Here is a 56872-nt window from a genome sequence, read left to right as displayed (position 1 = left end):
GCCTCGATGCCGTTCGCGCCGCGGCCGAAGTAGATGGTGTTGAGGTAGGCGGTGATGATCTCCTCTTTGGACATCTGGTTGTTCATCTTGAAGGATTTAGCCAGCTCGGTCCATTTACGGGTGAGCGTCGGCGCCTCGTTGGCCGTGGCCTTCTTGATGTACTGCTGGGAGATCGTCGAACCGCCACCCTGGCCGCCGGTGACGTTGTTGTAGACCGCGCGCAGGATGCCGCCGACGTCGAAGCCGGAGTTCGTTTCGAACGACGAGTCCTCGGCCGCGTACACGGCGCGTTTCACCGCGTCCGGGATCTCGCCCGGCTGCAGGAGGTACCGGCTGCCGCCGCTGGCAGGCGCGATCTTGCCCATGGGACTGCCGTCGGCGTACGTCAGCGTGATCGGCTGGCTTTGCAGGGTCGCGATGCTTTCCTGTGACGGGACGTCCACCAGGAAGTAGGTGATGACGAACGCGATCGCCGGTACCACGACGAACAGGCCGAACATCGCGTAGAGCACCCGGCGGACGAGCTTCCAGCGGCGCTTCTTGCGCTGCTTCGGGGTAAGGACCTTCTTCTGGTCGCCGTCTTCGTCCTCGGCGGGTTCTTCGTCGTACTGGTCGTCGCCCTCGGCGCCGAGCGCCGCGCTTTCGTGACGATCGTCATAGCGATCGTCGTACGGGTCTTCGGTGCCGTTGTGCGCGTGGTGCGTGATGAGGTCCGGCTCGCGCTCGTACGGATCCGGTTCGACCGGGCGGACCAGCGCGGTCGGTTGATCGGCCGGTGCGGGAGGACGCCGGTTGCCGGGCGGAGGCGGCGGCGGACGGTGACCGACGGCGCCCTGCTGGGAACGCTGGGTTCCGGCACCGACGGGACCTCGTGCGGGCGGCGGCGGGGGTCCCTGCCTGCGCGGAGGCATGCCGTTGGGGCGGCGCGGGGCCGCGGGACGGCGCGGTTCTTCGTCGGACGGCCACTCCGGCCCGCCACCGTCACCGCCCGGCCACCGGGGATCCACGGAGTGTGGGGCCGCCGAGCGGGGGGTGCCGTTCGGGGGTGTCCGGCGCTGCGGGCGGCGCGGGGGTTCCTCGCCCGGCCAGCCGGGATCGTCGGTTTCACCCGGCCATTGGGCACGGCGAGGTGCATCAGGCTCCTGGCCTGGCCAGGAGCGGTTGCGGTCGTCGTTCACGAATGGGCCTCCCAGACCGGCGCTTCGGGGAACGCCGCTCTGTGGTCAACTGCGTTTTCGATACCCGTCACTGACCCGCTGTCCTCTGTGACCGGGTCCGTGGCCTGGTGGTTCCAGGATCTCCCGTTCCGAGGACGTAGGACCGCACCAGGTGGTTCCAGTGACAGCTCCGGCAGACCTCGACCTCGTAGACGGTGAACTCCGCGAAGAGCCCGTCCATCCGCACCAGTTCGTCCGGCGTCTTGGCGGATCCGGCGACGTGCTTGAGCTCGTCGCCGTAGACCCAGGACACCAGGGTCAGTTCCTCCCGATGGCAGACGGGGCAGTCCTGCTCACCAGGTCGTCCGTGGAATTTCGCGGCCCGCAGGAGGTACGGACCCGCGTCGCAGACGTCGTATGTGCCGACCCGCCCGGAGTGGACGCCCTTGAGCAGCGCGCGCCGCTGTAAGGCGTAGTCCACGACCTGCCGCTGGTTTCGCACGTCAACAGAGTACGGGCTCTTGCTGTGTGGTCCACGCCCTGTTCCTGGCGGGACAGTGCGTGCGCGGTCGGACACGCCGACGATTCGATAACTCTCCGGTGAATTTCGTCGGTGCTCCCGCACTCGATCGGGGTTAGCTACACCACTTCGATGTATCGGCGCGATATAGTGGACCGGTAGGTTGACCGAACCGGTCTCGGTGGCCAACGCGACCGGTCGCGGTTTGTTCCCGGAAGGGGGTGCGGTGTGCTCGAGCTCGCGATCTTGGGGCTGTTGCACGAGACCCCCATGCACGGTTACGTGCTGCGCAAACGTTTGCATGAGACGCTCGGAATGTTCCGGACGTTCTCGTACGGCTCGCTCTACCCGACCCTGCGTCGGCTGCTCCGCGCCGGATACCTCGTCGAGGAGCTCGAAGAGGTGGAAGACCGGGTGTGGGCCCGTCGGGGCAAGCGGGTGTACAAGCTCACCGCCGAGGGCAAGGAACGGTTCGCCGAGCTGCTCGGCGACGCGGGCCCGCAGACTTGGGACGACGAAGGCTTCGGCGTCCACCTGGCGTTCTTCTCGAGGACGCCGGCCGACGTCAGGATGCGAATCCTGGAAGGCCGTCGTCGTCGGGTCGAGGAGCGCCGAGAAGGACTTCGGACGGCGATGGCGCGGGCCGAGGAGAAGATCGACCGCTATACCCGCGAGCTGCACCGGCTCGGGCTGGAGTCCAGCGAGCGGGAGGTGCGCTGGCTCAACGAGCTGATCGCGCACGAACAGGCCGAGCAGCGCGGACCGGAGACCTGAGGTGCTCTCCGTGCCCGCTGGGCACTACCTACAACTGTTGGACGAATTGAAGGAGAAACCGGCATGGGCGAGAACCGCCGCGTTCGGGTGGCCATCGTGGGCGTCGGCAACTGTGCGGCCTCGTTGGTCCAGGGCGTTCAGTACTACAGCGACGCGGATCCCAGCACCCGCGTGCCCGGTTTGATGCACGTCGAGTTCGGCGAGTACCACGTCCGCGACATCGAGTTCGTCGCCGCGTTCGACGTGGATGCCAAGAAGGTCAGCCGCGATCTGTCCGAGGCGATCTTCGCCAGCGAGAACAACACCATCAAGATCGCCGACGTGCCGCCGCTGGGTGTCACCGTGCAGCGTGGTCACACCTACGACGGTCTCGGCCGCTTCTACCGCGAGACCATCGAGGAGTCGGACGAGACCCCGGTCGACATCGTCGCCGCACTGCGCGAGGCCGAGGTCGACGTGCTCGTCTCCTACCTGCCGGTGGGCTCCGAAGACGCCGACAAGTTCTACGCGCAGGCGTGCATCGACGCTGGCGTGGCGTTCGTCAACGCGCTGCCGGTGTTCATCGCCTCCGACCCCGTGTGGGCGGAGAAGTTCCGCGCGGCGGGCGTTCCGATCGTCGGTGACGACATCAAGTCCCAGGTCGGCGCCACCATCACGCACCGTGTGCTCGCGAAGCTGTTCGAGGACCGCGGTGTCCAGCTCGACCGGACCATGCAGCTCAACGTGGGCGGGAACATGGACTTCCTGAACATGAAGGAGCTCGAGCGGCTCGAGTCGAAGAAGATCTCGAAGACCCAGTCGGTCACTTCGCAGGTCGACCGCGAGCTCGGCAAGGGCAACGTCCACATCGGACCGTCCGACTACGTGCAGTGGCTCGACGACCGCAAGTGGGCCTACGTCCGGCTCGAGGGCCGCGCCTTCGGCGACGTGCCGCTGAACCTGGAGTACAAGCTCGAGGTGTGGGACTCACCGAACTCGGCGGGCATCATCATCGACGCCGTGCGCGCCGCGAAGATCGCGAAGGACCGCGGCATCGGCGGTCCGATCCTCTCGGCTTCCTCGTACTTCATGAAGTCGCCGCCGGAACAGTACGACGACGCCACCGCGCGCGACGAGGTGGAACGTTTCATCGCCGGCGAGGCGTGAGCCCCCGCTAGCGTGAGATGAACGGGACTTTCATCGCAAATTTTGCGATGAAAGTCCCGTTCATCGCGTCTGGCGGCATCCGCGAGCCGAGCGGGAGACCGTCAGAGGGAGGCCCGGCCCAAAAGCCCGCTTCAGCCCAGCGGTGCCTGAAGCGCCTCCGGCAGGTCCGTGATCCTCTCGAGCACCGTCGTCCGCGCCAGCACCGAGGGATCCGGCGGGAAGTGCGGATTCGGCACCGCGTACACCGTCATCCCCGCGGCCAGTGCCGCGCGAAGCCCGTTCGTCGTGTCCTCCACGGCCGCACAGTTCTTCGGCTCCGCGCCCAGCAGCTCGGCCGCCCGCAAGTACACGTCTGGCGCCGGCTTCCCAGCGCCGACCTGCTCCGAGGACACCGCCGTCGGCACCGGTAGCCGCGTGATGTCCAGGAACGCCTTGATCAGCAGCGGCGGCGACGAACTCGCGATCGCCACCGGCCAGTGTTTCGCGACCTCGCGCACGACGTCCGGTCCGCCCGGGATGATGGGCGGCTTCTCCGCGTACCGCCGCGCCATCCGCTCGATCACCACCTGCGCGACGTCCGCCGGGCGGAGCTGAACGCCCAGGTCGTGCGCCAGGTAGGCGGCCCACTCCGGGGTGCTCATCCCCTGCATCGCCCTGGTCGATTCGTCACGCCAGGTGCCGTGGAACTCGTGGGCGACCGCCCGCCGGACCTCGTCCCACATCTTTTCCGAATCCACCAGGACACCGTCGAGATCGAAGATCACCGCTTCCACACCCCCAACCCTAGGCCGAGGCGACCTGTGCGGCAGATTACTTAGCCATGCTCAGTAATTTTAGTTAGCATGACTAAGTGACCCCGAGAGTCGCCGACCTCGTCCACCGGCTCCGCCCGCCGTACTACCTCGTACGCCGGAGGACCCCGCAGGTGCGGCTCAGCCTCACCCAGGGTTCGGAGCTGCTGAACGGCTCGGCCTGCTCAGCCGCCGTCCGGGCCGTGCTCGTCGAGGTCACCGAGGTGGGGCAGCGCTTCCATCGCCGGCTGATCGTCGCCCATCGAAGCCGCGCTCCCCGCTCTGACGAAAGTCGCTGCGGCACGAATCCAGGAAGACAAGAAGGAGGAACTGATCCGCGATGAGCGCTGAGTCTCACTCGAGCCTGTTGGACGCCCTCAAAGGACAGCCCAAACAGGTATGGATCACCGCGTTCGCCGCGGTCATCGCGTTCATGGGGATCGGGCTGGTCGACCCGATCCTGCTGTCGATCGCCGAGGGCCTGCACGCGACGCCGTCCGAGGTGACGCTGCTGTTCTCCAGCTATCTCGGCGTCCAGGCGATCGCCATGCTGGTGACCGGCGCGATGAGTGCCCGGTTCGGGGCCAAGCGGACCGTGGTCGTCGGGCTGACGCTGGTCGTCGTCGCCACCGCGCTGTGTGCCGCGTCCGGGTCGATCGAGCAGCTCATCGGGCTGCGCGCGCTCTGGGGTCTCGGCAACGCCTTCTTCATCGCGACCGCGCTTTCGGTCATCGTCGGCGCCGCGACCGGCGGCCAGTCGGGCGCGATCCTGCTCTACGAAGCCGCGCTCGGTGTCGGCCTCGCGGTCGGCCCGCTGCTGGGCGCGCTGCTCGGCAGCATCTCGTGGCGTGGCCCGTTCATCGGCACTTCGCTGCTGATGCTGTGCGGTCTCGTGCTTTGCTCGATCTTTCTGACCAGTGACGCCAAGGCGCGGCGGCCGAAGGTCCGCCTGCTCGATCCGTTCCGCGCGCTGAAGCACGGCGGGCTCCTGCGTACCTCGATCGGTTCCGCGCTCTACACCGCCGCGTTCTTCGTGGTGCTGGCCTGGTCGCCGTTCGTGCTGGAGTGGAGCGCCGTCGCCGTCGGCCTGATCTTCTGCGGCTGGGGCCTTTCGGTCGCCGTCGCGGGAGTGGTGCTGGCGCCGAAACTCGCCGCGAAGCTCGGTGAACGGCACGCGACCGTGGTCGCCGTCTTCGGGTACGGCGTACTGCTGCTGATCATGGCGATCCCGAGCAAGCCGGTGCTGGTCGTCGGCATCATCCTGTCGGGGCTGGTCTCCGGCCTGCTGAACACGCTCTTCACCGGGACGGCCATGTCGATCAGCGACGCCCCGCGTCCGGTCGCGAGCGCCGGGTACAACTTCTGCCGCTGGCTCGGCGGCGCGGTCGCCGCGACCGTCGTCGGTCACCTTGCCGAGTGGTTCGGCGCCAAGCAGGCGCCGTTCGTGATCGCCGCGATCCTGTGCGTCCTCGCCGGAGCGCTGCTGACGATCCGCGAAAAGTCCGCGGACCCGCACACGATTCCGGCCGAAGCGGTCCTCGTCGGCGAAGAGATGTAGTCCGTACAAAAGGTGAACGCCGGACCAACGGGGGGTTTCCTCCCGCTGGTCCGGTGTCTAGCGTCGACCTCCCGAACTGCCTGACCGGAGGTCCGCGTGAAGTTCCTTCCGTTGCTGGCCGGCCACTCACCAAGCCGGGCGTCAGTGACCTGTACCTACCGCTGTGGCGACGCGTGCTTCCACGACGCGCCGAACACCTCGGACAACCCCACCTTCGCCGACGTGCTCGGCGCGGTGAGCCGCCGTGGCGCGCTGAAGGCGAGCGCCGTCGTCGCGCTGGTCGCCGGTGCGCCACTCGCGCTCACCGCGCCCGCCACCGCCGCGCCGGCGGGGAACAGCAGGCCCAAACCTTCACCCGGCACCGACTACAAGCGGGTCCAGCCCAACACGCTCGACGCCGTCGTGGTGCCCGAGGGCTATCAACAGGGCATTGTCATCCGCTGGGGTGACGCGGTGCTGCCCGGTGCGCCGGAGTTCGACTTCGACAACCAGACCGCCGCGGCGCAGGCGAAGCAGTTCGGCTACAACTGCGACTTCGCCGCGCTGCTTCCCCTGGACCATTCCGGGCTTTCCTCGCTGCTGGTGACGAACCACGAGTACACGTCGGAAGAGTTCATGTTCCGCGGGTACGACCGGAACAACCCGACCGTGGAACAGGTCGAGATCGCCTGGGCCGCCCATGGCCTGACCGTCGTCCAGGTCACGCGTGGGCGGGACACCGGGCACCTGCGGCCGAAGATGTCCCGCTACAACCGGCGGATCACACTGCACACCCCGTTCAAGGTGACCGGCCCGGCGGCGGGCAGCGATCTGCTCAAGACCGCCGCCGATCCCACCGGAACGGTCGTGCTGGGCACGATGAACAACTGCGCCGGTGGTGTCACGCCGTGGGGCACGATCCTGTCCGGCGAGGAGAACATCAACCAGTACTTCGGGAACGCGGACACGGTGACCGATCCCGTGGCGCGCAAGCGTTACGCGCGCTACGGCATCAACGGCACCGCGACCACCAGGAAGTGGGAGCGGTTCGACGCGCGCTGGGACATCGCCAGGGAACGGAACGAGGCCCACCGGTTCGGCTGGGTGATCGAACTGGATCCGAACGATCCGGACAGCACCCCGGTCAAGCACACGCATCTGGGCCGGTTCAAGCACGAGACGGCGAACATCCGCGTCGCCAAGGACGGCCGCGTGGTCGCCTACTCCGGTGACGACGAGCGTTTCGAGTACATCTACAAGTTCATCTCGAAGGGCCGGATGAAGCCGGGTGACAGCGGCCATGCCCGGCGGCACAACATGACCCTGCTCGACGACGGCACACTGTACGTCGGCCGGTTCACCGGCGACAGCCCCGCCGCCGAGATCGACGGCACCGGGAAACTGCCCGGTGACGGCGAATTCGACGGCAGCGGCGAGTGGATCCCGCTGGCGTCGGGCAGGAAGTCCTTTGTGGACGGAATGACCGCTGAAGAGGTGTACGTGTTCACCCGTGAGGCGGCCGACCGGGTGGGTGCCACCAAGATGGACCGCCCGGAGGACATCCAGGCGCATCCGCGTACCGGCCGGATCTACTGCGCGCTGAGCAACAACGTCGACCGCGGCAAGCCGGGCAAAGAGGGCGCCACCGAGCCCAATCCGCGGCTGAACAACAAACACGGTCAGGTGCTGGAGTTCGAAGAGCGGCGCGGGGACGCGCTCGCGCTGACGTTCAGCTGGCGGCTGTTCCTGGTGTGCGGCGACCCGGCCTCGCCGGACACCTACTTCGCCGGGTTCCCCAAGGACCAGGTCTCGCCGATCTCCAGCCCGGACAACGTGGCCTTCGACAAGCACGGCAACCTCTGGATCTCCACCGACTCGGCGGGCGCGCTGGGCATCAACGACGGCCTGTACTCGGTGCCGCTGGAGGGCCGCAACCGCGGGGAGCTGAAGCTGTTCCTCACCGTGCCTCGCGGCGCGGAGACCTGTGGCCCGATCGTCGAGGAGAAGATCGTCACGGTCTGTGTCCAGCATCCGGGTGAAGTGGACGGGGCGAATGCCGACAGACCGGCCTCCCATTGGCCGGACGGCGGCGAAAACCAGCCCCGGCCGTCGGTGGTGGCGGTGTGGAAACCCGGCAGGCGCGGCCTGGCCGACATCGGTTCTTAGTCGGTCAGCAACGTCCTAGCAGTACTTTCCGTCGATGGCGCGCGGTCGGTCCCGGCAGCGCGCCATCGCTCGTTCGCGCGCTGTTCATCTGTCGTCCAGGACTGGATCGTTTTGGTCGCTTAACGTCACGTCGTTCCCCCGACTGGACTATGTGAACCCACCGCGAACATGGAGGCCCTGTGTCCTTCGAGCCTCAGCGGCTCCTGCCGTTGATCACCTCCCATCCCGGCGGCCGCTCCGCGGTCACCTGTGAGTACCGCTGCGGCAACGCGTGTGCCCACCCCGAGCCCAACACCTCGGACAACGAGTACTTCGGCGACGTCGTCAAGAACGTGCTGTCCCGGCGCGGCGCGCTGAAGGCCAGTGCGGTGATGGCCGCCGCCGCGGGTGGCTTCGCCGCACTGTCCGGCACGGCCGCGGCCGCCGAACCGGCCGACGTCGCCGCCGCGGGCCACGGCAAGCCGGGCCGCCCCGGTCGTCCGGTGCCCGGCACCGACTTCGACGCGGTGCCGCCGAACACGCTCGACGCGGTCACCATCCCCGAGGGTTACGACCAGCGCGTCGTCATCCGCTGGGGCGACGCCGTCGAATTCGGCGCGCCGAAGTTCGACTTCGCGAAGCAGACCGCGGCCGCGCAGGCGAAGCAGTTCGGCTACAACTGCGACTTCGTCGGCCTGATCCCGCAGGACCCGCTGGGCATCCGGAACCTGCTGGTGGTGAACCACGAGTACACCACCGAGGTCCACATGTTCCCGGCCGACCAGTACGACCCGGCCAACCCGACCGAGGAACAGGTCAAGATCGCCTGGGCGGCACACGGCCTCTCGGTCGTCCAGACTTTCCGCGACCCGATCGGTGGCGCCCTGCGCGCGGTGCCGAGCCCGTTCAACCGCCGCATCACGCTGAACACCGCCTTCGAGGTGCGTGGCCCGGCCGCCGGTTCGAAGTACCTCAAGACCGCCGCGGACCCGACCGGCCGCAAGGTCTCCGGCACGCAGAACAACTGCGCCGGCGGCGTGACCCCTTGGGGCACGGTGCTTTCCGGTGAAGAGAACGTCAACCAGTACTTCGCGAACGCGGCGAGCGTCACCGACCCGGTCGCGGCCGCGCGGCTGAAGCGCTACGGCTTCTCCGGCACCGCGAGTACCCGTAAGTGGGAGCGGTTCGACAAACGCTGGGACCTCGCGCAGGAGCCGAACGAGGCCAACCGGTTCGGCTGGGTCGTCGAGATCGACCCGAACGACCCGAACTCGACGCCGATCAAACACACCGCGCTCGGCCGCTTCAAGCACGAGGCCGCGAACATCAAGATCACCAAGGACGGCCGCGTCGCCGTCTACTCCGGTGACGACGAGCGCTTCGAGTACATCTACAAGTTCGTCTCCAAGGGCAAGTACAAGCCGGGCAAGAGCGCGCACGCGCGGCGGCACAACTCCGCCCTGCTCGACGACGGCACCCTGTACGTCGGCCGCTTCACCGGCGACAGCCCCGGCGAGATCGACGGCACCGGAAAACTCCCCAAGGACGGCGAGTTCGACGGCGTCGGCGAGTGGATCCCGCTCGCCTCGGGCAACAAGTCCTTTGTGGACGGTTTCACCGCCGAAGAGGTCTACGTCTTCACGCGCCAGGCGGCGGACAAGGTCCAGCCGACCAAAATGGACCGCCCGGAGGACATCGAGCCGAACCCGGTCAACGGCCGGATCTACGCGGCGCTGACCAACAACAGCCAGCGTGGCCCCGCGGGCAAGGCGGACGTCGACGAGGCGAACCCGCGGCCGAACAACCGCAACGGGCACATCCTGGAGTGGGACGAGAACGGCGGGGACGCCGCGTCGACGAAGTTCTCCTGGCGCCTGCTGCTCGTCTGCGGTGACCCGAAGACCGCGGACACCTACTTCGGTGGCTTCCCGAAGGAGCAGGTCAGCCCGATCTCGTGCCCGGACAACGTCGCGTTCGACCGGCACGGGAACCTGTGGATCTCCACCGACGGCAACGCGCTCGGTTCGCACGACGGCCTGTTCTCGGTGCCGGTCGACGGTCCGGAGCGCGGGCACGTCAAGCAGTTCCTGTCGGTGCCGGTCGGCGCGGAGTGCTGCGGTCCGGTGGTGACCGACCACCTGGTGCTCGTCGCCGTACAGCACCCCGGTGAGGACGCGGCCAACTCCGGCAGCCCGACCTCGCACTGGCCGGACGGTGGCACGGCGCAGCCGCGGCCGTCGATCGTGTCGGTGTGGAAGAAGGGCCGCTGGGGCCAGGTCGGCCGCATCGGCGTCAAGTAGGGGTGGCGGGGTGCCGCCGCCGTGGGAAGACGGCGGCGGCACCGGCGATCACTCTCGGTTCTGCCTGATCGGGGCGATCGTCGACACGGTTCAGCGATTACGGAACCGGGACCGGGTAACTAGCTTCAGCCCTGTGAAAAGGGCACTGGTCTTGATGACGGCAGGGACGCTGGCACTGGTTTCGGGCATCGTTCCCGCTCAGGCACAGTCACCCGCCGTGCCGTCCGGCTGCACCGGTGGCGTCGCGCCGAATCCGAGCGTGGAGCAGGGCAGCCCACCGGCCGGGCACTCGTTCAACCCTGCCGCCCCGGTGCCGCCGAGTATGCCGAAGAGCAAACAGCCCCGGCTGTCCACCGCCGTCGGCTACCAGCAGGACGGCGGCGAGTACGCCCTCGCGACGCCGGACAAGATGGCCGGCACCGCTTACGCGGCGATGAAGTTCGTGCGCTTCTACAACGCGTCGGACAAGGTCGTACTGGAGAACAAGTTCAAGGCCACCGACGGGACACTGGCACGCCAAGTCTTCCCGCCGTCGACCGCTCCGGCGTCGGCGACCTCGGTGAAGTTCTTCGCCGCCCCCGACCGCGACTGGGTCAGGTGGGACTGCGTCCACCTGCAGGTCGCCTCGTTCGCGGCGAAGGCGGAGGTGCGGGATCCGGCGAGTGGTGCCTGGGGAACCACGGCCACCCTCGAGGCGGGCACCACCGCGAACTACCGGTTCACGGTGACCAACGACGGCACCACGACGCTGGCCGGCATCAAGGTCGACGACCCGTATTGCGACGTGAAGCCCGCGCCGATCGCGAGTCTCGACGGCGGCAAGTCCACGACCGTCACCTGCGACCACAAGAACATCACCGAAGCCGACAACGGCCATGTCAGCACCGTGACCGTCTCCAGTGGCACGTTGCCGAAGAAGATCGCGACCACGACCATCAAGGTCACTCCGCCGCCCGCGATCGACGAGATCGGCGAGTTCGTCTGGAACGACGTCGACCGGAACGGCCTGCAGGACGCCGCGGAGCCCGGTGTCCCGGGCGCGAAGGTGACTTTGAAGGACGCCTCGGGCAAGGCGCTGGGCACCGTCACCACCGACGCCGGCGGCAAGTACCGCTTCGCGAAACTGAAGGACGGCATCTACCAGATCTGCTTCGACATCAGCGCGCTTCCTGCCTACGGCTATACGTCGAAAGACGCGGGTGACGACGCGAGGGACTCCGACGCCGATCCGGCGACCGGCTGCACCGCGACCACCACGGTCGGCCCTCGGAAACGCCAGGACCTGACGCTCGCCGCGGGCCTCGTCGAGCCCACGGGCGAACTGGGCGACTTCGTCTGGCTGGACAAGGACAAGGACGGCCTGCAGACCCGGGACGAGATCGGCGTCCCGGACGTGAAGGTGACTTTGCGGGACGCGGACGGCAAGGAGGTCGGCTCTACTTTGAGCGGGCCGGACGGCCGGTACGCCTTCGAGGGCTTGCGCAGGGGCCCGTACCAGGTCTGCTTCGACGTCGGCACCCGGCAACTGACCCGGTCCGGCGCCGCGCGGTACAACGGCACGGACTCGGCGGCGGACCCCGCGACCGGGTGCACATCGGTGGCCACGCTGGGGGCGCCGGAGGATCTGAGCAGGGACGCCGGGCTGATCGAGCCCTGAATTGTCGGTGGGTGCCGCTAGCGTCGCCCACCGTGACCACTCACCTGGATGCCACCCGCGAGTCCTACGACACCGTCGCCGAGGACTACGCGGTCTTGGTCGAACCGCTCTTCCGGCAGGATCCCGTCGGCCGCGCGATGCTGGCCGCGTTCGCCGAACAGGTACGCGGTCCGGTCGCCGACGTCGGTTGCGGGCCGGGGCACGTCACCGCGCATTTGGCCTCGCTCGGAGTGTCCGTGTCGGGTGTCGACTTGTCGCCGAAAATGATTGATGTCGCCCGACGTCAGTACCCTGACCTGCGATTTTCCGTCGGCTCGATGACCGCGCTCGACTTCCCGGACGGTGAACTGGGCGGTCTCGTCGCCTGGTGGTCGATCTTCCACCTTCCCCCGGCCGAACTCCCGGCCCTGTTCACGGAATTCCGCCGCGTGCTCGTTCCCGGCGGGCAGCTGCTGGTCGGCTTCCACGTCGGCGACGAGCGCCTCAGCCCGGAGAGGGCGTACGGCCACCCGGTCTCCTACGACGCCTACTTCCTGCGACCGGGCGCGGTCGCCGATCTGCTCGGCGAGGCGGGATTCGAGGTCACCGCACGGCTGGCCATGGAAGGGAGGAAACGACCGCAATCGTGCTTACTCGCCAAGACGGTTTGACTCGCGGGCCGCGGACCTGATCTCCTGCCAACGCAACCGAGTCGGGCGGGATCATGGCGCAAACGAGTACGACCACGGGCGAAAACACGCCAGCTTGGCCTTCGCGCTCCTGGTTCCCGCGGCCCTCGACCTGGACTTGGTTCGGGTTCGGCCTGGTGCTGGTGGTCTACGCCGACCTCGCCTGGCGCCGTCGCTGGATGAGCGACGACGGGCTGATCGTGCTGCGGACGGTCCGCCAGATCCTCGCGGGCAACGGTCCGGTGTTCAACATCGGCGAGCGGGTCGAGACCAACACCAGTCCCTTGTGGACCGTGGTACTGAGTGTTCTCGGTTTGCTACCGGGAGTGCCGCTGGAGTGGATCTCCGTGGTGACCGGGCTGGTCTTCTCGGTCGCCGGGCTGTTCTTCGGCCTGGACGGCGCCCGGCGGCTCTACCAGCCGCTGGCGTTCCACGGCCTCGCGCCCGCCGGGGCACTGGTGGTCTGCGCGCTGCCGCCGTTCCGCGACTTCGCGACGTCCGGGCTGGAGACCGGCTTGATCACCCTGTGGCTGGGCGGGACCTGGTGGCTGCTCGTCCGCTGCGTGTCCACAGTGGACGGACCGCGTACCTGGCCGGTCGCGCTGGCCGCCGGGCTGGGACCGTTGGTGCGGCCTGATCTCGCGCTTTTCAGCGGCGTCGCGTTAGTGGCGTTGCTCGTGCTTTCACGGCCAGGACTTCGCGGCGCGCTGGGCCTGGTGGCCGTGGCGGCGGTGCTCCCGTTGGCGTATCAGGTGTTCCGGATGGGCTACTACGGCCTGCTGATGCCGAACGCCGCGTTGGTCAAGGAGGCGTCGGAGGCGAACTGGGCTCGAGGCTGGGCGTATCTGGTCGATCTCGTCCAGCCGTACTGGCTGTGGCTCCCGTTGTCGGTGCTCGCCGTCGCGGTCGCCACCGTTTTGTCCGCTGTGGACAAGACTTTCGCGGTGCTCACCGCGGTCCCGGTCCTCGGCGCGGTGCTGCTTTCGCTGTACGTGATCCGGGTGGGCGGGGATTTCATGCACGGGCGCATGCTGCTGCCCGCCTTGTTCTGCCTGCTGCTTCCCGTACTGGCCCTGCCGCTGACCAGAGTGACCGCGGTTCTCCTCCTGGTCGTCGGCATTTGGGCGATCGTGGCCGCCGGATCGTTGCGGCCGCCGTACTCCGCCGCGCCGCGTGCCGTCGGCATCACCGACGAGCGGGCGTTCTGGTCGCGGTCGACCGGGCACGAACATCCGGTCCTGGCCGATGACTACGCCGACTACCCGTCGATGCCGGCGACGCTGGACGCCATCCGCGCCGTGAAGGGCCCGGCGGTGCTGATCCAGGACTACTCGACCAGACGCTGGTACGCGTACCCGACAGATCGGCCTTACGTGACCGTCGCCGCGGACAGCATGGGTGCCCTCGGCCTGCTGATCCCGCTCGAAACGCGGTTGCGTGACGGCTACGGTCTCGCCAATCCGTTCGCCGCGCATTCGACGTCACTCCCCAACGGCCGGACCGGGCACCAGAAGTGGCTGCCGCCGGTCTGGGAGCTGGCGAATTCGGCGCGGCTCCCGATCGCCGAGGGCGGTCCGGTCCGGGCCGCGGACGTCGCCGCCGCGCGGCTGGCGCTCGACTGCCCGGAGATCGTGGCGATCGACGCGTCGGTGCGTGATCCGCTGACGGCCGGACGGTTCGCGGACAACCTCATCGGGTCGTTCACCAGGGGTTCCGTGCGGTTCCCTCGGGTGGCGTCGGTGCCGGTCGCCTGCGGGTGACTAGCGTGGCGGCCATGGCTGATCTTCCCCTCGCTCTCGTCACCGGCGCCACTCGCGGCATCGGCGCGGCGGTCGCCCGCGCGCTCGCCCCCACCCACCGGGTGCTGCTCGGCGGCCGCGACGCCGACGCACTCGGCGAACTCGCCGCCACGCTGCCCGGCGCCCGGGCGTGGCCGGTCGAGCTGACCGACGCCGAAGCACTGGAAGCGGCGACCGCCGAGTTCGGCGAACTGGACGTGCTGGTGCACTCGGCAGGCGTCGCGCGGCTCGGCACGGTCGAAACCGCCACGGACGCCGACTGGCGGGCGAACTTCGAGGTCAATGTCCTCGCGGTCGTCACGCTGACCCGTCAGCTGCTGCCGGCGTTGCGGTCCGCGAAGGGCCATGTCGTCGTGATCAACTCGGGTGCCGGGCACAACGCGCGTCCGGGCTGGGGTCCGTACGCGGCGAGTAAGTTCGCCGTCCGCGCCTTCGCCGACGCGTTGCGGGACGAAGAGACCACCCTGCGGGTGACGTCGATCTACCCCGGCCGTACGGACACCGAAATGCAGCAGACGATCATCGCCGCCGAAGGCCGCTCGTACGAGCCGGAACGCTTCCTGCGCCCCGAATCCGTCGCGGCCGCCGTACTCGCCGCGGTCTCCGCCACCGCCGACGCCCACCCGACGGACGTGACCCTCCGGCCACGAGGCCTGGTCTAGCCAGCGTCTGGCTCGCCTGCCGACGCGCAGTTCCGGCGCCCGCGCCCAATGTGGCATTGGTGGCACTCAGCGTCCCCAATGCCACATTGGAGACGCTGAGCGTCCCAAACTCGGCATTGGCCCGAGCCGCGTGGCTTTCAGGCACGCCTTCCCGAAATGCCAAGCCTCAGCCCAGTTGTCCACAACCCCTCACCATTGTGGACAACCCACCCCGACCAGCGCTTTCCCCCGATTCCCGCCAAGGAGTCCCGATAGACTGGCCTCGGAGCCCGCCCCCCGGGGTCCAATGCCACTTACTCAGGGAGCTGCCCCGGTCGGACGAGCCTCATCGACCATCGCGCATCAAATCCACGGCGCGAACGCTGACGCGCAACTCGCCCGCGAGGACGGCAACTACACCGTCACCCACCCCAGTAGCCCTAAGTAAGTGGCCGCACCCTGGGACGGGAGGGGGCTGCGTAGGTGAGTCAAGAGCGCAGCCGGGCCGAGATTTCGGCGACTTCCGCTTGTACCTTCGCGCGGTCCACCCGCAGGGATTCGCCGTCGCCGACGACCTGTTCGCCGGCGACCCACACGTCGCGAACCCGGCGCGAACCCGCGGCCCACACCAAATTCGAGAGCAGCTGCTCGTCCGGGACGTCGACGCCGGCCGCGAAGGCCGGGTCGTCGAGGTCGACGTGCACCAGGTCCGCCCACCGGCCGGTCTCCAGCGCGCCGATGTCGGTCCGGCCCAGCGCGTCCGCGCCGCCGCGGGTGCCGAGCAGGAACGCGTCGGCGGCGGTCAGCACGGTCGATTCGCCGGTGGCGAGCCGCGCGAACATCGCCGAGAGCTGCAGCTCCTCCCACAGGTCGATGTCGTCGTTCGACGCCGGGCCGTCCGTGCCCAGCCCGACGGCGACGCCTGCCTTTCGCAGCTCCGTCACCCGCGCGATGCCCGAAGCGAGTTTCGCGTTCGAGCCCGGGCAGTGCGCCATCCCGACCCCGCGCGCGGCGAACAGGGCGATGTCCTCGTCGGACAGGTGGACGGCGTGCGCGGCCAGCGTGCGGCCCCGCAGCATTCCGACCTTCTCCAGCAGCGCGGGCACCGAGCCGTGCTCCTCGCGCTGCTTGACGTCTTCGAGCGCCGCCTCCGCCACGTGGATCTGCACCAGCGCGCCGCGTTCGGCCGCCGATTCCGCGGTCGCGCGCAGCGCTTCGGTGTTCAGCATGTACGCCGAGTGCGGCCCGTAGCCGACCTCGATCCGCTCGCCGGGGCCGAACCGGAGACCGTCGGTGTCGATCCAGCTTTCGATGCTCTTCAGCATCGCGCGCCAGTCCATCCCCGGCAGTTCCATGATCGGCGGGCCGAGAATCACGCGGCCGCCGGTGGTGAGCACCGCGTCGGCGAGCTGTTCGCTTTCGAAGTACATCTCCGCGCTGGTCGTGACACCGTGCCGCAGCATCTCGACCGAGCCAAGCAGCATGCCGGTGCGGATGTCGGCGGGCTTCAGCTTCGCCTCGGTCGGCCAGATGATCTCGGTCAGCCACCGCAGCAGCGGCAGGTCGCCGCCCATCCCGCGCAGCAGCGTCATCGGGCTGTGTGCGTGCGCGTTGACCAGCCCTGGCAGGAGAAGACCGCTCAACCGGGTCACGGGAGCGGACGTTTCGGGAGCCCCGGACACGGGACCGACATGGGTGATCCGCCCCGCCTCGTCCACGTCGACCACGGCATCACGCAGCAGCGAACAGGCGGGGTCGGCGGGGAGAACGACAGGAGCGTGGAAACGGCGTTGCATGAAGGGAGCTTAGGTCAGTCGACGACGCCGCTCCGCCACGCCCAGGCCGCGATCTCCACCCGGTTCCGCGCACCCACCTTGCCCTGCACCGACGCCAGATGCGTCTTCACCGTCGACAGCGACAGGAACAGCTCGGCCCCGATCTCGGTGTTCGTCAGTCCCTTCGCGGCCGCCTTGACCACGTCGAGCTCCCGTGCGGTCAGCGGCTCCGAAGGCGGGCTGACGTCGCGTTTCACCGTCCCGCCGTCGAAATGCTTCAGCAGCCGGACGGTGATCTGCGGCGAGACCAGCGCGTCCCCGCGCGCGGCCGCGCGCACCGCCTCGATCAGCAGCGCGGGCCCGGCGTCCTTCAGCAGAAACCCGCTCGCGCCGTTCCGCAGTGCGGTGTGCACGTACTCGTCGAGGTCGAAGGTCGTGACCACCACCACCTTCAGCGGATCGGCGACGTCCGGGCCCGCCAGCTGCTTGGTGACCTCGAGCCCGTCGATCCCTGGCATGCGGATGTCCAGCAGACAGACGTCGGGGCGCAGTTCGCGCGCCTTCGCCACCGCCGAGACGCCGTCTGCCACGTCGGCGACCACCTCGATGTCGTCGTGGCTGTCCAGGATCATCCGGAAGCCGGTTCGCACCATGTCCTGGTCGTCGGCGATCAGTACCCGGATCACTCTTCTCCTTCAAGTGGTAGCCACGCTTCGACGCGCCATCCGCCGCCTGGCGCACGCCCGGCGGAAAGCCGGCCGCTCAGCAGGGCGACACGTTCGCGCATCCCGATCAGACCGTAGCCGCCCGACCCGCCGGCCGGACGGTGCTCCTGCTCGCGTCCGTCATCGGTCACCTGGAGGTGCAACTCCGTCCCGGAAACCTCGGCGATGACCAGCGCCTCCGTCGCGCCGGACGCGTGCTTGCCGACGTTCGTCAGCGACTCCTGCACCAGCCGCAACGCCGATCGCCCGACCTCGTGCGGCACGTTCGGCGGCAGTTCGAGCTTCATCGCCGTCTTCACGCCGTGGTTCGACCGTTCGATCAGCGTCCGCAGGTCGGCGGCGAGATCGGTGGTGGCCTGCTCGCTGAACTCGCTGCTCCCGGCCGGGGCGTCGCCGCGCATACTCCGCACGAGCCGCCGCATCGCCGCGAGCGCCTCCACCCCGGCGTCCTCGATCCGGCCCATCGCCTCGACCGCGATCTGCGGGTTCCGCTCGCCCATCAGCTTCGCCGCCTGTGCCTGCACGACGATCCCGGTGACGTGGTGCGCGACGACGTCGTGCAGTTCGCGCGCGAGCGCCATCCGCTCCGACGTCTGCGCGTCACTGATCGCCGACTGGATGACCTGCGTCCGCTCCGAGTCCCGCGAACGCAGCGCCAGGCCGACCGCCACCGAGATGCCGAGCAGCAGCAGCCCGGCGACCGCGAACCCGGCGATGTCGTCCGGGTCGGTCATGAGCCGGGGCGTCGGCCGGTTGGTGTTGAGAACGCAGGCGCCCGCCACCACCGCGGACAGTCCGGCGATCCGGGTCACGGCTTTGCTCAGCCCGACCGCGCGGACCAGGGTGACGACCAGCCCCATCCCCGCGACTATCTGCGTCCCCGGCACACCGCCGGGGGTCGGGTAGTCGTAGTCGAGCCGGAGGAAGGGCATCACCAGCGCCGAGAGCAGCATGACCGCGGTGAGCCCGACCATCGCGTCGGCCGGTCGACGGGGTGCGGCGATCGCGATGAACGCGGCGATGATCGAACAGGCCAGCACCGGCAGGCCGTGCGCCCTGCTGGCGTAGGTGAAGCTGAATTCCAGGATCAGCGCCAAGGCGAGCATGCCGATGAGCGGCCATTGCCCCAGCACCAGCTTGTTGATCTTCTGCAGCTTCTCGTAGCGTTTCGGATTCGCCGTGCGGTCGCGCCCGGGAATCGCGAAGACCAGCGTGCCGCCCAGCAGGACGCCGCCGAAAAGCATCGCCTGCGCCATGGTGCCGTTCGAGGTGCCGTCGAAGTTGGTGTACCGGCCGGACACCGCGGTCAAGGTGGCCATCACCAGGCCGGCGATCATGGCGGCCGCGACGCCCGGACGCGTCCGGCGGGCGGCGTAGAACAGGATTTCGACTCCCGCCACCACCTCGGTGATGGACAGGTGGGCGAGCACGCTCGAGTAGGTCGGGATGGTGAAATACCGGACGACCAGCGTGTAGGCTACCAGCACGACCGAAGCCGCGACGGCGGCCACCGCTGCCCGGTTCTGTGCCCAGAGCGCGCAGAACACCATCCCGAAGATGCCAGGGAACAGCAGCAGGTCGATACCGCGAGGGCCCGCCTGGTCGAACGCGGCGTCGGTGATGAAGAACAGGTCGAACGCGAGCGCGGCGAGCAGCACGACGGTGGGCATGCCGAGACGGCGCACGAGTGAACTCACGCGTGCGTAGAACTTGTTCTGGGATGGCCCCGCTGTCACACCGTGACGGTAGAGGATCCGCCGCCGTCCGCACCTTGGCCGACCGGCCCGACCCGCATCGGCCGATCGGCCGATGCGGGGGTGATCAGCACTGGCCGTCTGCCCGAAGTGGACAGACAGCGGGTTCGCGAAGCTGATCGCGGCTGAAGTGCCCAAGGTCTTTCGGTCTTTTGAAGTCGCGCCCCCTTTTCGACCGTCAGGTCCCGTGATCGTGATGGCAGGGCGCCCTTGAGTGGGAGGTAACGTGAATTCCGAAGCAGCGCCCTGGCAGCACGATCACGGCAGGCGCGACAACGGCGCGGTACTCGCCGGCCGTGGGCTGGTGAAGCGGTACGGCACGCAGTACGCGCTGGCCGGGATCGACATCGACATCCAGGCCGGTGACGCGGTCGCCATCGTCGGGCCCTCCGGCTCCGGCAAGACCTCCCTGCTGCACGTGCTCGCCGGGATTCTCCGCGCCGACTCCGGGCAGATCTTCCTCGCCGGGCAGCGGGTCGACCAGCTCAACGAGCGCAAACGCAGCGAACTGCGGCGGACCGAGTTCGGCTTCGTGTTCCAGTCCGGGATGCTCGTCGCCGAATTGAGCGCCGAGGAGAACGTCGCGCTGCCGTCGCTGCTGAGTGGCAAGGGCCGCAAGGAATCCATCGAGGCCGGCCGCGAATGGCTGGCGAAGCTCGGCCTCGAGGGCAAGGAGAAGCGCCGCCCCGGCGAGCTCTCCGGCGGTGAGGCGCAGCGTGTCGCGATCGCACGGGCGCTGACGCACCGGCCGAAGGTGATCTTCGCCGACGAGCCGACCGGCGCGCTCGACACCCGAACCGGCCGCGCCACCATGGACGCGCTGCTCGCGGCCGCCGCCGACAGTGGCGCCGCGGTGATCGTGGTGACCCACGACCGCGAACTCGCCGAAGCCATGCCGCGCACGGTCTCCATCCGCGACGGCCTGATCGCGACGAGGTTGGCTGCCTGATGAACAGCTTCCAGCTGGCCCTGCGGGTGCTCCGGGTCGACCGCCGGACCCGCATGTCGGCCATCCTCACCGCGGTCGGGGTCGCCGTCGCGACCAGTCTGGTGCTCCTGCTGGCGTCTCTCCCTGGCGCCACGCAGGCCCGCTCGCAGCGGGCGATCTGGCAGGACATCCACAGCTACTACTCCGAGTCGGGGCAGGCCCAGCGTCCGGCGCCGCTGCTGATGGCGGCGAACAAGGACTACTCGGGTGACCGCGAGATCATCCGCGTCGACATCGCCCAGACCGGCACCTCACCGATGCTCAGCCTGCCGCCGGGCATCCCGAAGCTGCCGGCCCCCGGCGAGTCGATCGTTTCGCCCGAACTCGGAAAACTGATCCAGTCGACGCCGCAGGTCCAGCTCGGGGACCGGTTCGGCAAGCTCGTCGACTCGCTCGGTCCGGATTCGCTGATGTATCCGGAGCAGCTGGTCGCCGTCGTCGGCCACACCCCGGAGTCGATGCCGCAGTCGGCGCAGGCCGCGGACGGCTTCCCCGACAAGCAGGCCAAGCCCGACCCGCTCCTCGAACTACTCGCCTGGGTCGGCGTCATCGTCCTGCTCGTGCCGAGCCTGGTGCTCGTCGCGTCTTCGGCCCGGCTCACCGCCACGCGGCGTGAGCTGCGGATGGCGGCACTGCGGCTGGCAGGCGCGACCCCGGCGCAGGTGACGAAGATCGTCGCCGCCGAGACCGCGTTGTCCGCGGTCGTCGGCGCCCTGCTCGGCATCCTCGTGGCACCGGCACTGCAGGGCCTCTCGACGTTCGTCCCCTGGGGCGGCGGAACCTGGCTCGCGTCGGACTTCAGCCTTTCGCTCGGCTCGACCATCGCGGTCGCCGTGGCGATCCCGCTCCTGGTCGTCCTCGCCGGGGTCCTCGGTATCCGCCGCGTGCTGAAGACGCCGCTGTTCGCGGCTTCGGCGCACGCGCGCAAGCCGTTGCACTGGTGGCGGCTGCTCGCGGTACCCGTGGCCGGTGCCTTCTTCCTCTTCGCGGTCAGCCAGGACAACGCCAGCTTGCCGATGGTGATGTTCGGCCTGTTCCTGCTGGTCGCGTCGGCCGCGATCATCGGGCCGTGGGTCACCTCGGCGGTGGGCGGCACGTTCGTCCGCATCTGGCGCAAACCGGCGTCGCTGCTGGCCGGGCGCAGGCTCCGTGACGACCCGAAGAGCGCTTACCGGGCCACGGCGGGTGTCGTGCTCGCGGTCTTCACCGGTTCGATGGCACTCACGCTGCTGCCCTCGTTCGAGTCGATGGCGGGCGGCGGGCGGACCTTCAAGGACAACGTCCTCTACGCCGAGGCCGATGCGACCCACTCGCAGCAGATCGTGGAGGAAACCAACGCCTCCCTCGCCCGCAACGGGATCGCCGACAAGGCCGTCGCGGTCGGCCAGGTCTACCTGTCCACCGGCGAGGTGGGGACCCGCGACCAGACACTGAACCGGGCCTTCGTGATGACCTGCGAGGACGCCACGAAGCTGCTGCGGGTGAACATCGGCGGCTCCTGCCGGCCTGGCCCCGCGATCTACAGCAGCTCCAAGATCGACCCGGCGTCGTACCGCGTGACGCCGGACTACGACAAGGCCGGTACTCAGCTCGGGAACGTCCCGGCGCACACGTTCCCCCAGTCCGAAGAGGACACGTACGGCACGATCGTCATCGACCCGGCCCTGCTGCCCGCGGACGTCGAACCGGAGCGCCTCGACGTGGTCGTGCCGACGACGCAGGCGAACGGCGAGGTCGTGCGGACCGCGCTGGTCGGGGCGGCACCGGGCCAGGAGATCGGCAGCCGCGGCTTGCGCCTGGTCAGCCAGCAGCAGGAACTCGCCGACCTGCGCCGGGTCACCGTGATCGGCCTGATCGCCGCCGGTGTGCTCGCCGGCTGCAGCGCGGCCGTGGCGACCGCCGGTTCGGTGATGGACCGCCGTCGCACCTTCGGGGCGCTCATCGCGGCCGGGACCCCGGTCCGGGTGCTGGCGAGGGCGCTGCGGATGGAGGCGGCCCTGCCCGCGATGGTGGCCACCATCGGCGCGGGAGTGGTCGGGATCGGAGTCGGCATGGGGCTCTACAGCATGGTCGAAAAGGACCCGGTCGTGCTGAGCCCGTGGCTGCTGGCGCCCGTGGTGCTGGGAATCGGGGTGGCGTTGCTCGGCGCATCCGTCTCGACCCCGGCGCTCAAGCGGGTGCAGTCGGAGCCGCTGGCCGACGAGTAAAAGGTTCGCCCGAATGGCGTCATGCCACTGGGGCGGACGGGTCTCGTGGGTGGAGTCGCTGGTTACACCCACGAGCCGGGTGCTCGGTCGTCCCTCCGTCGGGGGAGGGATGAACGGGCGCCGGGGACGCGCAGGGGGCTTCCCAAGGCGCGGGGTGTGACGAAAGGGCCGGTCAGGACGTGGGGACGTCCTGACCGGCCCTTTCAGTCGTTTTCAGACTCGCTCGAAGATCAGATCGTGCGAGACGCGCCCCTCGACGTCGGCGCGGTTCTCGAACTTGGTGACCGGGCGCCACTCCGGCCGCGGGGCCCAGCCGCCGGGGTCGCCGGCGTGGCGGTTGCGCAGGAGAGGCTCGGCCGAGCAGACCTCCAGCATCTGCTCCGCGTAGTTCTCCCAGTCGGTCGCCATGTGGAAGGTCCCGCCCGGCGCGAGCCGCGAGGCCACCAGCGAGACGAACTCCGGCTGCACGATCCGCCGCTTGTGGTGGCGCTTCTTCGGCCACGGGTCCGGGAAGAACAGCCGGACCCCGGACAGCGAGCCCGGCTCGACGTGCGAAGTCAGCAGCACGACGGCGTCACCGTGCATCAGCCGCAGGTTCGTCACCCCGAGCTTCTCCGCGCGTAGCATCAGCTGGCCCAGCCCGGGGTCGTACACCTCGACCGCGACGTAGTTGAGGTCCGGTGCGGCGGCCGCGAGCTGGGACGTGGTCTCGCCCATACCCGAGCCGATCTCCACCATGACCGGGGCCCGCCTGCCGAACCAGTCGTCGAAATCCACCTCGCCTTCGGGCAGTTCGCCGACCGTGCGGCCGAGCGACGGCCAGAGTTCGTCCCACGCTCGCTGCTGCCCGACGGTCATCCGGCCGCCGCGGTTGACATAGCTGACCACGCTGCGCATCCGTGGCTGGTCCTCGTTTTCCACCCGCTCATTAAACGTGGGTGCTGTGCTCATCGGCGAACCGCATGGCGGTGGCACAGCGGGTTCGTCCGCGGTTGATTTGCGCGGCGCGCCCTTCTGCTCCGCCTGTCGTCCTTACCGGACCGCTTCGAACTCTCCCAGCCGTGCCCGCAGGCCGGCGAATCCGGCGACCGCGATCGGCGGCGGCGTCGTACTGGAATGGGCGGGGAGAACGTCGATCCAGCCGTCGTGGCGGCTGGTGTTCAGCACCGTGGTCGGGATCGAATGCCCGGATGCTCCGCGTTCGGAAGGTATGAACTCCCAGTAGCCGGATTCTCCGTCCGCGGCCCACGGGACGAATTCCCACCCGGGACGTCTGCCGAGCAGGCCCGCGATGCGATCTTCGATGCGGAAACCGAGTTCCCGCGATTCGAGCCTGCCTTCCACGACGGCGCGAAGCCACCACGGCGCGGGGATTTCGCCGTGCATTCCACTCGACGCGCGGTACAGCGCGACAACGAGATCTTCGGGCGCGCGATGCACCCAGGCGCGGCGAATGTCGGATGGCCGGGTCGCGGACGCCACCGTGCGGGGCAGTTCGATCGCCTGTGACCATTCGAGATCGAGCATGGGCTCGAGCCGGGGCGGCATACTTTCCGTGCGGGCTTGCGGGATCGTGCGTTCCACTCCCTGATCGGAATCCACCGTCAAGGATCACCTCCGAGGCTGAGAGCCGAGAAAGTAGGCTCATACCGAGCATTGCCCGATCAGGAACAGTATGTCCGCTTCCTGTGAGAGAAGCCACAGGCTCTTAACGTGGACTTAACTCCTTTGGAGGCGGTAAAAGCTCACGCGTCCCGCCGGTGGGTGATCATCAGTCCGGCCGCATAGACAATCACGCAGATACCAGCGAAATAAGCCAAATAGCCCCAAGCTCCCATCGGCGGTGCGAGTTTCAGCATCGAAACCGTCAGATCCGGGCCCGAGAACTGATTCGCCGCGAAGAACGGCATCCACTGGTAGATGTCGTCGCCGATGTTCGGAATCAGCATGACGAGACCTTCGACCAACTGCGTCCAGACCAACGCGAACCCGAGGGCGAACGCGGGGCTGCGGAACAGCAGGCCGAGTCCGACGCCGAGCAACCCGGTCAGCAGGAAGGTCAGCCCCTGGCCCGCCACCGCGCGCCAGTCGGCGCCGGAGGCCAGCCCCAGGTCGGAGGCCGGTTTGATCAGGTAGGCGACAGCCCATGAGCCGAAGCCCACCAGCAGCCCGATCAGGGCCGAGAACACTCCGACGACGGCGCCCTTCGCCAGCAGGGCGGGCACGCGGGACGGCACCGCCTGGAAGGTGAGTTTCATCGTGCCCCAGTTGAACTCCGTCGCCGCCGCGAGGATGGCGAGGATCAGCACCACGGTGCGGCCGAGCGCACTGGCGATCTGGGTCGAACCGACGCCGGTCTGTCCCTCCAACGGAACGAAACCGAAGAACAACGCGGTGTAGGCGAGCGCGACCACGATCGCGATGGCCGCGCACCACCAGGGCGCGCGCGTGCTCAGCAGCTTGATCCGCTCGGCGCGGAGCATGTTCGCCGCGGTCATCGGGCGACCTCCGGGACCTGGCCGGTGCCGTATTCGACGGCTTCGGCGGTGAGTTGCATGTACGCGTTTTCGAGCGAGCCGGTGAGCGGCTTGAGTTCGTGGAGGGTCGCGCCCGCGGCGAAGGCGAGTTCGCCGATGTCGTCGCTGTCCATTTCGGACACGATGAGCGCGCCGTCCTCCTCGCGGAATTCGGTGCCCTTCTCGGTCAGCGCCGTCCGCAGTTCGGGCAGGTGCGGGCTGCGGACCCGCACGCCGAGGCTCTTCGCGCGGCCGACGAAGTCCTCCATCGTGCCCTGGTAGATCAGCTTCCCCCGGCCGATCACGACGAGGTCTTGCGCGGTCTGCGCCATCTCCGGCAGCAGGTGGCTGGACACGAACACGGAGCGGCCCTCGGCGGCGAGCGCGTGCATCAGCTGCCGGATCCACACGATGCCCTCGGGGTCGAGCCCGTTGACCGGTTCGTCGAACAGCAGCACCCGTGGGTCGCCGAGCAAGGCCGTCGCGATCCCGAGCCGCTGCGACATGCCGAGCGAGAACTGCCCGGCCCGTTTGCGGGCGACCGACTCCAGCCCGACCAGCCGGAGCACCTCGTCGACGCGTTTGTCCGGCAGGCCGTTGGTCGCGGCGACCCACCGCAGGTGCTCGCGGGCCGTGCGGCCGGGATGACGCCAAGTGGCGTCGAGCATCGCGCCGACCGTCCGAAGTGGATCACGGAGTTCCCGGTAGGACTTGCCGTCGATGGTCACCGAGCCCGACGTGGGATTGTCGAGGCCGAGGATCATCCGCATCGTGGTGGACTTGCCTGCCCCGTTCGGCCCGAGGAACCCTGTCACGCGCCCTGTTTCGGCGGTGAAGGAAAGGTCGTCGACGGCGGTTTTTGCGCCGTAGCGTTTCGTGAGTTTGGTGGCTTCGATCATCGGCCCTCCCTCCAGTGGATTACGACATTACCCAACGTGGTGCCTTGCGGCCCGACAGGAAAGGACCGGGCTGCCCCCCGACAGGCGGCCCGGTCCTTGTTCCCCTTTTCTCCCCGTCCGGTCGCACCGCTCCCCCGAGCCTGGCGACCGGCTTTCTCCCCGGTGGAGGTTCCTTACGCGTCGCGCTTGTTCGCGACGACCAGCGAGATGGTCAGCAGCACCAGCGCGAAACCGGCGAAGTAGGCCAGTGCCCCGCCTTGGCTCAACGCCGACTCGGACGCGGCGGGCCCCGCACCGTTGAGGAACCTGTCGGCGACGCGGAACGGCATCCACTCGTAGATGTCCTTGCCGATCTTCGGGATGAGCTGGATCAGGTTCTCCACCGCGAGGGCGTAGATCAGCAGGAGCGAAATGGCGCCGGCGCTGTGCCGGATCAGGACGCCGAGGGCGACCGCGATCACCGAGGCGAGGGCGAACACCACACCCACCCCGGCGACGCTGATCCACTCCGCGGTGGTGTTCAGCGTGAGATCTTCCGGCCGCATGACCGAGGCGAGGCCCCAGGCGCCGAACGCGGCGATCTCGCCGATCACGAACGACAGCATCGCGACGACGCCGGTCTTGGCCAGCAGCGCCGAGGTGCGGTTCGGCACGGCCTGGAAGGTGGTCCGGATGGTGCTGAAGCGGTATTCGGTGGTCACCGAAAGCGCGGCGAGCACCATGATCACGGCCATGCCGAAGCCGTAGCCGAACTGGGTCAGGCTGACGTCGGTGAGTTCACCGGCGGGTGCGGCGCCGGCGACGATGGCGGCGAAACCGATCACGACAGCGAGGGCGGCCAGCGCGCACCACCAGGGCGAGCGTGTGGTGAACAGCTTGATGCGTTCCACAGCGAGCAGAGTCATGGCTTTTCTTTCCTCGGCAGTGTTGAAAAGAGTGAGTGGCTACTGGGCGGCGGCGACCACTTCGGCGGCTTCGGCTTCGAGACCGGTGTGGTACTCGACCGAATCGCCGGTGATCTGCATGAAGGCCTGCTCCAGGGAGCCGGTCTGCGGGCTGAGCTCGTGCAGCACGATCTGGTTGGCCGCGGCGATTTCGCCGATCTTGTCGCTGTCCATACCGGACACGACGAGCGACTTGTCGACGTCGGTGACCTGTGCGCTCGCCCGCGTCAGCGCGGCGCGCAGCGCGGGCAGTTGCGGCGATCGGACCTTGACCGTGTTCTCGGCGGCCCGCGCCACGAAGTCCTCGGTGGAGGACTGGGAGATCAGCTGCCCCTTGCCGATCACGACCAGGTGGCTCGCGGTGAGCGCCATCTCCGAAAGCAGGTGCGAGGAAACCAGCACCGTGCGGCCTTCGTCGGCCAGCCGGTGCATGAACTTCCGGATCCAGAGGATGCCCTCGGGGTCGAGGCCGTTGACCGGCTCGTCGAAGAGGAGGACCTCCGGGTCGCCAAGCAGGGCCGCCGCGATCCCCAGTCGCTGCGACATGCCGAGGGAGAAACCACCGGCGCGTTTTCCGGCGACGCTGGTGAGCCCGACGGTTTCGAGCACCTCGTCGACCCTGGCCGCCGGGATCTTGTTGGACTTCGCCATCCACTGCAGGTGCGCCCGCGCCGACCGGTTGGGGTGCACCCACTTGGCGTCCAGCAGTGCGCCGACCGTCCGCAGCGGGTCCTTCAGCTCGCGGTAGAGCTTGCCCCCGATGCGCACCTCACCCGAGGTCGGGTTGTCGAGGCCGAGGATCATGCGCATGGTCGTCGACTTGCCCGCCCCGTTGGGGCCGAGGAATCCGGTGACCTTCCCTCCCTCGACGGAAAAGGACAGGTTGTTCACCGCCAGTGTCTTGCCGTACCGCTTGGTGAGGCCCACTGCCTCGATCATGTCTGCTCCCCTCGGCGACTGCGAAAGCAATCGTCGTCCATGTGGGTGGCCGAGCGCGTCATCCTGAGGTGCCAACCTGATACCCGACCTGAGTCGTAGCTTGCCGTCTTCCGGCGGCGTACGCGATCGGTGACACCCCTGAGTGTGACCCTGAATCGCCAGGGATATTGAACCATGGTTCAATAACTGCGTGGCGAGACCTCGCACCATCACCGACGAACGACTGCTGAAGGCGGCGGAAATCGTCATCGGCATGGTCGGCCCGGGTTTCACGCTGGCCCAGGTGGCCGCCGAGGCCGGGGTCGCGGTCGGCACGGTCGCGCAGCGGTTCGGCTCCAAAAACGGCCTTCTGCAGGCGTTGAGCAAGCTGAACACGCGGTCGGTCGTAGGGAGGATGCGGGAATGCGGCGAGCTGGCCGATCCCGTGGAAGGTCTGCGGGCGGCGGTGGTCGTGATCTACGAGGGCATGGGTTCGGCGGAAACCGCGGCGAACCACCTCGGGCAGCTGGGGGTGGACATCGGGGATCCGGAACTCCGTGCCCTGCTCGGCGAGCATTTCACCGCCGTGGAAGCGGAATTGCGACGGCTGGTGCGGGTCGCGGCGCGTGCCCTGCCGGGTGCGCCGGGTGTCGTCCGTGCGGCGCGAGTGCTGCTGGGGGTGGCGAACGGGGCCGCGCTGGACTGGTCGATCCGGCCGAAGGGCCGCTACGTCGACCGCGTGGGGCAAGACATGGACGCGGTGCTGACCGCGTGGAAAGGGGTGTCCTGAGTGGAACAGAAAGTGGCAGTGGTCGCGGGGGCGACCCGAGGATGTGGCCGGGCGATCGCGGTGGAGCTGGGCAGGCTCGGCTGGACGGTGTTCGTCACCGGCCGCACGACGCGGGAGCACCAGTCGCCGATGAAGCGGTCGGAGACGATCGAGGACACGGCGGAACTCGTCGACGCGGCGGGTGGCTGGGGAATCCCGGTCCGGACCGATTTCACCAAGGTGTCCGATGCGGACGCACTGCGGGCGCGGATCGAGTCCGAAGTGGACGGTCGGATCGACCTCCTCGTCGACGACGTCTGGGGCGGTGACCCGTTCGCGGACTTCGAGCGGGCGTACTGGGACTCCAGCCTCGACGACGCGCTCACGCTGGTGCACAACGCGATCGACACGCATCTGATCGCGTTGCACCGGCTTCTCCCGCTGGTCGTGCGGCGGGAGGGTGGTCTCGTCATCGAGGTCACCGACGGGGATCACGACGAGTACGTCGGCGCGGGGATCCCGTATTTCCTCGCGAAGTCCGGCATCCGCGCGATCGGCCGGGCGCTGGGGGCGGAACTGGAGAAGTACGAGTGCGTCGGCATGACCGTGACGCCAGGCTTCCTGCGGTCCGAGTCGATGCTGGACCACTTCGAGGTCACCGAGGAGACCTGGCGGGACGCGGTGGGCAAGACCGCGCCGGTCGACTTCGCCATCTCGGAGACCCCGACGCTGCTCGGGCGGGGCGTCGCGAAACTGGCGACCGATCCGGAGGTCTCGCGGTTCGCGGGCAAGACGCTGGCCTCGTGGACGTTGATGAACGAATACGGCCTGACCGACGTCGACGGCTCACGCCCCGACTTCGGCAAGTGGATGGCCGAAGTCAGGGACGCGGGCAAGGACCCGGAGACGGCGGACCACGCTCTGTACCGCTGAGTCACCGTGCCGGCCGGGAACTACTTCTTCCCGGCCAGCACGTCCAGGTAGTGCTGGTTGAACATGACGCCGAGGACGTTGCCGAACGGGTCGACGACCGCCCCGGTGACGAAGCCCGGCCCGCGCTCGATGATCGGCTCGTACTCTTTCGCGCCCTTCTCGAGCAGTGTCGCGAAGGCGTCCTCGACGTTGTCGACGGCCCAGTTCGCGATCGCTCCGCCAGGACCCGGCTGGGCCGTCGCCGGCCGGTAGTCGCCCCGGACCAGGCCGAACTCGTGCTGGTAGTCGCCGATCCGGAACTCGACGTAAGCGGGCTTCTCGTCGGGACCGTTGCGGACGAAGTACGGCTCGACCCCGAAGAGGTCGGAGTACCACTCGATCGCCGCGGTCATGTCGTCGGCGTAGAACGTGGTGGTGGTGAGTCCTCGCAGCATTTCCGTCTCCTCCGGTAAGTGGCTCTGGAGACAAGGATCCACCGCAAAGTGCTCACCGAATGACCACTTTCCGGCCCGATTCGCTCAGGCGACCCCTGGCCGGGCCAGCCCGGTCTCGTAGGCGAGCACCACCGCCTGCACCCGGTCGCGCAGGTCCAGCTTGGACAGGATCCGTCCGACGTGCGTTTTCACCGTCGCCTCGGACAGGAACAGGGTCTCGGCGATCTCCAGGTTCGAGAGGCCTTTCGCGATCAGGACGAGCACCTCCCGCTCCCGCTCGGTGAGGACGTCGAGTTCGGCCGCGTCCCGTATCGGCTTCCCGCCACCGCCGACGAACCGGTCGAGCAGCCGCCGGGTCACCGACGGCGAGACCACGGCGTCACCCGAAGCGACCGCCCGCAGCGCCGACACCAGGTGATCCGGCTGCGTGTCCTTCAGCAGGAACCCGCTCGCCCCGCCCTGCAGCGCCGAGTAGACGTACTCGTCGAGGTCGAACGTCGTCATGACGAGCACCCGCGCCGTACCGGCCTCGACGATCCGTTTCGTCGCCTCGACCCCGTCCAGCACCGGCATCCGGACGTCCATCAGCACGACGTCCGGCCGCAGTTCCTCCGCGAGGCGGATGGCCTGGGCACCGTCACCCGCCTCGCCGACGACGTCGATGTCCGCCTGCGCGCCCAGCACCATCCGGAACCCGACACGCATCAATTCCTGGTCGTCGACGACCACCACCCGGATCATGTCGCCAACCTAACCGGGAGCCTCGCGTGCACTCGCCACCCTCCACCGGGAGCGGGCCCGACCTCCAGCGTGCCGCCGAAGACGTTCGCCCGTTCCCTCATGCCGATCAAACCGTTCCCACCGGGGACCGCGAGTTTTCGCGGCCCGGCCGGTGTGGCGTGTGACGCCGTCTTCGTGGCAGCGGGCACCAGCTGTTTCGCGCGGCCGGCGCCGTCGTCGGTGACCCGGACGTCGATCACGTCCTTCTCCCGGCGCACCAGCACCTCCGCCTGCGCGCCGTGCCCGGCGTGTTTCAGCGTGTTCGTCAAGGACTCCTGGACGATCCGGTACACCCCGAGCGAGACACCGGCGGGCAGTCCGGCCAGGGCGTCCGCGCTGATCGCCAGCGTCACCGGTACGCCTGCCTGCCGGATCCGGTCCGCGAGGTCGGTCAGCGCGCTGGCGTCCGGCTGCGGTACGCGCGGCTCGTCGTCGTCGTCGCTGCGGAGCACGTCCAGCAGCCGCCGCAGCTCGGCGAGCGCGCCGCGGCCAGTCTCCGAAATCGTCTGCAGGGCCCGTTTCGCCATCTCGGGATTCCCGTCGACCGCGTAGGACGCGCCATCGGCCTGCACGACCATCACACTCACCGCATGCGCGACGACGTCGTGCAGCTCACGGGCGATCCGTCCGCGTTCTTCACCGACGGCGATCCTGGCCGCCTGGTCCCGTTCCGTCTCAAGTAGGTGCAACCTGGCTTCCACCTCCTCGTGATAGGCGCGCCTCGCGCCGGCGAACTCGCCGAGCGTCCAGCACAGCGCGGTGGCGAAGACCCCGATGATCGCCAGCACCCACAGGTCCTCCGGCGGGTCGACCCACAGCTGGATCCCTGACGTGACGAGGGTCGCCAGCAGGTACAGCAGCCCCTGCTTGCGCCCGACGTAGACCAGCACCGAGTAGATGCTGATCATCACCGCCAGCCCGCTCGCCGCACCCAGTTCGAGCGCGCTGTGCGGGATGCCGATCAGTAGTGACAAGTACGCCGACCACAACGTCGCCTTCCGCCGGAAGACCAGCGGCACGACCATCGCGATGTCCAGCGGCACGACCACGTACCAGGGCGGCATCGGGACTTCCGGCGTCTCGGCCGCGGCCACGTAGAACAACAGGTCGGTCAGCAGCAGGACGACGGCGATGAAACTGTCCCCGGCCATGGGGTGGGCACGCATCCAGAGGCTTAACCGTCGCACCTGGTAACACTATGTCGGCCTCGGCCGTTCGCGCGTCGGTCGCCGGTACCACCTTCGGTGCGACCCGAGGATGAGCGGCATGGCACGATTCGAGTCGGCAAGCTCGGCGACTGGGAGGGCGGGTGTCGTGACGTCAGGGACGGAGCAGGGGCGTCTGGCCGGCCCGCTGTCGATGTCGGTGGCGAATCTCTGCCACCGCCTGCAACCGCAGGTGTCCGCGCGGACCGCCGCCGGATTCGCCGAGGTGCTGCGCAGACTGGGTGGTCCGCTCCAGGTCGCCGTCGCCGGCCGTATCAAGTCGGGTAAGTCCACGCTGGTCAACGCCCTGATCGGGCGCCGGGTCGCGCCGACCGACGTCGGTGAGTGCACCCGGCTGGTGACCCGGTTCCAGTACGGCACGGTCGACCGCGTCGAGATCGTCTTCAACGACGGCCGCAAACAGGTGCTGCCCTTCGCCGCCGACGGGATGATCCCGGCCGAGCTGGGCATCGACATCGACAAGGTCTCCCATATCGAGGCATACCTCACCAACGCGGTCCTGCAGGGTATGACCGTCATCGACACCCCGGGTCTCGGGTCGCTCGACGCCGCGTCGGTGTCGCGGACCGAGCAGCTGCTGGGCGCGGCGAAGCATCGCAAGCCCCAAGACGGCGAAGAAGAGAATGAAGAGGGCTCCGACGAGCTGGACGACACCTCGCGCAACGCCGTCGCGGGTGCCGAGGCCGTGCTCTACGTGGTCACGCAGGGCGTACGCGCAGACGACCAGCAGGCGCTGGCCGCGTTCACCGCCGCGACCGCGAGCCGCGAGGCCGGTCCGGTCAACGCGATCGCGGTGCTCAACAAGGCCGACACCATCGCGCCGGAGTCGGTCGAAGGCTCGGGCGGTGACGTGTGGAAGGCCGCGACGCTGTTGTCGGAAAAACAAGCGTCGACGCTGAAGCCCCGCGTCGCGGACGTGCTGCCGGTGATCGGGCTGATCGCGGAGTCGGCGGAGTCCGGCGGGTTCACCTCCGGCGACGCCGAGGCGCTGCGTCAGCTGGCCGACACGGACGACGACATCCTCGAGACCATGCTGATCTCGGCGGACATCTTCACCAGCTGGGACTGCGACGTCGCGGCCGGGACCAGGCTGCGGCTGCTGGAGAAACTGGACCTCTTCGGCGTCCGGTACGCCGTCGAGACGATCCGCGCGGAGCCGGAGATCACCGCGGGTTCGCTGCGGCGGAAGTTGCTCGACGCCTCCGGGCTCGAAGCGGTCCGCCAGCGGCTGAGCATCGTCTTCGCCGCCCGCGCCGACGGCATCAAAGCGGCCGCCGCGCTGGCTTCGGTCACCGCGCTGGCCCACGCGTCGGGCGACCAGGCCGAACGGCAGCGCGTCCACGACGCGATCGAGGTCCTGCTCGCCAAACCCGAAGCACACCAACTCCGGCTGCTCGAAGCGCTCACGCTGGTCGCGTCCGGCGCGGTGGACATGCCCGAGGACCTGTCCGAGGAGGTCCTGCGGGTCGGGAGCAACGCCGACATCGGCGCCCAGCTCGGCAAACCGGGCGCTCCCCGGACCGATCTCGCCGCGCACGCGCTGGAACGCGCCGGCTGGTGGCGCTCCTTCGCCTCCTTCGGTGCGACGCCCGCCCAGAGCCGCGTCGCGCACGTCGTGCACCGGGCGTACTTCCTCATCTGGCAGCAGATCCGCGCCTGACCCTCCCGCAATTCGTCCTCTAGTTGCGGTAGTTCGACACCGAACTACCGCAACTAGAGGACGAAACGCGACCCCCCCGGATTGATAAACCGAGCGCTCGGTCTAATAATGGACCCCATGGAAACGATCGTCGACGAGCCCCAGTGGCTGCGCACGGCCTCCTGGCTCGGCTGCCCGCTGGCGGGCGCCGCGGTCGGCTGGTTCCTCCAGTCGATTTCAAGCTGGGTGCTCTCTCTGAGCTGGGCCCCGTTCAAAGGCCCCTTCCAGCTCGTCTCGGACATCCCCCGGCCATGGGGCACGGTCGCCGTGATCGGTGCGGGCCTGGCCCTCGGACTGTTGTTCGCCGCGGTCTGGGCGTACGAGCGGCTGATCGTCAAGGTGACGCCGACACGCATCACGCTGACCTCGAAGGGCCGCAGCCGCGCCTACGAAGCACGGCTTCAGGCCGTCTTCCTCGACGGCAAGGAACTCGTCCTCCTCGCCGACGACGGCCGGGAGCTGGCGCGGGAGAAGGGCGACGTCGACCGCGAAGCCGTCGCCAAGGCCTTCACCGAGCACGGCTACCCCTGGCACGCCGAGCCGCCGGCGGTGAAATGAGGACGGTCGACCCGGCCAAACACGAGGCGAAACGCCGCGCGATCCTCGACGCCGCCACGATGTGCTTCGCCGAGAAGGGCTTCGAGAAGACCACGACGGCGGAGATCTGCCGCGCGGCGGGGATCAGTACCGGCAGCCTGTTCCATTACTTTCCGAACAAGCGCGCGGTGTTCGCCGGCATCTTCGAGCAGGACGGCGACGAGACCGCGGCCCTGCTCGCGGCGGCCGGGGAGATCGAGGACCCGTGGGAGGCCATCCTCCATATCCTCATGTACCTGTCCGAACAGTTCCTGCAACCTTTCGCGGCCAAGCTCGTCCTCGAGGTCGCCGCGCAATGCACCCGCGACGCCGAGCTGGCCGAGCTGGTCCAGGGCAACGACCGCGTCCTGCGCGACGGGCTCGTCGGCCTCGTGACGAGGGCGATGGAGGCGGGCCGGATCGATCCCGGTATCGAACCGAAGGCGGCGGCAAGCTGGCTCGTCGCGTTGATGGACGCGCCGCTGTCCCGCGCGATTCTGGAACCGGACCTCGACCCGGCCGCGGAACTCGCGGTGATGAAGGTGATCCTCGCCAGATTCCTCCGCCCCGTTCTGCCGATTCGGCCCCCGGACGGCGGGGAAGTATCCGACACTGGTGAAATCTCTCCGGGCCGATCGGGAAGCCCGGGACACCAGTAACGGGGGTCGATGCGGGTGGGAGCCTGGCTGCGTAAGAAGGCCGTCGAAGAGGTGAATCCGGACGAGGTGCCGACCGGTCAGATCCCGGCGGTGAACATCGCGGCGATCATCGCCGAAGTCGACGGCGAGACTTCTCCGTCCGAGGGAACCGAGGCCGTCGAAGCCGCGTCGAAAACCGATGTGGAGTCCACGACCACGGGTCCGGCCGACCTCGAACAGGCTCTCGCCGACCGGCAGGCGCTGATCCAGCTCTGCCTGTACGCCCTTGACCGCGCCCGCAGCGGCGGCGTCGTCGAGCGGCTCGAACACGGTCTCGCCGGTATCGGCGTCCGTGCCCTGCGCCCGGACGGCGAGCGATTCGACCCCGCGATACACGAGGCGGGCGGTGCGGTCGCGACCGAAGACCCGGCACTCGAAGGGCTCGTCGCGGAAACCGAGGTCGTCGGCTTCGCCGATCACGACCGGGTCCTGCGCGCGCCGATCGTCATCGTCTACGCGAAGAAGGCCCAGTGACCGCTCCGAGCGCGGCGGCCAACCTGCCGGCGATCGTGAAGAGCACGCGCGAACAGCTGCTCACCGTCGTCCGCGAAGCCGATCCTCAGGCCGCGAAATGGGTCGAGGACATCCGGAAGACGCGGCCGAAGAAACCGTCGGTCGTGGTGGTCGGCGAGACCAACCGCGGCAAGAGCTCGCTCGTGAACGCACTCCTCTCCATGCCGGGACTGTCCCCTGTGGACGCTGACGTCGCCACGGCGACGTACCTCGTCTTCGAGCACGCCGAGCAGTGGTCCGCTCAGGCCTGCTACCCGGGGCAGCCGGCTTCGGTGCCGATCAACCTGAACGACCTGATCCACTGGGTCTCGGCCGCGCACGAACTGCCGGAGGGCCAGATCCCGCCGCGTTACGTCGAGGTCTCCGGTCCGGTCCCGCTGCTCGACCGCGTGTCCATTGTGGACACTCCGGGCGTCGGCGGACTCGACTCGATGCACGGCGAATTGGCGAAGGAGGCGGCCGCGGGTGCCACCGCGCTGCTGTTCGTCGTGGACGCCTCCTCGCCGTTCACCGCGCAGGAACTGCACTTCCTGCAGGACATGGGTGAGCGCGTCGAGACCGTGTTGTTCGCGCTGACGAAAACCGACCAGTTCCGAGGCTGGCGCGAGGTCCTCGAAGCCGATCGGCGGTTGCTCGCCGAGTACGCTCCCCGGTTCGCCGACGCGGTGTTCCACCCGGTGTCCGCGCGCATGTTCGAGACGGCGGCCAAGGCGCCGAACGAGCAGATGGCCATGATGCTGCGTGAGAAGGCCGGTATCGCCGCGCTACAGGGCGCGTTGCAGGAGATGCTGGTCGGCCGCTCCGCGATGCTGGGCGAGGCCAACACCCTGCGCGCGCTTTCGAGCGCGCTCGGGGAACTCAAGGCGAAGCTACGGGCGGAAAGCCGCGCGCTGTCCGCCGGTGAGGCCGAGGCGGAACAACTGCGCCAGCGCCGCGACGACCTGAGCACCGAACGCCGGTCTTCGACGCGGGGCTGGCAGCTGAAACTGCGCGCGGAGATCCAGCGGACCCGCGTCGAGCTCGGGCACGAGACCAGCAGGCAGATGCGCGACGCGTCGACTCATTTCCGGCAGCGGATCGACGGCGCGAAGCGGGACGACCTCGCCGCGCTGCCCCAGCAGGTCGACATCGCGCTGCAGACGACGTCGCAGCGGATCTCGATGCTGCTCTCCCAGCGGCTCAACCAGGTCACCAACGTCTCGCTTTCGGAGCTGTTCTCGGCCGAAGAGCTCGACATCATCCGTGGCCAGTTCGCCAGGGCGGGCGGTCCGCCGGTCGTGCTGCGCCCGCCGGACAAGAAGCCGCCGTCGGCCGAAGACAAACTGCTCATCTTCATGGGCGTTTCCGGTGGGCTCGGCGCCGGGAAGGTCGCCGCGCTGCCACTGGCGGGTGTCGCGATCCTGAACCCGGTGATCCTGCCCGCCACGATCATCATCGGCCTCGGCGCCGGCTGGTGGATGGCGCGGACGCGCAAGCACGCGTCGGACAAGCAGCATCTGAAGCAGTGGCTGGTCGAGGCGATCGCCGACGCACGGTCCACGTTGGACCAGCTCGTCGCGGAGCAGCTGATCGAGGCCGAACAGCAGCTGTCGATGGCGCTCGACGAAGCCCTCGGCCGCCGCATCGAGGCGATCGAGGCGGAGCTGAAGGAAGTCGACAAGACGATCAAGATGGGCGCGCAGGAACGGGCGAAGAAGATCTCGGTCGTCGCGAAGCGCCTGAAGGACGTCTCCGACGGCCGCGACCGCGCGGAGGCACTTCTCGGTCGCATCCGGTCACTGCGCGACGCCTGACCAGGGTGGTCCTGTTGTGGACCGGAACCGAACGGGCCTACGGTGAGTCATAAGCTTCGACACACCAGCAGGTCAACGAGGGGGTTATCCCATGTGGGTCGACGAGAGCGGCGGCACGGACACCGAGACGGGCTCCACGGAGGCGGTCACGGTCCACGTTGACGGCGAGGAGTACCAGGCCGAGCTCAACTACGACCTCGACAAGGACGGCGTGAACGACGCCGCCGTCATCCAGCACGACGACGGCACCGGCCAGGCGTTCGTCGACACCGACGGCGACGGCGACGCCGACCAGTACGCGGTGCTCGACGAGAACGGCAAGGTCGTGCAGGAGGCCGTCTACGACGAAGCTTCCGGAGCCTGGGTCGAAGCGGGCGACAACGACGACAGCGGCAGCGACGCGGGCACCAGCGGCAGCATGCGCGCCGACATGCCCAGCGGCGACGTCGAGGTCGGCCCGCCGACGATCGACACCAATGGTGACGGGACCCCGGACACCGTCGTCGTCCAGACCGAGGATGGCCGCACGATCGCCTTCACCGACAAGGACGGCGACGGCAACGCGGACATCGCGGTCGAGACGGACGCTTCGGGCAACTCGAAGACCTACGAGCACACCGGCCCCGGGCAGTGGACCGAATCCGGCAGCGGCATGGTCAACGAGGACATCGGCTCGGCCTTCGTGAGCACTCCGGCGGCCACTGAAGGCGACCCCGCGGGCGACGCGGCCTGGGGCGGCGCGGGCACCGAGAAACTCGAAGGAGTGGCGAAGATCGATTCCGCCACCGGCCAGTGGATCAGTCCCAACTAAAGCCCAGAATGGACTAAACCAAGAGAAGAGTGGTCCAGTCCATTCTTTCAGGCGAATCGATGTAATTCTGGTCACAAAACGGCCCGGTACGAGACCTCGTACCGGGTTTCTCCTGTCCGGTTCGCCTGTTCGTTGTGCCGTCGATCACCGGAAGAATTTCTGCGTATGGCCCATTCCGGTGATACTGAATCGATTCCCTTATCGTTCTTGTGAGAGAACCGACAGGTCAGCTCTCGGTTACCCGCCGGTCATCCGGCTACTCTCGGGGAATCCCAAAACCCGCACACCGGTCTTCCCGCCGGTGTGCGAAGCCATTCGGTCGCCGGCACTGGAGCCCGCATCGGAACAGCGTCGTTCCCGATGTGGGCTTCTGCCGTCGGAAGTCAGGAGTAGAGATGACCGCAGTCGCCATCCCCGGACTGGAAAATGCGCCGACGACGCACAGCGGCGTGCTGTCCTGGGTCCGGGAGGTCGCCGAACTGACCACTCCGGACCGCGTGGTGTGGGTCGACGGGTCCGACGAAGAGGCCGCTCGGATCAACGCCGAGCTGGTCTCCGCCGGCACGTTCGTGCAGCTCGACGCGAAACCCGATTCGTACTGGGCCGCCTCCGACCCGAATGACGTCGCCCGCGTCGAAGAGCGCACCTTCATCTGTTCGGCCGACGAAGCCGACGCCGGTCCCACCAACAACTGGATGGACCCGGCCGAGATGAAGGCCACGATGACCGAGCTGTACCGCGGGTGCATGCGCGGTCGCACGATGTACGTGATCCCCTTCTGCATGGGTCCCCTCGGAGCCGAGGACCCCAAGCTCGGCGTCGAGATCACCGACTTCGCCTACGTCGTCGCCTCCATGCGCGTGATGACCCGCGCCGGCAAGGCCGCGCTGGACAAGTTCGTCACCGAGGACGGCACCGAGCGCGAGTTCGTCCCGGCACTGCACTCCGTGGGCGCCCCGCTGGAGCCGGGCCAGAAGGACGTTTCCTGGCCGTGCAACACCACCAAGTACATCTCGCACTTCCCCGAGAGCCGGGAGATCTGGAGCTACGGCTCCGGCTACGGCGGCAACTCGCTGCTCGGCAAGAAGTGCTACTCGCTGCGCATCGGCTCGGTCATCGCCCGTGACGAGGGCTGGCTGGCCGAGCACATGCTGATCCTCAAGCTGATCTCGCCGGAGAACAAGGTCCACTACGTCGCGGCGGCGTTCCCGAGCGCCTGCGGCAAGACCAACCTCGCCATGCTGCAGCCGACCATCCCCGGCTGGCGTGCCGAGACCCTCGGCGACGACATCGCGTGGATGCGGTTCGGCGAGGACGGCCGCCTGTACGCGGTGAACCCCGAGTTCGGCTTCTTCGGCGTCGCGCCGGGCACCGACTGGCACACCAACCCCAACGCGATGCGCACCATCGAAAAGGGCAACACGGTCTACACGAACGTCGCGCTCACCGACGACGGCGACATCTGGTGGGAGGGCATGGGCGAGAAGCCCGAGCACGCCACCTCCTGGAAGAAGCAGGACTGGACGCCGGAGTCGGAAGAGAAGGCCGCGCACCCGAACTCGCGCTACTGCACGCCGATGTCGCAGTGCCCGATCCTCGCGCCAGAGTGGGACGACCCGAAGGGCGTGCCGATCTCGGCGATCCTGTTCGGCGGCCGTCGCAAGACCACGGTCCCGCTGGTGAACGAGGCCCGCGACTGGCAGCACGGCGTATTCATGGGCGCCACCATGTCTTCGGAGACCACCGCGGCCGCCGCCGGCGCGGTCGGCAACGTGCGCCGCGACCCGATGGCCATGCTGCCGTTCCTCGGCTACCACGCCGGTGACTACTTCAAGCACTGGCTGGACCTCGGCAAGAACGCCGACGCCGACAAGCTGCCGAAGATCTTCTACGTCAACTGGTTCCGCCGTGGCGACGACGGCCGCTTCCTGTGGCCGGGATTCGGCGAGAACTCGCGGATCCTGAAGTGGGTCATCGACCGCGTCGAGGGCAAGGGCAACGCGAACGAGACCCCGGTCGGCTTCGTGCCGAACGCCGAGGACCTCGACACCGACGGCCTCAAGGAGCCGCTGGCCGACATCCAGGCCGCGCTGGACGTCTCGGCCGATGAGTGGCGCCAGGAACTGCCCCTGATCCAGGAGTGGTTCGACAAGATCGGCGACAAGGTCCCGTCTTCGCTGCGTGACGAACTGGACGCGCTGAAGCAGCGTCTCGGCTGATCACCTGAACGGGTCGAAGGCCTCATCCTCATGGTCATTCCTGAGGATGAGGCCTTCTTCTGTCGCTCTTGGGTACCGTGGCCGCATGGTCAAATTCGGCGTCAACATGGTCGTCCCGGAGACGCGTGGGGCGTGGGTCGACAAGTGCCGCAAGGCCGAGGACCTCGGTTTCGACGTCATCGGCGCGGCCGACCACCTCGGGATGGCTCCGCCCTTCCCGGCGCTCGTGCTCGCCGCCGAGGTGACGAACCGCGTGCGGCTCAACACCTTCGTCATCAACACCGCTTTCTACAACCCGGTGCTGCTCGCCCGTGACGTGACCGGCACGGACCGGTTCACCGAGGGCAGGCTGGAACTCGGCCTGGGGGCCGGTTATGTGAAAGCCGAATTCGAAGCGGCGGGTATGGAGTTCCCCCGCGCCGGAAAGCGCGTCGACCACCTCGAGCACACCATCAAAGAGCTCAAACGGCTCTACGCGGACGAAAACCACAAACCGCGGGCCGTGCAGAAACCGGGCCCGCCGCTGATGATCGCCGGCCGCGGCGACAGGCTGCTGACCCTCGCCGCCGAACACGCCGACATCATCGGGTTCCCCGGCACGGCAGCCGTTCCCGACGGCGGCGCTCTCGTTCCCGACGACGCCGCCGGAATCGAAGAACGGGTGACCTTCGTCCGCGGAAAACTGAACGGCCGCGAAGCCGAATTCAATATCCTCCCGCATTTCGTCTCCGTGGTCGAAGACCGGCGGACGGGTCTGGAAGATCTCGGCGAACTGCTGGAGGGCGCGCTCTCCGTCGACCAGCTCGCCGAACTGCCGACAGCTCTGGTCGGTACCCACGAACAGATCGCCGAACAGATCCTGGCGCATCGCGAGCGGTTCGGCTTCACCTATTTCACCGTGCTGGAGCACAACATGGCCGCGCTCGCACCGGTGATCGAGTTGTTGCGCGGCCGATGATCGACGTACGCGGGCTCGGCGTCCAGGCCGGGGAAAACAGTTTGTTCGACGGCCTCGATTTCGAGGTCGAAGCGGGTGAATGCGCGGTGATCTTCGGCCCGAACGGGGTCGGGAAATCGACCCTGCTGAGGTGCCTCTACGGAACGCAGACGCCGCAGCGGGGCCGGGTCGTCGTCGCTGGTGTGAAACCCGACGAGCGGAACCTCTCCTTCCGCCGCAAGGTCTCCGTCCTGTTCGACGATTCCGATTTCTTCGCCGAACTGACTCCCCTCCAGCATCTCGAACTGCTGGAGGGCTCGTTCGGAGCCGATCTCGGCGATTTCGACGCGCTGCTGGCGGACGCGGGTCTTTCCGAGCGGGCCAAGGTCACCGCGGGCAAGTTCTCCGCCGGGCAGCGCCGCCGCCTGCTGCTCCTCGGCGCGACGGCGCGGCCGCACGACGTCCTGCTGCTCGACGAACCCGAACGGGCGCTCGACGTCGCCGGGAAGGAATGGCTGACGTCGTTGATCGCGCGTTCGACCAAGGCCGGGGCCGCGGTCGTCGTGGCCACGCACCATCCTCCGCTGCTCGAAGCGGCCGACTCGACCCTCGAGTTGTGGTGAGCACGAAAGCCCCCACGCACGTCCCGGGGCGTCAGCGATTCGGCGGGCTGCTCAACGGGGACTACCAGACTTTTCTGGCACTGTTCGGTTTCGGCGTGCTGTTCACGGCTTTCGAAAACCTTCCGAAGCTGCGATCGCTCCTTTTCGGACAGTCCGTTGTGGACTTCTCGGCGGTGTTCGGTCTGTTGATCGTGCTGTGCGCGATCTTCTGGCGCGCCCTGTTGCGCCGCGGCTTCGTCTGGGCCGAACCGGCGACGCTGACGTGGGTGGACTTCGCCGGCATCGACAGGCGCCGCGTCGTGGTGAAGCGGATGTGGACGCTTTGGCTCGGGCTGGTCGTGGTGGTCGGCTACACCGGCGCGCTCGTCACCGCGATCGGCGGCGGGTCGAGGGACGTGTGGATCGCGATGTCGGCGCTGACCGCCTCCGGGGCGATCCTGGCCGCCGTCACCGCTCGCCGGACGGCGATCCGCGGGGAGACGGCGGCGCCGGTCGTGCTCGCGATGGCCGGTCTGGCGGTCGCGACCGCCGGGCTCGGCCCGATGGCGGTCGAGGTGCTGGCCGGTGCGCTGTTCGTCGTGGCGGTGGCGGTGGCCTTCGGCGGCGAGCCGGTGGCCGGTGTGGGGCGCCAGGAACTCGTCGACGGCTGGAACGCGCGGCTCCTGCGGGCGATGGCCGCGGTCTTCATGGATCCGATGCTGCTGATCCCGGAATCGCGGCCGGTGCCGTGGCTGTCGCTGCGGCGGCCGACGACGCTGCGGCTCGCGTGGGCCGGGGTGCTCGGCCGGTCGCGCTACGCGGCGGCGAGTGCGGTGATCGCGTGCCTGGTCGGGGTCGGGCACCTGGCGTTCCCGGCCGTCCCGGTGGCACCGCTGTTCGCTCTCGGCGCGTACGCGGCGCTCGTGCCGTTCGTCGGCGGGCTCGGCGAACTGTGGCGCAACCCCGGCCGCAGGCGGTGGCTCGGCGCGTCCGACTGGGAGTTGCGGCTGGTCAACGGCCTGGTGACCGCCGTGCTCGGTCTCGGGTGGGGGGTATTGCTCGGCCTGGTGACGCTGACCCTCGGGGTGACCCCGGGCTGGCCGGTGTGGCTCGCGGTCCCGCTCGCCGTCGCCGCCGCGCTGCGGACGGCGACCCGGCCGCCGATGGACTACGACGTCAGCGGTGGGGCCGCCGGGGTACAGGCCTTGCGAGGCGTCGACGTGCTGGTCGTCGGATCCGTGCTGCTGTCCACGCTCGCCTGAAGTCACCCGCTCCCGCTTTCGGATCATTCGGATACTCCGAACGCGGGTTACCCTCGATGCGACGAAAGGAGCACGAGTGGGCGGCGGGCACGCACCGGGTAAGGGGCGGCGGGCAACCAGCGAGTTCCCCGCGGGCTGGACCGACGAGCAGATCATCGCGGTCGTCAAGGACATCGCGAACGATCCGAGCGAACCCCGCCGCAGACAGTTCAACGGTCGGTGGCGCTGCGCGGGTGAGCGGTACGGCGTCCACGTGATCGTGCTGGTCGAGGACAACGGCAACGTCAGAACCGGCTATCCGGTGGCGGGCCCCGGCGTGGTCCGCAATCCCGATACCGCGGCCGACCCGGCGAACCCGACCGTCGCCGACCTCGCCGCGGGCCGCATCAGCTTCTTCGGCGAGAGCCTGCTCGACCAGATCGCCGACCGCATCGCGCCGGACATCCTGGCCTTTTATCGCACCCTGCACTGGTCGGGTGAGTGGGAGGAACTGGCCGACGTCCTCATCGCGCACGCGGTGAACGAGAACCTGCGGCTCACTGTGGACGAGTTCGCCACCCTGGAAAGCCTGCTGAACAGCTTCGACCTGCCGATCGACGGCTTCCTCTACCTGAACGACCGGGCCCACACCCTGGCCACCCTGCGTCCTTAACTCGCTTCGGCGACCTCTACGGAGCTGTCCTCAGTGGCGGCCCGAAGCGCGTCCAGCGGCAGCCCGACGGCGTCCGCGATCGCCGCCACCGTGAAGAAGGCGGGTGTCGGGATCCGGCCGGTCTCGATCTTGCGGAGCGTCTCCACCGAGATCCCGGCCTCCGCGGCGACCTCGACCATGCTCCGCGACGCCGACGCGCGGGCGTCTCGGAGCGCCAGCCCCAGCCGCTCGCCACGTTCGCGTTCCTCGTTCGTCAACGGCACTCGCACCATGGACCCGATACTAATACCGGTCGTGCGCGGCCAGGCAAGTACACGAAGGCCCCCTTCCGGTAACCAGGCGCAAGGAAGGGGGCCTTCATGTACTAGCGGTCCGAGTTACCCACAGCCTGTGGGCAACTCTGTGCACAGGTAATCCCTAGTGGCTTCAGCCGCCCGCGGGCACCGGAAGTGGGAGGCCGGGGAGGCTCTGGTCGTTCGGCACCTTGCCGTCGACGAGGAAGTCCTCCACGACCTTGTCCACACCCGCGTTGCCGCCGGCGTAGATGCCGTGGTCACCCTCGCCGGTCACGGTGATCATCCGCGAGTTGGCGAACGCGCGGTGCGCACGGGTCGCACCTTCGATCGGGGTCGCCGGGTCGTGCACCGACTGGACGATCAGCACCGGCGGGACGCCGCGGCCGTCGAGCTTCGGCAGGTCGACCGGCTTGTTCTTCCAGAAGATGCACGGCTGGATCAGCCAGCCGGCGCCGAGCAGCGGCAGATCGCGGTCGATCAGCTTCTGCGACTGACGGATGACGCTCTGCCGATTGCCGGTCCACGGGCCCTCGTTGCAGGGGATCGTCCAGAAGCTGGCGTTGTAGGAGTCGCCGTCGGTGGGGACGAACAGCGGCTGCGGGCCGATGACGCCGTCGCCGTCCACGGTCTCCGCCTTGACCTTCTGCGCGGCCGAGGCCTTCTGCTGCTGGGTGCCGGTGCCCTCGGTCAGCGTCTTCAGGTTGACCAGGTAGTCGGCCAGCGCCGGGAAGTTACGCTTCGAGTAGAGGTACGACGCGATGGTCGAGTCGAGGGCGTTGGCCGAAACCGGGACGCCGTCCACCTCGACGGGGTTCTGCGTCAGCGCGAAACGGACCTTCTCGTAGCTCTGGCGAGCGGCCTCACCGTTCTTGCCGAAGTTGTAGACCTTGTTGTACTTGCCGATCCACGGCAAAAAGTCCTGACGCCAGCGGCGCTCGAAGCCGAGCGGCTGTCCGTCGAACGAGTTCTGCCAGGTGGTGGTGAACTCGGTCGACGAGTCGAGCAGGAACTTGCCGGTGCGGGTGGGGAACTGCTGCGCGTAGTGCGCGCCCATCCAGGTGCCCGCCGAGTAACCGACCCAGTTGATCTTGTCGCGGCCAAGGAGGACGCGCAGCAGGTCGATGTCGCGGATGGTCTGGGCGGTGTTGATGAGCGGGCCCAGCTCGCCGGACTTCACCTGGCAGGAGTTCGCCGCGTACTTGGTGGCGTCCAGGATCAGGTTGAGGTTCGCCCGGCTGCGGTCGCGCGGGTCGAGGTCGGAGCCGGTGCCGATCGCGTTTCCGCAGGTGATGTTGGTGCTCTTGCCGGTGCCGCGCGGGTCGAGACCGATGATCTCCTGGTTCGCGCGCAGCTTCGTCTGGTTGCGCAGACGGGCCGGGAAGTTGCGGCCCGGAGCGCCGGGGCCACCCGGGTTCGTGATGACGCTGGCCGTCGCTTTGCCGCTGGTGGCGGCGAGGCGGCTGACGGCGATCGTCAGGTCGATGTTCTCGTTCGACTTGTACCAGTTACGCGGTGCGCGGTAGGTCGCGCACTCGATGTTCTCGGCCCCCGGAGGCGGTGCGGACGGCAGTTCGTTCGCCGTGCACTTGTGCCAGTCCAGCTTCTGGCTCGCGTACTGCGCCGGAATGTTGGTGGAGTTCAGAGGCGGCTGCTTGGCCGCCTCCGGTCCTGCGAACGCAGGAGTGAACCCGGCCAGCATGGTGCCGGCGACTGCCGGGATCACCACCGCATAGCGGAGTTTCTTCATCCGATGCCCCTTTGATCTTGCGTGCGAAAATCTTGTTCGCGACTTGCGGCTATTGATATCCGGCGGGGCGCGGGACGGCAACCGTCCTTCGTCGTATGAGGCGTCGCGGATCAAATCGATATCGGGGGCCGGGGCATGGATCGACTAGGGTCATCGGGTCAATCCGCCGGTTTCGGGAGTGTTAGGTGAGGTCCGATGGCGTCAGGTAAGGCAGACGGGAAGGTGCGGGGTTTCCAGTTCAGCCCCTGGAACCTCCTGCTGATCATCCCGTTGCTGGTGCTGATCACGTCCTTGTTCAACACGGACGGCCCTCGGTTGTTCGGGATGCCGTTCTTCTACTGGTTCCAATTCGTGTTCGTCGCCGTCGGCGTTCTGTGCACCGGGATCGTCTACGCGATGACCAGGGACAGGCCGACCAGTGACCGTCCCGACCGGCTGTCCGTGGACGAACTCGACGAGGGGGACGTCAAGTGAGCAACATCCAGTGGCCGGAGCTGATCATCTTCACGGTCCTCTTCGCGGTGGTCACGGTCCTCGGCTTCGTCGCGTCCCGCTGGAAGGCGGGCAACACCCTCGACCATCTGGACGAATGGGGCCTCGGCGGCCGCAAGTTCGGGTCGTGGATCACCTGGTTCCTGCTCGGCGGTGACCTCTACACGGCCTATACCTTCGTGGCCGTGCCCGCGCTGATGTTCAGTGCCGGCGCGATGGGCATGTTCGCGCTGCCGTACACGATCGTCGTCTATCCGATCGTGCTGATGCCCGCGCTGCGCATGTGGTCGGTCTCCCGCGTTCGCGGCTACGTGACGCCCGCCGACTTCGTCCGCGGCCGGTTCGGTTCGCCGACACTCGCGCTGCTGATCGCGATCACCGGGATCATCGCGACGATGCCGTACATCGCGCTGCAACTCGTCGGCCTCGAAGCGGTGCTGCGGACCATGGGCATCAACGGCTCCGGCATCGTCGGGCACCTGCCGCTGCTGGTCGCCTTCATCATCCTGGCGGTCTACACCTACCAGTCCGGCCTGCGCGCGCCCGCGCTGATCGCTTTCGTCAAGGACATCTTGATCTACCTCGTGATCATCGTGGCGATCATCTACCTGCCCTCGAAGCTCGGCGGCTGGTCGGCGATCTTCGACGCGGCCGACGCGAAGTTCGACAAGACGCCTTCGCCGTCGGACGGCATCCTGCTCAACGCCAACAACCAGCTGCAGTACGCCACGCTGGCGCTCGGTTCGGCGCTCGCGCTGTTCCTTTACCCGCACTCGCTCACCAGCGTGCTCGCCTCGCGCGGCCGCAGCGTGATCAAGCGGAACATGGTCGCGCTTCCGGCGTACTCGCTGGTCCTCGGCCTGCTGGCGCTGCTCGGTTACGTGGCGATCAGTGCCTCCGTCTCCCCGATCACCAACAACGCCACCGGTAAACCCGACACGAACACCGTCGTCCCGGTGCTGTTCGACTCGCAGTTCTCGTCGTGGTTCGCGGGTATCGCGTTCGCGGCGATCGGTATCGGCGCGCTGGTGCCCGCGGCGATCATGTCGATCGCGGCGGCCAACCTGTGGACCCGCAACATCTACAAGGAGTACATCAAGAAGAACGCGACGCCGGGCCAGGAGGCGAAGCAGGCCAAGCTCGCTTCGCTGATCGTGAAGTTCGGCGCGGTGGCGTTCATCCTGTTCATCGATCCGCAGTTCTCGATCGACCTGCAGCTCATCGGCGGGGTGCTGATCCTGCAGACGCTGCCGGCGGTGGCGATCTCGCTGTACACGCGCTGGTTCCATCGCTGGGGCCTGATCGCGGGCTGGATCGTCGGCATCGGGTGGGGCCTGATCATGCTCTACGACATCCCGAACGCGGCGAGCGGCAAAGCCCATTTCGGTGGTTCGGCGCTGGCGCTGGACAAGCTGTCGATCTTCGGCTGGCACCCGTTCGGCGGCTCGCAGCTGCAGATCTACGTCGGGTTCGTGGCACTGGCGGCGAATCTGCTGGTCGCGGTGATCTTCACGGTGGTCGCGCGGCAGATGAAGGTCTTCAACGGCACGGACGACACCGCGGCCGAGGACTACCACGCCGACGAACACGACAAGGATCTCCGCGAAATCGGCGTCCACTAGATCTCAGGTGAGCGAAGGGGCCGCGTCCTGCCGGGACGCGGCCCTTTTCGTCGTCGCGGTCGCCACCAGATAGAGGACGAGACCGTTCAGCAGGTGCCAGACGAAGTGTGTCCCGGCAGCGGCGAACACTTCACAGCTCCAACCGCCAGGTCTGCCCGGTCAGTTCGTAGCCGAAGCCGGGGATCGTCTCTTCGCTCACCAGCTCGAAGCCGGCCTTCCGGTAGATCGCCCTCGCCGCGACCAGCAGCGAGACCGTCCAGAGCTCCATCGCCCGGTAGCCGGACGCCCTGGCGAACTCGACGCACTCGGCGACCAGGCGTTTCCCGACACCGCGTCCTCGTGCGGCCGGTTCGAGGAACAGCATCCGCAGTTTTGCGGTGGTGCCGTCTTCGGCGGGCATACAGAAGACGCTGCCGACGCGCTCCCCGTCGAGTTCGGCGATCCAACCGGCTTGGCGGGGCTCGCCGCGTTTGTCGACGTAGTCCGCGACGACGCGGGCGACGAGGGCTTCGAACCGTTCGTCCCAGCCGTACTCGCGGGAGTGGAGGGCGCCGTGCCGTTGGACCACCCAGCCGAAGTCACCCGGTCGTGGTGGGCGAAGGACCAGCGTGGGGTCCGGAGCACGCTCGCCGACCAGCGACGTGATCGTGTCCATCGCCCCGAGCAGGCGCTGCTGCTCGTCGTCGGCGAACCGGCCGAGCAGTGAGCCGATCCGGTCCACCGATCGCGCGTCGAGGACGGCGAACGCGTTCCGGCCGGTCTCGGTGAGCCGGATGACCTGGCGCCGGGCGTCTTCGTCGCTGCGCTCGCGCGTGAGGAGGCCGCGGTCTTCGAGCCTGCCGAGCAGCCTGCTCGCGTAGCCAGCGTCGAGGTCGAGACGTTTGCGCAGGTCGGTGACCTGGGTCGGGTCCTGTTGCGCGAGTTCGAAGATGACCCTGGCTTCGCTCAGGGAGTACTCGGAGTCGGCCGGTCCTTCGTCGAGGATGCCGATCACGCCGGTGTACAGGCGGTTGAAGGCCCGGACGGTCGCCACCCGGTCCGGTGGAACATTCATTTGACCACCCCAACTGATTCGTTGACGAAGTCAAAGATTACTCCACGAACTGGTGAAGGCAAGAACTTTTCCGGATCCGGACAGATGGAAACCCCGTGATGCTGCCAGGTCGGGGGTCCGCCAGCATCACGGGGTCGTAATGGGTATCGACGCGGCGTTCCGCGTCGTTACACCTCGCACATCATGTGTCGTAGGTCACTCGAATGGGCGACATCTACAACGGTTGTTGTCAGGTCAGCGCATGTGCGTGTGGTGCGCCTGGGAGATAGCGATGAGTTCCTGACGAACGGTCGCGGTGGCCGCGGTGTCGATCGCCCGGTTCAGGGCCCGGCGAGTGCGAGCCTCGGCGCGACGGGCACGGAGCTTGGCGGCGATGTTGTTCATCGGTTTGAGTCATCCCCTTGAGGGTCTTGAGTCTTGGTGGCTGTGTCTCTAGTATGCACTCTTTTTCACAAGGAATCCAACGATTATCCGGTGACTTGGCACACCTGCCGATGAATCGTCGGTAACCAGAGGGAAAATCCGGAGAGATTTGGTGGCACCGGTCACATCTTGATAACGCGAAGTGCCTCTGGCGTTCGCGGGATTTAGCGGAAGAAGACACGACGAAACCGGTGGTAGGGGTCTCTACCGCTTTCTAGCGGCCACGCTATAAAGCCCCAGAGAGCACTAGTCCCGGCCGAGCAGGTAGTGGCCGAAGTGCGGAACGGTGAACGCGATGTGCCCGCGCTCGGCCGAGTACACGAGGCCCTTCTTCATCAGGCTGTCCCGCGCCGGAGACAGAGACGAAGGCTTCCGCCCCAGGTAAACGGCAACATCGGCGGTGCCTGCAGCCTCGTCGCGGCCCTGCGTCAGCTCGGCCATCGCGAGCAGGTACTCGCGTTCGGCAGGCGTCGCGCGCTCGTAGCGGGAGCCGAAGAAGCCGACCGCCAGTTCCGATTCGGCCTCCGGGGCCGCGACCTGGACGTCCTTCACCGTGATCGGATCGGCCGGGGCGGCGTCCCAGGCGGCCTTGCCGTACGCCTGGATGAAGTACGGGTAACCGCCGGACGCGTCGAACAACGCGTCCAACGCTTCAGGTTCGATCCCCGCGTCCTCGCGTTCGATGGGCGCCATCACCGCGAGATCGGCGTCTTCGCGCTCCAGCCTGTCGATGCGCGCGTAGCGGAAGAGGCGCTCCGAGTACGACTTCGACGCCGAAAGCACGGCAGGCACGTGCGGGAGACCAGCGCCGACCACGACCAACGGCGCTCCGGACTGCGAGAGTTCGTGGCAGGCGGCGCAGAGCGCGGAGACGTCCTCGGGCAGCAGGTCCTGGATCTCGTCGATCAGCAGCGCGACGCCGGTGCCGACGTCCGCGGCCAGTTCGGCGACCTCGGTGAACAGCTCGACCAGGTCGATCTCGATGTCTCCGGAATCGGCCCGGCCCTGTGCGGCGGGCACGTCGATACCGGGCTGCCAGCGATCGCGGAGCTTGGCGTCCGGTTTGTTTGCGCGTAGCGCGAACGCCTTGAGCACGCCGAGCACCTGCTCGACCCGGTCCGGCGCCCGGTGGCGCACGGCGAGGTCGCGGATCGCACGGTGCAACGCGGCCGAAAGCGGTCGCCGGAGTTCGATGTCGGGGCGGGCTTCGATCTTGCCCGCGCCCCAGCCGTGCTTGATCGCCTTGGAACGCAGCTCGCCCAGCAGCACGGTCTTCCCCACGCCACGCAGGCCGGTCAGCATCAGGCTGCGCTCCGGTCTCCCGCGCGCGACCCGTTCGAGGACGACCTCGAAGGCTTGGAGCTCACGCATGCGACCGGCCAGCTCGGGCGGTCGTTGACCGGCGCCCGGCGCGAAGGGGTTGCGGATGGGATCCACTCTCGCACGCTATCGGCGTTTCTAGCGTGGGTCCGATATTCCGCCATAGAGGGGTAGGCGTGTCGCGGCGGGTTACTCCGAGTGGACGGGTCTGCAGCCCCGTCGCTCGTTCTCAGTCACTCAGGTTGCGCTCGGCGTAGAACTTCGTCGCGTCACGGATGTACTCCGCGGTACCCGAGCCGTGCTTCTCGTCGTATTGCCCATAGCGCGGGTCGTCGACGTAAAGCTGTCCGAGACCGGCGAAGTAGCTCTTCGAGACGGTACGCACGGCCGGCCGAAGCCACTCGTACAGCCGCCGCGTGATCGCCTGAGCCTCGTCACCGTCGGCGGGCAGGCCCTTGGTGTGAGCCTCCCCGAAGGCCACCGCGATGTCCTTCTGTTCCTGCTGGTGCGCCTTCTTGTCCTCGGCGCTCAGCGACTTCCACCACCGATCACCCTGCTTGTAGGCGTCGGCACCCCAGCGTTCGGTGACCTCCTTCTCGTACTTCGTGTGGTCGAAGCCGTCGAACACTTCCGCTGCCATCAGCTGTTCACCTCTCTCTGTCTTCTTCAAGGTCGTCCTGACCGATTCGATCTGCCGTCCGAGCCGCTGTCGCTCCTGCTCCAGCCACTTCAGGTGCGTGCGTAGCGCCGCCGTCGTGTCCTGCTCCCCTTCGAGCACCTCGCTGATTGCGGGCAGGCTCAGCCCGAGTTCGCGAAGCAGCAGGATCCGTTGCAGCCGCACCAGCGCGTCCTGGTCGTAGTAGCGGTATCCGTTGTTCCCCACCCGGCTCGGTTCGAGCAGCCCGATGTCGCCGTAGTGGCGCAGCGTGCGGCTCGTGGTCCCGGCCGAGCGGGCGATGTCCTGGATCGACCACTCCTTCTCGATCGGCATGTCCACGAAGGTAGAGGTTGACGTTGCGTCAAAGTCAATCGAAGTTCATCCGACGGTGGCATGGTTCATTCATGAAGACATTCGCGCTGGTCATCGCCGCTGCGCTGACCCTGACCACGGCCGGGGTCGCCGACGCGCATCCGCGTCGCACCTTCGACGTCCAGGCCCATCGCGGCGGGCTCGGCCTCACTGTCGAGAGCACACTCGCGTCGTTCGGCAAGGCGATGGAGCTGGGGGTGACCACACTCGAACTCGACATCCAGATCACCAGGGACGGTCGCGAGGTGATCACCCACGACCGCAAGACGACATCCGCGAAGTGCCGCGACACCGCGCCCGCGACGCCCGGCGACCCGGCGTACCCGTACGTCGGGAAGTACGTGAAGGATCTGACGTTCGCGCAGGTCCGCACGCTGGACTGCGGGTCGATCCGGCAGCCCGCGCACCCCGGTCAGACCTTGTCCCCCGGCGCCAAGATGCCGACGCTCGCCGAGTTGTTCCAGCTCGCCCGTGACCACCGCGCGTGGGGGATCGAGTTCAACATCGAGACCAAGGTCGAGGCCGCCGCTCCGCAGGAGACGGCGCCGCGCGAGCGGTTCGTCCACCGGGCGGTGCGCGAGATCCTGTTCTCCGGGTTCGCGCACAACGTCACGATCCAGAGCTTCGACTGGGGCTCGCTGATGCTGCTGCGCAAGGTAGCGCCGTGGATCCCGGCGGTCGCGCTGACCCAGCCGGAGTTCCTCCAGGTCGGGCAGCCGGGCAAGTCGCCGTGGCTCGGCGGGCTCGACATCGACGATTTCGGTGGCAGCCCCGTCCGCGCGGTGAAGTCGTTCGGCGCGAGCGCGCTCTCGCCGGTGCACGGCAACCCGCAGGGCGGCAAGATCGGCGACCCCGACTACCGGCCGTTCACGACGAAGGCACTGGTCCGCGAGGCGCACCGCGCCGGGATCAAGGTCGTGCCCTGGACGATCAACGACCCCGCCACCATGCACAAACTCATCGACGACGGTGTCGACGGCATCATCACCGACTATCCGGACCGACTGCGGGAGGTCGCGGCCGACCGCGGCTTCAAGTTGCCGCGGGCGTATCCGGCCCGCTAGCGGAATCTATGGCTTTCTAGCTTGAGAGAAATATTCGAAGATACTCCGTTAGCGCGGTTCGGCTCCCCTTCGGACGGGAAGTCTGGGGATAGGTTTGCTTTCCCCGGGTTCGATCAAGAAAGGCAACGACCGTGATTCTCCGCCGCGTCGCACGTCCGCTCCTCGCCGCGATCTTCATCTCCGGCGGGATCGGCGCGCTGAGGGACACCCAGGGCCACGCGAAGGCCGCGGAGCCGTTCCTCACCGGGTCTTTCGACAAGCTGGAGGGCTTGGTGCCGGAAGCGGTGCCGCGCGACCCCGCCACTCTGGTCCGCATCGACGCGGCGGTGAAGGTCGGTGCCGGTGTCGCGCTCGCCGCAGGCAAGGCGCCCCGGCTGGCCTCGCTGCTGCTGCTCGGCAGTCTGGTCCCGACCACGCTGGCCACGCACCGGTTCTGGGAGATCAAGGAGCCGGCCGAGCGCCAGCAGCAGCAGATCCAGTTCATCAAGAACGCCGGCCTCGCCGGTGGTCTTCTGCTGGCCGCCGCCGACACCGCCGGCAAGCCGTCGCTCGGCTGGCGTGCCCGCCGGGCCGCGTCCAAGGCGGAGAAGCACGCCGAAAAGCTCGCGAAGCGCGCCGAGAAGGCCATCACCAAGTAGCCCCGGACGTTAGGAAAGGTCCGTTCATAACAGGATTTGTTATGAACGGACCTTCCTGACACTCTCGGGCCCGTGGGCTCACTCGGTGAAGGCGGCGATGTCCTCTGCCTCGACCACCGTCCGGACCTCGACCTCGATCTCGTCGAACAGGGCCGCGTAGGTCTCCGCGAAAGCGACGGCCTCGGCCAGGTCTTCGGCGTTGATCAGCGCGAAGCCGCCGATGACCTCCTTGGCCTCGGTGAACGGGCCGTCGGTCGCGGTGATCTTGCCGCCGCGCCCCTTGCGGACCCGCGCGCCCCGCTCGGAAGGGTGCACGCCCTCCGCCGTGATCAGGATGCCCTTCTTGAACGAGTCCTCGATGAAGGCGCCCATCTGCTCGACGAACTCTTTGCTGGGGTTCCAGGCTTCCGGGGCGTTCTCGTCCAGCCGGTGCATCATCAGAAACCGCATCGCTGCTCCTCAGTGTCTTGACGGGGCCTTGTCTACCCCGCCTTCACCAGCGCGTCGAGCGGCTCGACGGCGGTTCGACATTTCCGCCTTGAAGTTTTCTAGCGGCTCGCGACCTTCTTGTACTGGGCCGTCGCCAGCGGCGCGAAGATCGCGATGATGGCGATGCAGCACAGAATCGCGTACAGCGACGCGTTCTCGGCGGGCCAGCCCGTCGGTGCCGCGCCGAAGCGGTTGCCGAACAGGTCACGCGCCGAGTTGATCACCGCGGTGAACGGGTTCCAGTCGGCGATCGCCTTCAGCACGCCCGGCAGCTTGTCCGCCGGGACGAACGCCGTCGAGATGAAGCTCAGCGGGAACATCCACATCAGCCCGGCGCTCTGCGCCACCTCGACACTGCGCGCGACGAGCCCGATCCACGCGCCGACCCAGGACAGCGCCCAGGCGAACATCAGCATCACCAGGTAGCCGAGCACCGCGTCGAGGAAGCTGCCGCGGATCCGCCAGCCGACCAGCAGCCCGCACAGCGACATGACGATCAGCGCGACCACGCTGATCACCAGGTCGGACGTCGTCCGGCCGAAGATCACCGCGAGGCGGGAGATCGGCAGTGAACGGAACCTGTCGATGATGCCCTTCTGCAGGTCGTTCGCGAACCCGATCACGGTGAACGCCGAGTTGAACGCGACCGTCTGCGCGAAGATGCCGGCGATCAGGAACTCGCGGTAGGCGAGCCCACCCGCTTCCCCGCCGATCGCGTCGCCGAAGACGTACGCGAACAGCAGCACGAACATGATCGGCTGCAGCGTCGCCGCCATCAGCCAGTCCGGGTTGCGCTGGACGTTCTTCAGGTTCCGCCAGGTGATCACGCCACCGTCGGAAAAGGCCTTGGCGACCGTGCTCACTTCTTTTCCCCCTCGTCCGTGGCGTGTCCTGTCAGCGAAAGGAAGACGTCGTCGAGCGTCGGCCGGTGCAGCGCGACGTCCAAGACGGCGACACCGTGCGCGTCCAGCCGCCGCAGCGCCTCGATCAGCGCCTTCGGCCCGCCCTCGACCAGGACGTCGACCTTGCGGGTGTGCTCGTCGACCGACGGTGTCCCCGAACCGACTTCGGTCAGCACCTGTGTCGTCATGGCGAGGTCGCCCGTGTTCGCGACGACCAATTCCAGCCGTTCGCCGCCGATCTCCTGCTTGAGTTCGTCGGCCGTGCCGCGCGCGATGACCTTTCCCTTGTCGATCACCACGATCGAGTCGGCGAGCTGGTCGGCCTCCTCCAGGTACTGCGTGGTCAGCAGGACCGTGGTGCCGTCGGCGACCAGTTCCTTGATGACCTCCCAGGTGTCGATCCGGCCGCGTGGATCGAGCCCGGTGGTCGGTTCGTCGAGGATCACCACGGTCGGCTCGGCGACCAGCGCCCCCGCGAGGTCGAGCCGTCGCCGCATACCGCCGGAGTACGTCTTGGCGGGGCGGTCCGCCGCGTCCTCCAGCCGGAACCGCGCGAGCAGTTCGCGCGCCCTGGACTTCGCCGCGGCTTTCTTGCTCCCGTACAACCTGCCGACCATGTACAGGTTCTCGAACCCGGTGAGGTTCTCGTCCACTGCGGCGTACTGGCCTGACAACCCGATCGACCGCCGGACGGCGTCGGGCTGGGCCAGCACGTCATGCCCGGCCACCTCCGCTTCGCCCGAATCCGGGCGAAGCAGTGTGGTCAGGATTCGGACCGTCGTCGTCTTTCCGGCGCCGTTCGGCCCCAGCAGGCCCAGCACCTTGCCCGTCGGGATCGACAGATCGACCCCGTCGAGCGCCTTGGTGGCCCCGTAGGTTTTGACCAGCGCTTTCGCTTGAACTGCGAACATGCGGACAAACTAGACCCCGGCACCGACAAAGGCACCGGGTTTTTCCGCCGATCCGCTCCAGGCGAACGGATTACTTTTCGAGGATCGCGGTGATGCCCTGGCCGCCCGCCGCGCAGATCGAGATGAGTCCGCGGCCGGACCCCTTCTCGTTCAACAGTTTCGCGAGGGTGGCGACGATACGGCCGCCGGTCGCGGCGAACGGGTGCCCGGCCGCCAGCGACGAGCCGTTGACGTTCAGCTTCGCTCGATCGATGGAGCCGAGCGGCTCGTCGAGGCCGAGCTTCTCCTTGGCGAACGCCGGGTCCTCCCACGCCTTGAGGGTGGCGAGCACCTGCGAGGCGAAGGCCTCGTGGATCTCGTAGAAGTCGAAGTCCTGCAAGGTGAGTCCGGCGCGGTCGAGCATCCGCGGGACGGCGTACGCGGGCGCCATCAAAAGGCCTTCGTCACCATGGACGTAGTCGACGGCCGCGGTCTGCGAGAACGTCAGATACGCCAGCACCGGCAGCTTCCTGGCCCTCGCCCACTGCTCGGTCGCGAGCAGGACGGTCGACGCGCCGTCGGACAGCGGCGTCGAGTTGCCCGCGGTCATCGTGCCGTCGGCGCCGCCGAACGCGGGCTTCAGCTTCGCGAGCTTCTCGACGCTGGAGCCCGGGCGCAGGTTCTGGTCGCGGGCGAGCTTGAGGAACGGGGTCACCAGGTCGTCGAAGAAGCCGTTGTCGTAGGCGGCGCCGAGACGCTGGTGGCTGGTCGCGGCGAGCTCGTCCTGCGCCTCACGCGTGATCTCCCAGACCTTCGCGGTCAGCGCGGCGTGCTCGCCCATGGACAGGCCGGTGCGCGGCTCGGAGTTGCGCGGGATCTCGGGGACGATGTGGCCGGGACGCAGCTTCGCGGCGAGCTTGAGCCGTTCGGGAAGCGTCTTCGCGGCGTTGAGCTGCACGAGGATCTGGCGCAGGTCGTCGTTGACCGCCAGCGGCGCGTCGGACGTGGTGTCGACGCCGCCCGCGATGGCCGAGTCGATCTGGCCGAGGGCGATCTTGTTGGCGACGTTGACGATCGCCTGCAGGCCGGTACCGCAGGCCATCTGCACGTCGGACGCCGGAGTGGCGGGGTTCAGCTTGC

Annotated in this window: 54 protein-coding genes (2 of these 54 only partly in view); 28 read left to right on the top strand and 26 right to left on the bottom strand. The window is 68.1% G+C overall.

Translation table 11 applies throughout. The annotated features are described in order from the left end of the window. Positions 1-755, bottom strand: partial view of a transglycosylase domain-containing protein gene (locus ACM6LR_RS07700; protein WP_414937105.1) — the beginning only. The gene continues 1612 nt to the left of window position 1, outside the view; only the first 755 of its 2367 coding nucleotides appear in the window; the start codon lies at positions 753-755; the stop codon falls past the left edge of the window. Between the two features lie 490 nt (positions 756-1245). Beyond that, on the bottom strand, positions 1246-1659 hold the full coding sequence (locus ACM6LR_RS07695) for a DUF5318 domain-containing protein (protein ID WP_076156714.1): 414 nt from the start codon (positions 1657-1659) through the stop codon (positions 1246-1248). A 246-nt stretch (positions 1660-1905) separates the two neighbouring features. Here ACM6LR_RS07695 and ACM6LR_RS07690 point away from each other — a divergent pair, with 246 nt between their 5' ends. Then, a complete protein-coding gene (locus ACM6LR_RS07690; RefSeq protein ID WP_414936594.1) occupies positions 1906-2451 on the top strand; it encodes a PadR family transcriptional regulator in 546 nt (181 codons plus the stop codon). 63 nt (positions 2452-2514) lie between these two features. Then, positions 2515-3597, top strand: a complete 1083-nt coding sequence (locus ACM6LR_RS07685; protein ID WP_414936595.1) for an inositol-3-phosphate synthase — start codon at positions 2515-2517, stop codon at positions 3595-3597. Positions 3598-3728: 131 nt separating this feature from the next. Here ACM6LR_RS07685 and ACM6LR_RS07680 read toward each other — a convergent pair whose 3' ends face one another. Continuing rightward, entirely contained in the window at positions 3729-4370 is a 642-nt protein-coding gene (locus ACM6LR_RS07680; protein ID WP_414943455.1) for an HAD family hydrolase, read from the bottom strand. Positions 4371-4728: 358 nt separating this feature from the next. Here ACM6LR_RS07680 and ACM6LR_RS07675 point away from each other — a divergent pair, with 358 nt between their 5' ends. The 7 genes from ACM6LR_RS07675 to ACM6LR_RS07645 all read left to right on the top strand — a co-directional run bounded on the left by ACM6LR_RS07675 (position 4729) and on the right by ACM6LR_RS07645 (position 15156). Next, positions 4729-5946, top strand: a complete 1218-nt coding sequence (locus ACM6LR_RS07675) for an MFS transporter (protein ID WP_414936653.1) — start codon at positions 4729-4731, stop codon at positions 5944-5946. A 96-nt stretch (positions 5947-6042) separates the two neighbouring features. Further along, a complete protein-coding gene (locus ACM6LR_RS07670) occupies positions 6043-8091 on the top strand; it encodes a PhoX family protein (RefSeq protein ID WP_414936654.1) in 2049 nt (682 codons plus the stop codon). Between the two features lie 179 nt (positions 8092-8270). After that, the gene (locus ACM6LR_RS07665) at positions 8271-10370 is read left to right on the top strand and encodes a PhoX family protein (RefSeq protein WP_414943454.1); all 2100 of its coding nucleotides are present in this window, start codon (positions 8271-8273) and stop codon (positions 10368-10370) included. A gap of 133 nt (positions 10371-10503) precedes the next feature. Further along, positions 10504-12027 (top strand): SdrD B-like domain-containing protein, encoded by a 1524-nt coding sequence (locus ACM6LR_RS07660; protein WP_414943453.1) that lies wholly within the window; start codon positions 10504-10506, stop codon positions 12025-12027. Positions 12028-12059: 32 nt separating this feature from the next. Beyond that, positions 12060-12677: a class I SAM-dependent DNA methyltransferase gene (locus ACM6LR_RS07655; protein ID WP_414943452.1), complete on the top strand. Its 618-nt coding sequence runs from the start codon at positions 12060-12062 to the stop codon at positions 12675-12677. Positions 12678-12730: 53 nt separating this feature from the next. Continuing rightward, the gene (locus ACM6LR_RS07650; protein WP_414943451.1) at positions 12731-14455 is read left to right on the top strand and encodes a hypothetical protein; all 1725 of its coding nucleotides are present in this window, start codon (positions 12731-12733) and stop codon (positions 14453-14455) included. A gap of 14 nt (positions 14456-14469) precedes the next feature. Next, positions 14470-15156, top strand: coding sequence for an SDR family oxidoreductase (locus ACM6LR_RS07645; protein WP_414936659.1), 687 nt, complete (start codon positions 14470-14472; stop codon positions 15154-15156). A gap of 467 nt (positions 15157-15623) precedes the next feature. Here ACM6LR_RS07645 and ACM6LR_RS07640 read toward each other — a convergent pair whose 3' ends face one another. Genes ACM6LR_RS07640 through ACM6LR_RS07630 form a run of 3 tightly spaced genes read right to left on the bottom strand, consistent with a single transcriptional unit; the run spans position 15624 to position 19371 of the window. Then, positions 15624-16931 (bottom strand): amidohydrolase family protein, encoded by a 1308-nt coding sequence (locus ACM6LR_RS07640; RefSeq protein WP_414936660.1) that lies wholly within the window; start codon positions 16929-16931, stop codon positions 15624-15626. Between the two features lie 14 nt (positions 16932-16945). Then, entirely contained in the window at positions 16946-17596 is a 651-nt protein-coding gene (locus ACM6LR_RS07635) for a response regulator (RefSeq protein WP_414936661.1), read from the bottom strand. Beyond that, entirely contained in the window at positions 17593-19371 is a 1779-nt protein-coding gene (locus tag ACM6LR_RS07630; RefSeq protein WP_414943450.1) for a sensor histidine kinase, read from the bottom strand. Before ACM6LR_RS07630 ends, ACM6LR_RS07635 begins: the two co-directional genes overlap by 4 nt. 244 nt (positions 19372-19615) lie before the next feature. Between ACM6LR_RS07630 and ACM6LR_RS07625 the strand changes: the two genes are divergently transcribed. Then, complete coding sequence (locus tag ACM6LR_RS07625) at positions 19616-20338, top strand: ABC transporter ATP-binding protein (protein ID WP_414936663.1); 723 nt, start codon at positions 19616-19618, stop codon at positions 20336-20338. Continuing rightward, a complete protein-coding gene (locus ACM6LR_RS07620) occupies positions 20338-22584 on the top strand; it encodes an FtsX-like permease family protein (protein WP_414936664.1) in 2247 nt (748 codons plus the stop codon). The genes ACM6LR_RS07625 and ACM6LR_RS07620 overlap by 1 nt, the downstream gene beginning before the upstream one ends. A 213-nt stretch (positions 22585-22797) precedes the next feature. Here the strand turns inward: ACM6LR_RS07620 and trmB are convergent, their stop codons facing one another. The 6 genes from trmB to ACM6LR_RS07590 form a co-directional block, all read right to left on the bottom strand. Beyond that, positions 22798-23481: a tRNA (guanosine(46)-N7)-methyltransferase TrmB gene (gene trmB / locus ACM6LR_RS07615; protein WP_414937106.1), complete on the bottom strand. Its 684-nt coding sequence runs from the start codon at positions 23479-23481 to the stop codon at positions 22798-22800. Positions 23482-23616: 135 nt separating this feature from the next. Next, positions 23617-24168 carry a hypothetical protein gene (locus ACM6LR_RS07610; RefSeq protein ID WP_414937107.1) on the bottom strand — a complete coding sequence of 184 codons (552 nt, stop codon included), beginning with the start codon at positions 24166-24168 and terminating at the stop codon, positions 23617-23619. 161 nt (positions 24169-24329) lie between these two features. Then, complete coding sequence (locus tag ACM6LR_RS07605; RefSeq protein WP_414943449.1) at positions 24330-25082, bottom strand: hypothetical protein; 753 nt, start codon at positions 25080-25082, stop codon at positions 24330-24332. Next, on the bottom strand, positions 25079-25999 hold the full coding sequence (locus ACM6LR_RS07600; protein WP_414936666.1) for an ABC transporter ATP-binding protein: 921 nt from the start codon (positions 25997-25999) through the stop codon (positions 25079-25081). The genes ACM6LR_RS07605 and ACM6LR_RS07600 overlap by 4 nt, the downstream gene beginning before the upstream one ends. A gap of 173 nt (positions 26000-26172) precedes the next feature. Then, positions 26173-26904 (bottom strand): ABC transporter permease, encoded by a 732-nt coding sequence (locus tag ACM6LR_RS07595; protein WP_414936667.1) that lies wholly within the window; start codon positions 26902-26904, stop codon positions 26173-26175. 39 nt (positions 26905-26943) lie between these two features. After that, positions 26944-27882 (bottom strand): ABC transporter ATP-binding protein, encoded by a 939-nt coding sequence (locus ACM6LR_RS07590; protein ID WP_414936668.1) that lies wholly within the window; start codon positions 27880-27882, stop codon positions 26944-26946. A 190-nt stretch (positions 27883-28072) separates the two neighbouring features. Between ACM6LR_RS07590 and ACM6LR_RS07585 the strand changes: the two genes are divergently transcribed. Both ACM6LR_RS07585 and ACM6LR_RS07580 read left to right on the top strand, forming a co-directional pair. Beyond that, complete coding sequence (locus ACM6LR_RS07585) at positions 28073-28651, top strand: TetR/AcrR family transcriptional regulator (RefSeq protein ID WP_414936669.1); 579 nt, start codon at positions 28073-28075, stop codon at positions 28649-28651. Continuing rightward, complete coding sequence (locus ACM6LR_RS07580) at positions 28652-29563, top strand: SDR family NAD(P)-dependent oxidoreductase (RefSeq protein WP_414936670.1); 912 nt, start codon at positions 28652-28654, stop codon at positions 29561-29563. Between the two features lie 20 nt (positions 29564-29583). On the opposite strand, the gene ACM6LR_RS07575 is transcribed toward ACM6LR_RS07580, so the two are convergent. The 3 genes from ACM6LR_RS07575 to ACM6LR_RS07565 all read right to left on the bottom strand — a co-directional run bounded on the left by ACM6LR_RS07575 (position 29584) and on the right by ACM6LR_RS07565 (position 31928). Then, positions 29584-29997 (bottom strand): VOC family protein, encoded by a 414-nt coding sequence (locus ACM6LR_RS07575; RefSeq protein ID WP_414936671.1) that lies wholly within the window; start codon positions 29995-29997, stop codon positions 29584-29586. Positions 29998-30081: 84 nt separating this feature from the next. Beyond that, on the bottom strand, positions 30082-30738 hold the full coding sequence (locus tag ACM6LR_RS07570) for a response regulator (protein ID WP_414936672.1): 657 nt from the start codon (positions 30736-30738) through the stop codon (positions 30082-30084). Beyond that, positions 30735-31928, bottom strand: coding sequence for a sensor histidine kinase (locus tag ACM6LR_RS07565; RefSeq protein ID WP_414943533.1), 1194 nt, complete (start codon positions 31926-31928; stop codon positions 30735-30737). The genes ACM6LR_RS07570 and ACM6LR_RS07565 overlap by 4 nt, the downstream gene beginning before the upstream one ends. Positions 31929-32136: 208 nt before the next feature. On the opposite strand from ACM6LR_RS07565, the gene ACM6LR_RS07560 reads away from it, so the two are divergent. The 11 genes from ACM6LR_RS07560 to ACM6LR_RS07510 all read left to right on the top strand — a co-directional run bounded on the left by ACM6LR_RS07560 (position 32137) and on the right by ACM6LR_RS07510 (position 43765). Then, the gene (locus tag ACM6LR_RS07560) at positions 32137-33663 is read left to right on the top strand and encodes a dynamin family protein (protein ID WP_414937109.1); all 1527 of its coding nucleotides are present in this window, start codon (positions 32137-32139) and stop codon (positions 33661-33663) included. A 117-nt stretch (positions 33664-33780) separates the two neighbouring features. After that, positions 33781-34260, top strand: coding sequence for a hypothetical protein (locus ACM6LR_RS07555; RefSeq protein WP_414936673.1), 480 nt, complete (start codon positions 33781-33783; stop codon positions 34258-34260). After that, positions 34257-34937, top strand: a complete 681-nt coding sequence (locus tag ACM6LR_RS07550; protein ID WP_414943448.1) for a TetR/AcrR family transcriptional regulator — start codon at positions 34257-34259, stop codon at positions 34935-34937. Before ACM6LR_RS07555 ends, ACM6LR_RS07550 begins: the two co-directional genes overlap by 4 nt. A gap of 9 nt (positions 34938-34946) precedes the next feature. Continuing rightward, positions 34947-35450 (top strand): nucleotide exchange factor GrpE, encoded by a 504-nt coding sequence (grpE, locus tag ACM6LR_RS07545; RefSeq protein ID WP_414936675.1) that lies wholly within the window; start codon positions 34947-34949, stop codon positions 35448-35450. After that, positions 35447-37282, top strand: coding sequence for a dynamin family protein (locus ACM6LR_RS07540; RefSeq protein ID WP_414936676.1), 1836 nt, complete (start codon positions 35447-35449; stop codon positions 37280-37282). The genes grpE and ACM6LR_RS07540 overlap by 4 nt, the downstream gene beginning before the upstream one ends. A 91-nt stretch (positions 37283-37373) precedes the next feature. Next, positions 37374-38093: a DUF6802 family protein gene (locus ACM6LR_RS07535; protein ID WP_414943447.1), complete on the top strand. Its 720-nt coding sequence runs from the start codon at positions 37374-37376 to the stop codon at positions 38091-38093. A 395-nt stretch (positions 38094-38488) separates the two neighbouring features. Then, positions 38489-40312, top strand: coding sequence for a phosphoenolpyruvate carboxykinase (GTP) (locus ACM6LR_RS07530; protein WP_414936678.1), 1824 nt, complete (start codon positions 38489-38491; stop codon positions 40310-40312). Positions 40313-40397: 85 nt separating this feature from the next. Next, complete coding sequence (locus ACM6LR_RS07525) at positions 40398-41270, top strand: LLM class F420-dependent oxidoreductase (RefSeq protein ID WP_414943446.1); 873 nt, start codon at positions 40398-40400, stop codon at positions 41268-41270. Then, complete coding sequence (locus ACM6LR_RS07520; protein WP_414936680.1) at positions 41267-41872, top strand: ABC transporter ATP-binding protein; 606 nt, start codon at positions 41267-41269, stop codon at positions 41870-41872. Before ACM6LR_RS07525 ends, ACM6LR_RS07520 begins: the two co-directional genes overlap by 4 nt. Continuing rightward, on the top strand, positions 41866-43113 hold the full coding sequence (locus ACM6LR_RS07515) for a DUF6297 family protein (RefSeq protein ID WP_414943445.1): 1248 nt from the start codon (positions 41866-41868) through the stop codon (positions 43111-43113). The genes ACM6LR_RS07520 and ACM6LR_RS07515 overlap by 7 nt, the downstream gene beginning before the upstream one ends. Positions 43114-43189: 76 nt before the next feature. After that, complete coding sequence (locus tag ACM6LR_RS07510; protein ID WP_414936682.1) at positions 43190-43765, top strand: EndoU domain-containing protein; 576 nt, start codon at positions 43190-43192, stop codon at positions 43763-43765. Here the strand turns inward: ACM6LR_RS07510 and ACM6LR_RS07505 are convergent. Together ACM6LR_RS07505 and ACM6LR_RS07500 are read right to left on the bottom strand one after the other, a co-directional pair. Further along, on the bottom strand, positions 43762-44037 hold the full coding sequence (locus tag ACM6LR_RS07505) for a helix-turn-helix domain-containing protein (protein ID WP_414936683.1): 276 nt from the start codon (positions 44035-44037) through the stop codon (positions 43762-43764). The two genes, ACM6LR_RS07510 and ACM6LR_RS07505, sit on opposite strands and share 4 nt — an antisense overlap. A 154-nt stretch (positions 44038-44191) precedes the next feature. After that, the gene (locus tag ACM6LR_RS07500) at positions 44192-45808 is read right to left on the bottom strand and encodes an alpha/beta hydrolase (RefSeq protein ID WP_414943444.1); all 1617 of its coding nucleotides are present in this window, start codon (positions 45806-45808) and stop codon (positions 44192-44194) included. A gap of 195 nt (positions 45809-46003) precedes the next feature. Between ACM6LR_RS07500 and ACM6LR_RS07495 the strand changes: the two genes are divergently transcribed. Together ACM6LR_RS07495 and mctP are read left to right on the top strand one after the other, a co-directional pair. Beyond that, positions 46004-46282, top strand: a complete 279-nt coding sequence (locus tag ACM6LR_RS07495) for a DUF3311 domain-containing protein (RefSeq protein ID WP_414936685.1) — start codon at positions 46004-46006, stop codon at positions 46280-46282. Beyond that, positions 46279-47922 carry a monocarboxylate uptake permease MctP gene (gene mctP, locus ACM6LR_RS07490; RefSeq protein WP_414936686.1) on the top strand — a complete coding sequence of 548 codons (1644 nt, stop codon included), beginning with the start codon at positions 46279-46281 and terminating at the stop codon, positions 47920-47922. The genes ACM6LR_RS07495 and mctP overlap by 4 nt, the downstream gene beginning before the upstream one ends. Before the next feature lie 3 nt (positions 47923-47925). Here mctP and ACM6LR_RS07485 read toward each other — a convergent pair whose 3' ends face one another. The 5 genes from ACM6LR_RS07485 to ACM6LR_RS07465 form a co-directional block, all read right to left on the bottom strand. Further along, entirely contained in the window at positions 47926-48051 is a 126-nt protein-coding gene (locus ACM6LR_RS07485) for a hypothetical protein (protein ID WP_414936687.1), read from the bottom strand. Position 48052: 1 nt separating this feature from the next. Then, the gene (locus tag ACM6LR_RS07480; protein WP_414943443.1) at positions 48053-48976 is read right to left on the bottom strand and encodes a bifunctional helix-turn-helix transcriptional regulator/GNAT family N-acetyltransferase; all 924 of its coding nucleotides are present in this window, start codon (positions 48974-48976) and stop codon (positions 48053-48055) included. A gap of 234 nt (positions 48977-49210) precedes the next feature. Beyond that, positions 49211-49360 carry a hypothetical protein gene (locus ACM6LR_RS07475; protein ID WP_005155873.1) on the bottom strand — a complete coding sequence of 50 codons (150 nt, stop codon included), beginning with the start codon at positions 49358-49360 and terminating at the stop codon, positions 49211-49213. A 285-nt stretch (positions 49361-49645) separates the two neighbouring features. Beyond that, entirely contained in the window at positions 49646-50836 is a 1191-nt protein-coding gene (locus tag ACM6LR_RS07470; RefSeq protein ID WP_414936689.1) for an AAA family ATPase, read from the bottom strand. A gap of 112 nt (positions 50837-50948) precedes the next feature. Beyond that, complete coding sequence (locus ACM6LR_RS07465) at positions 50949-51710, bottom strand: MerR family transcriptional regulator (protein ID WP_414943442.1); 762 nt, start codon at positions 51708-51710, stop codon at positions 50949-50951. Positions 51711-51781: 71 nt separating this feature from the next. Between ACM6LR_RS07465 and ACM6LR_RS07460 the strand changes: the two genes are divergently transcribed. Together ACM6LR_RS07460 and ACM6LR_RS07455 are read left to right on the top strand one after the other, a co-directional pair. Next, a complete protein-coding gene (locus ACM6LR_RS07460) occupies positions 51782-52813 on the top strand; it encodes a glycerophosphodiester phosphodiesterase family protein (protein WP_414943441.1) in 1032 nt (343 codons plus the stop codon). A gap of 131 nt (positions 52814-52944) precedes the next feature. Then, a complete protein-coding gene (locus tag ACM6LR_RS07455; RefSeq protein WP_414943440.1) occupies positions 52945-53451 on the top strand; it encodes a DoxX family membrane protein in 507 nt (168 codons plus the stop codon). Positions 53452-53529: 78 nt separating this feature from the next. On the opposite strand, the gene ACM6LR_RS07450 is transcribed toward ACM6LR_RS07455, so the two are convergent. The 4 genes from ACM6LR_RS07450 to ACM6LR_RS07435 all read right to left on the bottom strand — a co-directional run. Next, the gene (locus tag ACM6LR_RS07450) at positions 53530-53901 is read right to left on the bottom strand and encodes a YciI family protein (protein ID WP_414936693.1); all 372 of its coding nucleotides are present in this window, start codon (positions 53899-53901) and stop codon (positions 53530-53532) included. Between the two features lie 98 nt (positions 53902-53999). Continuing rightward, complete coding sequence (locus ACM6LR_RS07445) at positions 54000-54803, bottom strand: ABC transporter permease (RefSeq protein WP_414936694.1); 804 nt, start codon at positions 54801-54803, stop codon at positions 54000-54002. Continuing rightward, complete coding sequence (locus ACM6LR_RS07440) at positions 54800-55753, bottom strand: ATP-binding cassette domain-containing protein (RefSeq protein ID WP_414936695.1); 954 nt, start codon at positions 55751-55753, stop codon at positions 54800-54802. The genes ACM6LR_RS07445 and ACM6LR_RS07440 overlap by 4 nt, the downstream gene beginning before the upstream one ends. A gap of 70 nt (positions 55754-55823) precedes the next feature. Then, positions 55824-56872 carry the 3' portion of an acetyl-CoA C-acetyltransferase gene (locus ACM6LR_RS07435; RefSeq protein WP_414936696.1) on the bottom strand. 241 nt of this gene lie beyond the right edge of the window, so 1049 of the gene's 1290 nt are visible here — the last part of the coding sequence; its start codon lies beyond the right edge, outside the window; the stop codon is at positions 55824-55826.

Origin of the sequence: Amycolatopsis sp. cmx-11-32 (assembly GCF_047608695.1) — a bacterium.
Lineage (GTDB): Bacteria > Actinomycetota > Actinomycetes > Mycobacteriales > Pseudonocardiaceae > Amycolatopsis.
This window is presented reverse-complemented; position numbering and strand designations above follow the sequence as displayed.

What these genes read in the sequence shown, in the direction of transcription:
- ACM6LR_RS07685 (WP_414936595.1), top strand. Translation starts at nt 2,515, where the DNA reads ATGGGCGAGAACCGCCGCGTTCGGGTGGCCATCGTGGGCGTCGGCAAC.
- ACM6LR_RS07675 (WP_414936653.1), top strand. Translation starts at nt 4,729, where the DNA reads ATGAGCGCTGAGTCTCACTCGAGCCTGTTGGACGCCCTCAAAGGACAG.
- ACM6LR_RS07650 (WP_414943451.1), top strand. Translation starts at nt 12,731, where the DNA reads ATGGCGCAAACGAGTACGACCACGGGCGAAAACACGCCAGCTTGGCCT.
- ACM6LR_RS07645 (WP_414936659.1), top strand. Translation starts at nt 14,470, where the DNA reads ATGGCTGATCTTCCCCTCGCTCTCGTCACCGGCGCCACTCGCGGCATC.
- ACM6LR_RS07640 (WP_414936660.1), bottom strand. Translation starts at nt 16,931, where the DNA reads ATGCAACGCCGTTTCCACGCTCCTGTCGTTCTCCCCGCCGACCCCGCC.
- ACM6LR_RS07620 (WP_414936664.1), top strand. Translation starts at nt 20,338, where the DNA reads ATGAACAGCTTCCAGCTGGCCCTGCGGGTGCTCCGGGTCGACCGCCGG.
- trmB (WP_414937106.1), bottom strand. Translation starts at nt 23,481, where the DNA reads ATGCGCAGCGTGGTCAGCTATGTCAACCGCGGCGGCCGGATGACCGTC.
- ACM6LR_RS07605 (WP_414943449.1), bottom strand. Translation starts at nt 25,082, where the DNA reads ATGACCGCGGCGAACATGCTCCGCGCCGAGCGGATCAAGCTGCTGAGC.
- ACM6LR_RS07600 (WP_414936666.1), bottom strand. Translation starts at nt 25,999, where the DNA reads ATGATCGAAGCCACCAAACTCACGAAACGCTACGGCGCAAAAACCGCC.
- ACM6LR_RS07595 (WP_414936667.1), bottom strand. Translation starts at nt 26,904, where the DNA reads ATGACTCTGCTCGCTGTGGAACGCATCAAGCTGTTCACCACACGCTCG.
- ACM6LR_RS07590 (WP_414936668.1), bottom strand. Translation starts at nt 27,882, where the DNA reads ATGATCGAGGCAGTGGGCCTCACCAAGCGGTACGGCAAGACACTGGCG.
- ACM6LR_RS07575 (WP_414936671.1), bottom strand. Translation starts at nt 29,997, where the DNA reads ATGCTGCGAGGACTCACCACCACCACGTTCTACGCCGACGACATGACC.
- ACM6LR_RS07570 (WP_414936672.1), bottom strand. Translation starts at nt 30,738, where the DNA reads ATGATCCGGGTGGTGGTCGTCGACGACCAGGAATTGATGCGTGTCGGG.
- ACM6LR_RS07565 (WP_414943533.1), bottom strand. Translation starts at nt 31,928, where the DNA reads ATGGCCGGGGACAGTTTCATCGCCGTCGTCCTGCTGCTGACCGACCTG.
- ACM6LR_RS07560 (WP_414937109.1), top strand. Translation starts at nt 32,137, where the DNA reads ATGTCGGTGGCGAATCTCTGCCACCGCCTGCAACCGCAGGTGTCCGCG.
- ACM6LR_RS07555 (WP_414936673.1), top strand. Translation starts at nt 33,781, where the DNA reads ATGGAAACGATCGTCGACGAGCCCCAGTGGCTGCGCACGGCCTCCTGG.
- ACM6LR_RS07550 (WP_414943448.1), top strand. Translation starts at nt 34,257, where the DNA reads ATGAGGACGGTCGACCCGGCCAAACACGAGGCGAAACGCCGCGCGATC.
- grpE (WP_414936675.1), top strand. Translation starts at nt 34,947, where the DNA reads ATGCGGGTGGGAGCCTGGCTGCGTAAGAAGGCCGTCGAAGAGGTGAAT.
- ACM6LR_RS07535 (WP_414943447.1), top strand. Translation starts at nt 37,374, where the DNA reads ATGTGGGTCGACGAGAGCGGCGGCACGGACACCGAGACGGGCTCCACG.
- ACM6LR_RS07530 (WP_414936678.1), top strand. Translation starts at nt 38,489, where the DNA reads ATGACCGCAGTCGCCATCCCCGGACTGGAAAATGCGCCGACGACGCAC.
- ACM6LR_RS07525 (WP_414943446.1), top strand. Translation starts at nt 40,398, where the DNA reads ATGGTCAAATTCGGCGTCAACATGGTCGTCCCGGAGACGCGTGGGGCG.
- ACM6LR_RS07520 (WP_414936680.1), top strand. Translation starts at nt 41,267, where the DNA reads ATGATCGACGTACGCGGGCTCGGCGTCCAGGCCGGGGAAAACAGTTTG.
- ACM6LR_RS07505 (WP_414936683.1), bottom strand. Translation starts at nt 44,037, where the DNA reads ATGGTGCGAGTGCCGTTGACGAACGAGGAACGCGAACGTGGCGAGCGG.
- ACM6LR_RS07500 (WP_414943444.1), bottom strand. Translation starts at nt 45,808, where the DNA reads ATGAAGAAACTCCGCTATGCGGTGGTGATCCCGGCAGTCGCCGGCACC.
- ACM6LR_RS07495 (WP_414936685.1), top strand. Translation starts at nt 46,004, where the DNA reads ATGGCGTCAGGTAAGGCAGACGGGAAGGTGCGGGGTTTCCAGTTCAGC.
- ACM6LR_RS07480 (WP_414943443.1), bottom strand. Translation starts at nt 48,976, where the DNA reads ATGAATGTTCCACCGGACCGGGTGGCGACCGTCCGGGCCTTCAACCGC.
- ACM6LR_RS07475 (WP_005155873.1), bottom strand. Translation starts at nt 49,360, where the DNA reads ATGAACAACATCGCCGCCAAGCTCCGTGCCCGTCGCGCCGAGGCTCGC.
- ACM6LR_RS07465 (WP_414943442.1), bottom strand. Translation starts at nt 51,710, where the DNA reads ATGCCGATCGAGAAGGAGTGGTCGATCCAGGACATCGCCCGCTCGGCC.
- ACM6LR_RS07460 (WP_414943441.1), top strand. Translation starts at nt 51,782, where the DNA reads ATGAAGACATTCGCGCTGGTCATCGCCGCTGCGCTGACCCTGACCACG.
- ACM6LR_RS07450 (WP_414936693.1), bottom strand. Translation starts at nt 53,901, where the DNA reads ATGCGGTTTCTGATGATGCACCGGCTGGACGAGAACGCCCCGGAAGCC.
- ACM6LR_RS07440 (WP_414936695.1), bottom strand. Translation starts at nt 55,753, where the DNA reads ATGTTCGCAGTTCAAGCGAAAGCGCTGGTCAAAACCTACGGGGCCACC.